This is a genomic window from Streptomyces sp. NPDC045026 (assembly GCF_056432625.1).
In genome coordinates, this window is sequence record NZ_JBWKIS010000008.1 from 167,664 (window position 1) to 224,627 (window position 56,964).

The 56,964-nt window shown below is 71.4% G+C and carries 45 protein-coding genes (2 of these 45 running past the window's edge); 22 read left to right on the top strand and 23 right to left on the bottom strand.

Annotated features, from left to right (window positions below):
• A protein-coding gene (locus AC07EJ_RS19710) for a short-chain fatty acyl-CoA regulator family protein (RefSeq protein ID WP_389482065.1) crosses the window boundary here: on the bottom strand, positions 1-818 show its 5' portion. The gene continues 601 nt to the left of window position 1, outside the view; the window shows 818 of its 1,419 coding nt (coding positions 1-818); its start codon is at positions 816-818; the stop codon falls past the left edge of the window.
• Positions 819-1,204: 386 nt separating this feature from the next.
• On the opposite strand from AC07EJ_RS19710, the gene aceA reads away from it, so the two are divergent.
• On the top strand, positions 1,205-2,485 hold the full coding sequence (gene aceA, locus AC07EJ_RS19715) for an isocitrate lyase (RefSeq protein WP_389482067.1): 1,281 nt from the start codon (positions 1,205-1,207) through the stop codon (positions 2,483-2,485).
• A gap of 15 nt (positions 2,486-2,500) precedes the next feature.
• Here aceA and AC07EJ_RS19720 read toward each other — a convergent pair whose 3' ends face one another.
• A complete protein-coding gene (locus AC07EJ_RS19720) occupies positions 2,501-2,899 on the bottom strand; it encodes an NUDIX hydrolase (RefSeq protein WP_389482069.1) in 399 nt (132 codons plus the stop codon).
• Positions 2,900-2,955: 56 nt separating this feature from the next.
• Here AC07EJ_RS19720 and aceB point away from each other — a divergent pair, with 56 nt between their 5' ends.
• Entirely contained in the window at positions 2,956-4,554 is a 1,599-nt protein-coding gene (gene aceB / locus AC07EJ_RS19725) for a malate synthase A (RefSeq protein ID WP_478884611.1), read from the top strand.
• Between the two features lie 41 nt (positions 4,555-4,595).
• Positions 4,596-4,871, top strand: a complete 276-nt coding sequence (locus AC07EJ_RS19730; RefSeq protein WP_478884663.1) for a 3-hydroxyacyl-CoA dehydrogenase NAD-binding domain-containing protein — start codon at positions 4,596-4,598, stop codon at positions 4,869-4,871.
• Here AC07EJ_RS19730 and AC07EJ_RS19735 read toward each other — a convergent pair.
• On the bottom strand, positions 4,758-5,261 hold the full coding sequence (locus AC07EJ_RS19735; RefSeq protein ID WP_478884612.1) for a hypothetical protein: 504 nt from the start codon (positions 5,259-5,261) through the stop codon (positions 4,758-4,760). The two genes, AC07EJ_RS19730 and AC07EJ_RS19735, sit on opposite strands and share 114 nt — an antisense overlap.
• A gap of 33 nt (positions 5,262-5,294) precedes the next feature.
• Here AC07EJ_RS19735 and AC07EJ_RS19740 point away from each other — a divergent pair, with 33 nt between their 5' ends.
• On the top strand, positions 5,295-5,504 hold the full coding sequence (locus AC07EJ_RS19740; protein WP_478884613.1) for a hypothetical protein: 210 nt from the start codon (positions 5,295-5,297) through the stop codon (positions 5,502-5,504).
• A 96-nt stretch (positions 5,505-5,600) separates the two neighbouring features.
• Here AC07EJ_RS19740 and AC07EJ_RS19745 read toward each other — a convergent pair whose 3' ends face one another.
• The 3 genes from AC07EJ_RS19745 to AC07EJ_RS19755 form a co-directional block, all read right to left on the bottom strand.
• A complete protein-coding gene (locus tag AC07EJ_RS19745) occupies positions 5,601-6,323 on the bottom strand; it encodes a M24 family metallopeptidase (protein WP_389482078.1) in 723 nt (240 codons plus the stop codon).
• 96 nt (positions 6,324-6,419) lie between these two features.
• The gene (locus AC07EJ_RS19750; RefSeq protein WP_478884614.1) at positions 6,420-9,203 is read right to left on the bottom strand and encodes a molybdopterin-dependent oxidoreductase; all 2,784 of its coding nucleotides are present in this window, start codon (positions 9,201-9,203) and stop codon (positions 6,420-6,422) included.
• On the bottom strand, positions 9,200-10,033 hold the full coding sequence (locus AC07EJ_RS19755; protein ID WP_478884615.1) for an FAD binding domain-containing protein: 834 nt from the start codon (positions 10,031-10,033) through the stop codon (positions 9,200-9,202). Before AC07EJ_RS19755 ends, AC07EJ_RS19750 begins: the two co-directional genes overlap by 4 nt.
• 291 nt (positions 10,034-10,324) lie before the next feature.
• On the opposite strand from AC07EJ_RS19755, the gene AC07EJ_RS19760 reads away from it, so the two are divergent.
• Complete coding sequence (locus AC07EJ_RS19760; protein ID WP_389482087.1) at positions 10,325-10,786, top strand: VOC family protein; 462 nt, start codon at positions 10,325-10,327, stop codon at positions 10,784-10,786.
• A gap of 27 nt (positions 10,787-10,813) precedes the next feature.
• Here AC07EJ_RS19760 and AC07EJ_RS19765 read toward each other — a convergent pair whose 3' ends face one another.
• On the bottom strand, positions 10,814-12,622 hold the full coding sequence (locus tag AC07EJ_RS19765) for a bifunctional sugar phosphate isomerase/epimerase/4-hydroxyphenylpyruvate dioxygenase family protein (RefSeq protein ID WP_478884616.1): 1,809 nt from the start codon (positions 12,620-12,622) through the stop codon (positions 10,814-10,816).
• Between the two features lie 51 nt (positions 12,623-12,673).
• Positions 12,674-13,549, bottom strand: coding sequence for a shikimate dehydrogenase (locus AC07EJ_RS19770; protein WP_478884617.1), 876 nt, complete (start codon positions 13,547-13,549; stop codon positions 12,674-12,676).
• Between the two features lie 130 nt (positions 13,550-13,679).
• Between AC07EJ_RS19770 and AC07EJ_RS19775 the strand changes: the two genes are divergently transcribed.
• From AC07EJ_RS19775 to AC07EJ_RS19790, 4 genes are all read left to right on the top strand, one after another.
• A complete protein-coding gene (locus tag AC07EJ_RS19775; RefSeq protein ID WP_389482092.1) occupies positions 13,680-14,345 on the top strand; it encodes a TetR/AcrR family transcriptional regulator in 666 nt (221 codons plus the stop codon).
• Between the two features lie 241 nt (positions 14,346-14,586).
• Positions 14,587-15,951 carry an MFS transporter gene (locus AC07EJ_RS19780; protein ID WP_393582890.1) on the top strand — a complete coding sequence of 455 codons (1,365 nt, stop codon included), beginning with the start codon at positions 14,587-14,589 and terminating at the stop codon, positions 15,949-15,951.
• Positions 15,952-16,078: 127 nt separating this feature from the next.
• Positions 16,079-16,969: an oxygenase MpaB family protein gene (locus tag AC07EJ_RS19785; protein WP_393582892.1), complete on the top strand. Its 891-nt coding sequence runs from the start codon at positions 16,079-16,081 to the stop codon at positions 16,967-16,969.
• A 396-nt stretch (positions 16,970-17,365) separates the two neighbouring features.
• Positions 17,366-18,052, top strand: coding sequence for a DUF4232 domain-containing protein (locus AC07EJ_RS19790; protein WP_389482098.1), 687 nt, complete (start codon positions 17,366-17,368; stop codon positions 18,050-18,052).
• Between the two features lie 53 nt (positions 18,053-18,105).
• On the opposite strand, the gene AC07EJ_RS19795 is transcribed toward AC07EJ_RS19790, so the two are convergent.
• Entirely contained in the window at positions 18,106-19,320 is a 1,215-nt protein-coding gene (locus tag AC07EJ_RS19795; protein WP_389482101.1) for a cytochrome P450 family protein, read from the bottom strand.
• Between the two features lie 138 nt (positions 19,321-19,458).
• On the opposite strand from AC07EJ_RS19795, the gene AC07EJ_RS19800 reads away from it, so the two are divergent.
• The gene (locus tag AC07EJ_RS19800; RefSeq protein ID WP_478884618.1) at positions 19,459-19,899 is read left to right on the top strand and encodes an SRPBCC family protein; all 441 of its coding nucleotides are present in this window, start codon (positions 19,459-19,461) and stop codon (positions 19,897-19,899) included.
• Between the two features lie 13 nt (positions 19,900-19,912).
• Here AC07EJ_RS19800 and AC07EJ_RS19805 read toward each other — a convergent pair whose 3' ends face one another.
• Positions 19,913-21,385: a translocation/assembly module TamB domain-containing protein gene (locus tag AC07EJ_RS19805; RefSeq protein ID WP_389482106.1), complete on the bottom strand. Its 1,473-nt coding sequence runs from the start codon at positions 21,383-21,385 to the stop codon at positions 19,913-19,915.
• A gap of 109 nt (positions 21,386-21,494) precedes the next feature.
• Between AC07EJ_RS19805 and AC07EJ_RS19810 the strand changes: the two genes are divergently transcribed.
• Complete coding sequence (locus tag AC07EJ_RS19810; RefSeq protein ID WP_478884619.1) at positions 21,495-23,201, top strand: hypothetical protein; 1,707 nt, start codon at positions 21,495-21,497, stop codon at positions 23,199-23,201.
• Here the strand turns inward: AC07EJ_RS19810 and AC07EJ_RS19815 are convergent.
• The 5 genes from AC07EJ_RS19815 to AC07EJ_RS19835 form a co-directional block, all read right to left on the bottom strand.
• On the bottom strand, positions 23,198-24,373 hold the full coding sequence (locus AC07EJ_RS19815) for an XdhC family protein (protein WP_389482112.1): 1,176 nt from the start codon (positions 24,371-24,373) through the stop codon (positions 23,198-23,200). The two genes, AC07EJ_RS19810 and AC07EJ_RS19815, sit on opposite strands and share 4 nt — an antisense overlap.
• 43 nt (positions 24,374-24,416) lie before the next feature.
• Positions 24,417-25,874: an NCS2 family permease gene (locus AC07EJ_RS19820; protein WP_389482115.1), complete on the bottom strand. Its 1,458-nt coding sequence runs from the start codon at positions 25,872-25,874 to the stop codon at positions 24,417-24,419.
• A 250-nt stretch (positions 25,875-26,124) separates the two neighbouring features.
• Positions 26,125-28,527 (bottom strand): xanthine dehydrogenase family protein molybdopterin-binding subunit, encoded by a 2,403-nt coding sequence (locus AC07EJ_RS19825; protein WP_389482118.1) that lies wholly within the window; start codon positions 28,525-28,527, stop codon positions 26,125-26,127.
• Positions 28,528-28,531: 4 nt separating this feature from the next.
• The gene (locus tag AC07EJ_RS19830; protein WP_389482121.1) at positions 28,532-29,128 is read right to left on the bottom strand and encodes a (2Fe-2S)-binding protein; all 597 of its coding nucleotides are present in this window, start codon (positions 29,126-29,128) and stop codon (positions 28,532-28,534) included.
• Positions 29,128-30,027, bottom strand: coding sequence for an FAD binding domain-containing protein (locus AC07EJ_RS19835; RefSeq protein WP_389482124.1), 900 nt, complete (start codon positions 30,025-30,027; stop codon positions 29,128-29,130). Before AC07EJ_RS19835 ends, AC07EJ_RS19830 begins: the two co-directional genes overlap by 1 nt.
• A 326-nt stretch (positions 30,028-30,353) precedes the next feature.
• Between AC07EJ_RS19835 and AC07EJ_RS19840 the strand changes: the two genes are divergently transcribed.
• Together AC07EJ_RS19840 and AC07EJ_RS19845 are read left to right on the top strand one after the other, a co-directional pair.
• Entirely contained in the window at positions 30,354-32,030 is a 1,677-nt protein-coding gene (locus AC07EJ_RS19840; protein WP_478884620.1) for a PucR family transcriptional regulator, read from the top strand.
• 149 nt (positions 32,031-32,179) lie between these two features.
• Positions 32,180-32,956 (top strand): hypothetical protein, encoded by a 777-nt coding sequence (locus tag AC07EJ_RS19845; protein WP_389482130.1) that lies wholly within the window; start codon positions 32,180-32,182, stop codon positions 32,954-32,956.
• 45 nt (positions 32,957-33,001) lie between these two features.
• Here AC07EJ_RS19845 and AC07EJ_RS19850 read toward each other — a convergent pair whose 3' ends face one another.
• A complete protein-coding gene (locus AC07EJ_RS19850) occupies positions 33,002-33,775 on the bottom strand; it encodes a GntR family transcriptional regulator (protein ID WP_393582909.1) in 774 nt (257 codons plus the stop codon).
• A 149-nt stretch (positions 33,776-33,924) separates the two neighbouring features.
• On the opposite strand from AC07EJ_RS19850, the gene AC07EJ_RS19855 reads away from it, so the two are divergent.
• The gene (locus AC07EJ_RS19855; RefSeq protein WP_389482132.1) at positions 33,925-34,770 is read left to right on the top strand and encodes a (2Fe-2S)-binding protein; all 846 of its coding nucleotides are present in this window, start codon (positions 33,925-33,927) and stop codon (positions 34,768-34,770) included.
• A 216-nt stretch (positions 34,771-34,986) separates the two neighbouring features.
• Positions 34,987-36,066: a DUF2637 domain-containing protein gene (locus tag AC07EJ_RS19860; protein ID WP_389482135.1), complete on the top strand. Its 1,080-nt coding sequence runs from the start codon at positions 34,987-34,989 to the stop codon at positions 36,064-36,066.
• Positions 36,067-36,116: 50 nt separating this feature from the next.
• Here AC07EJ_RS19860 and AC07EJ_RS19865 read toward each other — a convergent pair whose 3' ends face one another.
• The 4 genes from AC07EJ_RS19865 to AC07EJ_RS19880 form a co-directional block, all read right to left on the bottom strand.
• Positions 36,117-36,611 (bottom strand): ATP-binding protein, encoded by a 495-nt coding sequence (locus AC07EJ_RS19865; protein WP_389482138.1) that lies wholly within the window; start codon positions 36,609-36,611, stop codon positions 36,117-36,119.
• Between the two features lie 159 nt (positions 36,612-36,770).
• On the bottom strand, positions 36,771-38,516 hold the full coding sequence (locus tag AC07EJ_RS19870) for a pyruvate dehydrogenase (protein ID WP_393582915.1): 1,746 nt from the start codon (positions 38,514-38,516) through the stop codon (positions 36,771-36,773).
• A gap of 105 nt (positions 38,517-38,621) precedes the next feature.
• Positions 38,622-40,088, bottom strand: a complete 1,467-nt coding sequence (locus AC07EJ_RS19875) for a protein phosphatase 2C domain-containing protein (RefSeq protein WP_389482142.1) — start codon at positions 40,086-40,088, stop codon at positions 38,622-38,624.
• A 177-nt stretch (positions 40,089-40,265) separates the two neighbouring features.
• Positions 40,266-44,012: a S8 family peptidase gene (locus AC07EJ_RS19880; protein WP_389482144.1), complete on the bottom strand. Its 3,747-nt coding sequence runs from the start codon at positions 44,010-44,012 to the stop codon at positions 40,266-40,268.
• A gap of 198 nt (positions 44,013-44,210) precedes the next feature.
• Between AC07EJ_RS19880 and AC07EJ_RS19885 the strand changes: the two genes are divergently transcribed.
• The 6 genes from AC07EJ_RS19885 to AC07EJ_RS19910 all read left to right on the top strand — a co-directional run bounded on the left by AC07EJ_RS19885 (position 44,211) and on the right by AC07EJ_RS19910 (position 52,103).
• Positions 44,211-45,236: a winged helix-turn-helix transcriptional regulator gene (locus tag AC07EJ_RS19885; RefSeq protein ID WP_389482147.1), complete on the top strand. Its 1,026-nt coding sequence runs from the start codon at positions 44,211-44,213 to the stop codon at positions 45,234-45,236.
• A gap of 84 nt (positions 45,237-45,320) precedes the next feature.
• A complete protein-coding gene (locus tag AC07EJ_RS19890; RefSeq protein WP_389482149.1) occupies positions 45,321-45,803 on the top strand; it encodes a DUF456 domain-containing protein in 483 nt (160 codons plus the stop codon).
• A gap of 153 nt (positions 45,804-45,956) precedes the next feature.
• Positions 45,957-48,284, top strand: coding sequence for a glycosyl hydrolase family 95 catalytic domain-containing protein (locus tag AC07EJ_RS19895; RefSeq protein ID WP_389482152.1), 2,328 nt, complete (start codon positions 45,957-45,959; stop codon positions 48,282-48,284).
• Positions 48,285-48,452: 168 nt separating this feature from the next.
• Positions 48,453-50,150 (top strand): MFS transporter, encoded by a 1,698-nt coding sequence (locus tag AC07EJ_RS19900; protein ID WP_393582923.1) that lies wholly within the window; start codon positions 48,453-48,455, stop codon positions 50,148-50,150.
• Positions 50,147-51,577, top strand: coding sequence for an amidase (locus AC07EJ_RS19905; RefSeq protein WP_389482158.1), 1,431 nt, complete (start codon positions 50,147-50,149; stop codon positions 51,575-51,577). Before AC07EJ_RS19900 ends, AC07EJ_RS19905 begins: the two co-directional genes overlap by 4 nt.
• 148 nt (positions 51,578-51,725) lie before the next feature.
• Positions 51,726-52,103 carry a PPOX class F420-dependent oxidoreductase gene (locus AC07EJ_RS19910; RefSeq protein ID WP_389482160.1) on the top strand — a complete coding sequence of 126 codons (378 nt, stop codon included), beginning with the start codon at positions 51,726-51,728 and terminating at the stop codon, positions 52,101-52,103.
• A 5-nt stretch (positions 52,104-52,108) separates the two neighbouring features.
• Here the strand turns inward: AC07EJ_RS19910 and AC07EJ_RS19915 are convergent, their stop codons facing one another.
• The 3 genes from AC07EJ_RS19915 to rsgA form a co-directional block, all read right to left on the bottom strand.
• Positions 52,109-52,600 (bottom strand): methylated-DNA--[protein]-cysteine S-methyltransferase, encoded by a 492-nt coding sequence (locus AC07EJ_RS19915; protein ID WP_389482163.1) that lies wholly within the window; start codon positions 52,598-52,600, stop codon positions 52,109-52,111.
• Positions 52,597-53,997 (bottom strand): DNA-3-methyladenine glycosylase 2 family protein, encoded by a 1,401-nt coding sequence (locus AC07EJ_RS19920; protein WP_389482166.1) that lies wholly within the window; start codon positions 53,995-53,997, stop codon positions 52,597-52,599. The genes AC07EJ_RS19915 and AC07EJ_RS19920 overlap by 4 nt, the downstream gene beginning before the upstream one ends.
• Before the next feature lie 181 nt (positions 53,998-54,178).
• The gene (rsgA, locus tag AC07EJ_RS19925) at positions 54,179-55,300 is read right to left on the bottom strand and encodes a ribosome small subunit-dependent GTPase A (RefSeq protein ID WP_478884621.1); all 1,122 of its coding nucleotides are present in this window, start codon (positions 55,298-55,300) and stop codon (positions 54,179-54,181) included.
• A 448-nt stretch (positions 55,301-55,748) separates the two neighbouring features.
• Here rsgA and AC07EJ_RS19930 point away from each other — a divergent pair, with 448 nt between their 5' ends.
• Positions 55,749-56,964, top strand: the 5' portion of a protein-coding gene (locus tag AC07EJ_RS19930; RefSeq protein WP_389482170.1) for a DUF1906 domain-containing protein. It continues 62 nt past the right edge of the window; only the first 1,216 of its 1,278 coding nucleotides appear in the window; the start codon lies at positions 55,749-55,751; its stop codon lies beyond the right edge, outside the window.

Below are 56,964 nucleotides of genomic sequence, written 5' to 3' on the forward strand. Positions count from 1 at the left end.
AAGTCGCGGTACGGCAGGATCAACGCGGCCGCGAAGTAGTTGGCGATGCCGATACGGACCAGCGCGTGGGCCGGCGAGTCGGGGGCGAAGTCCTGTGTGGCCTGCCGGTCCAGCTCGGCGGCGTGTTCCAGGAGGGCGAGTTGGGTGGCCATGCGGAAGGCTCGCTGGCCGGGGCGCAGGCGTGTCGACAGGTGCAGGGTGCGTGTCGCGGCGTCGTAGTGGTGCAGGCGTTTTCCGACCTCCGTACCGAGATGTACGCCGTGCCGTTCTCTCAGCCGGGAGGTGAGGGCGCTCAACACCTCGCCAGGACGGATCCCGATGGCGGCAGCGAGCTCCTCGGCTGCGAGGTCGGTCTCGTGGAGGTAGTTCTGGCGACGATAGAAGTAGTCGCGGATCTCCTCGTGCGGGGAACGTGGTACGTCGAGGCTGGTGTCGCGATCGTTCCCGGCGCCGACAAGCTCGGCCAAGCGTTGGTTGCGACGGCCGAGATCGAGCAGCACTTGTGCGACCGCGGGCATGCGGGAGGTGAGCTCACTCAGGTCTGCCACGGAGACGCGGGCTCCGTCGATCTCGGATGCCAGCGCCTCGCGCAGATCCGCCACCAGGCGGCTGGTGTCGCGCTCGGAGAAGAACCCGGGGTCGACGCCGAAGACCTCGGTCAGGCGCAGAAGGACCGGGACGGTCAGGGGGCGGGAGTCGTGCTCCATCTGGTTCAGATAGCTGGGTGAGATGGCGAGTGTGCGGGCCAGCTCGGCCTGGCTCATCGTGCGCTCCTCACGCAGTCTGCGCAGCCGTGCGCCCGCGTAGATCTTCCCCATGGTGTTTGAGTTCCTCCCCGTCGGGATCGCTCAGCGTACGCGAGCACGCGGCGAGATCAGCGTTCACAAAATTGGCAATCGCAGCCCGGAAGATTCGCAGAAGTTGGCATCGATCCAGGCTTGTTGGCACTCAGTGCCAGTGTCAGAGTTCTGGTGCGGCCCACCGGATCCCGGCGGGTGCGACCCGGAACCGGGGCACGATTCACGCCCTGACGTCGGAGATCCCGGCACCGGATGCACTCACGTCGGCAGTATTGCTCAGCTCGACACCGCGACGGGACGGCGGGCCGCACCCCATCACAAGGCACACAGTGCCACTACTCGCGTGGACGCCTTGTGGTGATGACTGGATTCGCAGACGAACGACCGAGGAGACGGTGACCGTCATGGCAGACACGCATACGCAGGCAGCCGAGGACCTCACCCGCCGCTGGGCCACCGACCCACGCTGGCAGGGCATCGAGCGCACCTACAGCGCCGAGGACGTGGTCCGTCTGTCGGGCAGCGTCCGCGAGGAGCACACCCTGGCCCGGCGCGGCGCCGAGCGCCTGTGGCGTCAGCTGCACGAGCAGGACTACATCCACGCGCTCGGCGCGCTCACCGGCGGTCAGGCCGTGCAGCAGGTCAAGGCCGGGCTGCAGGCCATCTATCTGTCGGGCTGGCAGGTCGCTGCTGACGCCAACCTCGCCGGTCACACGTACCCCGACCAGAGCCTCTACCCGGCCAACTCCGTCCCGCAGGTGGTCCGTCGCATCAACAACGCGCTGCTGCGCTCCGACCAGATCGCCACCAGCGAGGGTGACGACTCCGTCGACTGGCTCGCGCCGATCGTGGCCGATGCCGAGGCCGGCTTCGGCGGCCCGCTCAACGCCTTCGAACTGACCAAGGCGATGATCGCGGCGGGCGCGGCCGGCATCCACTACGAGGACCAGCTCGCGTCCGAGAAGAAGTGCGGCCACCTCGGCGGCAAGGTCCTCGTTCCGACCTCGCAGCACATCCGTACCCTCAACGCCGCCCGGCTCGCGGCGGACATCGCCGACGTCCCGACCGTCATCGTGGCGCGCACCGACGCGCTGGCGGCGAACCTGCTGACGAGCGACGTGGACGAACACGACGCCGAGTTCGTCACCGGCGAGCGCACGGCAGAGGGCTTCTACCGCGTCCGCAACGGCATGGCCCCGGTCATCGCCCGCGGCCTCGCATACGCCCCGTACGCCGACCTGATCTGGGTCGAGACCGGCACTCCCGACCTGGCGCAGGCCCGCGAATTCGCCGAGGCGATCCATGCCCGGTACCCCGACCAGATGCTGGCCTACAACTGCTCGCCGTCCTTCAACTGGAAGGCGTCCCTGGACGACGACCAGATCGCCAAGTTCCAGCGGGAGTTGGGCGCGTTGGGCTATCGCTTCCAGTTCATCACGCTGGCCGGGTTCCACTCCCTCAACCACGGCATGTTCGACCTGGCACGCGGTTACGCCGAGCACGGCATGACCGCCTACGTGGACCTGCAGGAGCGGGAGTTCGCCGCGCAGGAGTACGGGTTCACCGCGGTCAAGCACCAGCGCGAGGTGGGCACCGGCTACTTCGACCTCGTCTCCACCGCCGTCAACCCCGCCTCCTCCACCACGGCGCTGAGCGGCTCCACCGAGGAGGAGCAGTTCCACTAGGACGACACCTGGCGGCTAGAGTCGGCCGGCGGTTCGCAGCAGCGGCAACAGGTGGTGCTCGACGGCAGGGGCCAACCGAAGGGCCGGGTCCCGGCCGTCGGTCCAGCGCAGGGCGGACAGTTCGGCTGCCGGTACCGGCTCCCCGACCAGCCTCGCGGAGAAGACGGTCAGGTGCATGGGGACGCCCTCCAGCGCCGCCGTCTCCTCCACCACCGCGAGGTGTTCGAGTGCGTACGGCACGACACCCAATTCTTCCCGCAACTCCCGTACCAGGGTCTCTTCGGGCTTCTCTGCCGGCTCGGGCTTGCCACCCGGGATGTAGAAGATGTCCGGTGCCGCCTGCTTGCTGACGACAAGCAGCTTGCCGTCCTCGACGACGGCCGCGGCGACGACCTTCATGACTGTGTGATCCATCCCCGCATTGTGCAGCGCGCTGCTCCCCCTCCTTTCGCCCTCCCTCAGGAGATCCGATGCCTTCGCAGCTCATCGCCAGGTCGGTCGACGTTCTCGCGGCGCCCGGCGAGCGACACGACGAGATCCTCACCCCGGCCGCCCTCGCCTTCATCGGCACACTCACCGAAGCCTTCCTCCAGCGCCGCCAGGACCTGCTCAAGGAACGCCGACGCCGAACGATGCGGCTCGCCGAGGGATCGCCCCTCGACTTCCCGATGGTGACGCGGCGGATCCGTGACGACCCGGACTGGCGCGTCGCTCCGCCGGGCCCCGGCCTCACCGATCGGCGCGTGGAGATCACGGGACCGCCCGAGCGGCGGACGGCCGTCAACGCGCTCAACTCCGGGGCACGGGTGTGGCTGGCCGATTTTGAGGACGCCATAGCTCCGACCTGGGCCAACGTCATCAACGGGCAGCTCAACCTCTTGGACGCCATCGAGCGCCGCATCGACTTCACCACCACGGAGGGCAACGAGTACCGGCTGGCCACCGACCGACCCCTCGCCACCATCGTGGTCCGCCCGCGCGGCTGGCACCTCGACGAGGAGCACCTGGAGTTCGACGGCCGACCGGTGCCGGCCGCGCTCGTCGATTTCGGCCTGTATTTCTTCCACTGCGCCCAACGTCAGATCGACGCGGGCCACGGCCCGTACTTCTACCTGCCCAAGCTGGAGAACCGCGACGAGGCCCGGCTCTGGAACGACATCTTCGTCCTCGCCCAAGAACTCCTCGGTATCCCTCGCGGCACGGTCCGCGCCACGGTCCTCATCGAGACCATCACGGCCGCGTTCGAGATGGAGGAGATCCTCTACGAGCTGCGCGAGCACAGCGCCGGGTTGAACGCCGGTCGCTGGGACTACCTGTTCAGCCTGATCAAGACGTTCGGTCACCGCAGCGACTTCCTTCTGCCGGACCGCGCCCAGGTCACCATGACCGCCCCGTTCATGCGGGCGTACACCGAACTTCTCGTGGCCACCTGCCACAAGCGCGGCGCCCATGCCATCGGCGGCATGGCCGCGCAGGTGCCGGGTAAGGAGCCCCGGGCCCACGAGGCGGCGCTGGCCAAGGTCCGTCTGGACAAGGAGCGCGAGGCCGAGGACGGCTTCGACGGCTCCTGGGTCGCCCATCCGGGTCTGGTGCCCGTGTGCCGGGAGGTCTTCGACGGTGTGCTCGGCGAGCGTCCCCACCAGCTCGACCGGACCCGTGAGGACGTCGCCGTCACCCCCGCCGATCTGCTGGCGGTCCGACGCATCGGCGGGCCGCCGACGGGCGAGGGCGTGCGGACCAACGTCTCGGTCGCCGTGCGCTACTTCGCCGCGTGGCTCGGCGGGCAAGGAGCGGTCGCCCTGGACGGGCTGATGGAGGACGCGGCCACGGCGGAGATCGCCCGCACACAGATCTGGCAGTGGCTGCGACACGGCCGCGTAGACCGGGCGACGGTCGTGCGGGTCCTCGACGAGGAGCTCGACTCTCTTGCCGCACAGCACCCCGACGCGCCGCTCCCCGCGGTCCAGGGCCTGTTCGAGCGTACGTGCCTGGCGGCCGAACTCCCCCAGTTCTTCACGCCGGACGCCTACAGCCGCCACCTCGTGCGACGCCTGGAGTACCGCTCATGACCGGGGACGTCCGCCGCGTCGGGGTCGTGGGCGCCGGGCAGATGGGCGCGGGCATCGCGGAGGTCTGCGCACGGGCCGGACTCGACACCGTCGTGTGCGAGGCCGACGCCCTCGCCGCGAAGGAGGCACGCGAGCGTGTCACCTCGTCCCTAAAGCAGGGCCGTCCCCATTCGAGGGCGGCCCTGCGGTCCGTTCGAGGCGGTTCAGGAAGTGGTGGTCCGCCAGATCTGCACCAGACAGAACTGATCCTCCCCGCCCAGAGCGGCTGCATGGCCGGCGGGCATAACCAGTACGTCGGAACAACCCTGCAGAGGTGAGGTGAAAGGACCTGCGGCCGGGTTGAACGCCCACTGCCACCGCATCCGGTACGTGCCCGGCGACGGCAACACCAGCGGAATCTCCCTCAGCCCGCCATCGACGGTCTGCAGACCGAGCTCGCCCTCGGGAAGGTCCACCTCGACTTCCTCCTGCCCCGCCCACTGACCGGGCGGCAGCGCCGGTGCAGTGGCCCACGACTCCAGACGTATCACCGTCGTGACCACCTCCGAGGGCACCTGCAGATACACCAGGCCCGGCCCCGGAAGCAGCCACTTCGATCTGTCCGCGTCATCATCGAACGTTTCCGCCCCCATGGTCGTGTCGACCAGCCCGAACAGCCGGTAGCTCGCCGACACCGTCGTATCGCAGGAATCCAGCAACCTAGCCATCAAGCAGCTCCAAATCAGGGGAAACACCGCTCAGTGGCGGCGCTCCCACCGACTGTATTCGGAAGGGACTTCCCGCATGCCGGAGCCCTGGAGCACCGGGACCCGGCCGGCACCTGCGACCAACTCCTGTGCGTCCACCGGGGCCACGCCCAGCGCTTCGTCACCGCGGCAGGGGAGGTACTGACCGAGGAGGACCCGGCGGGGCTCCACGAACTCGACGATCCGGGCTCCACCGCCGACTGAGACCTACCTGTCACGCCGGCCGGGGAATGGTGAAGGCACAGGCCGCAACGCCCGCCGTGAGGATGAACGCGGCTCGCAGGCCACGGAGTTCGGCAGTCACGCCAGGTCGAGGAGCCCCTTGTACGAGCCGCCGTGGCCCCCGCCTTCGTCGAGCAAGTTGATCTCCAGCATCCAGTGGGCCTGCCAGCCGCCCTCGTCCGTACGGCGCAGGGGCTGGTCGTTGGCCGGGGCGATGTACGCGTTGTACGCGTCGGCCTGTGTGCTCGGGGCATTCGGTGCCGTTCCCACCAGGTGGCCCGCGTGCCGTCCCGCGAGGGCCCAGCCCGCCTCGGTGGCCATGGTCCGGACCTCGGCGTGCAGCTGCGCGCCGGTCACGTTGCGTTTCGCGTGGAACGCCTCCCGGCCGGCCTCGAACATCCTCGGCAGGTCCTCGGTGAGGCGGCGTCCGTTCGGGGCCTGGCCGATGACGACGGTGCGGACGAAGCTCGACCCGTAGCCGGAAAGGAGCGGGCTGAGGTCGACGACCACGATGTCGACCTCGGCGATGATCCGGTCCTGCGACGGCTCCTGTCCGGCACGCAGGACGGAATGCGGCGCGTGCGGCGGCCCCGAGCGCACGGCCCGCCAGGGACCGCACGCGCCCCAGCCCGGTGCTTCGCGGGCCAGGTCGCCGATGCGCTCGCTCACCTCCCGTTCACTGCGACCGGGAGCGATCAGGCGCCGGGCGGTGACCTCGGCGAACAGGGCCTGCGCCATGCGCTGCCCCTCCACGAGGCTCAGGGCGCGCAGCCGTTCGTCCATGCGGTCGGGTGGTGCCATGGTGCCGTTCCTCTTCCGTTCGAACGCCCGGGTACTTTTCAAGCGCCCGGGTTCTTTTCAAGGGGCCGGATTCCTTTTCAGGGGCCCGAATTCTGGTCAAGCGCCCGGAACTGGGTGGTGCCGGTCGAGGGCGAGCCAGACGCGGTCGCGGGTGACCGGCATCTCGGTGAACCGGATGCCGGTGGCGTCGCGCAGCGCGTTGGCGAAGGCGGGGGACACCGGGTTGTAGGGGCTCTCGCTCATCGACTTGGCGCCGAGCGGGCCGGTCGCGTCGGCGGTCTCCATGAAGTGGACCTCGGTGCGCGGCATATCGGCGTACTGCGGGAGGCGGTAGCGGCGGAAGGCGGCCGTGGTGACCTCTCCGCGTTCGTCGATGCGCACCGTCTCGAAGAGTGTCGCGCCGAGCGCCTGGGCGACTCCGCCCTCGACCTGGCCGCGGCACTGCAACGGGTTCATGACCTTGCCGGCGTCGGCGGCATGGACGCTGCGCAGGATGCGGATCTCGCCGGTGTCCGGGTCGACGGCGAGGCGGAACCACTGGGCGTTGAAGGCGACGGAGCGGGGCGTACCGCCCCAGTGGCCGTCGGCGGCCATCTCGTCCAGCGCGCCCCGCGCCTCGGCCGCCTCGTACAGCTCCTTCAGCGTCACGACATGACCGGCGCAGTCGACGGCCTCCTGCCCGAGCACACACAGATGGCGGGCCACGCCCGTGTACAGGGCGGCGAAGGTCCTCAGCCGTTCGGCCAGTGAACTCGCCGCGATCAGCACCGCCTTGCCGGCCACGACCGTGCCGGCCGAGCCGAAGGCGCCGGTGTCATGGCGTACGACGTCCGTGTCGGACTGGCGGATGGCGAGCCGGTCGACGGTCGTGTTCAGGGCGCCCGCGGTGATCTGCTTGTGGACGGTGGTGGTGCCGTTGCCGAACTCCGCCGTACCGACGGCGATGTCGTACGTCCCGTCGGACAGCAGGGACACGCGCGCGTCGGCGTAGTGGCCGCCGGGCGGGGCGGTCGCGATCATCGCCATGGCCGTGCCCTGCCCGACCAGCCAGCCCTCGGGGGCCCGTTCGCCGCTGTCGTCCTCGGCCATCGCCTTGCGCACGACCTCCAGGCACTGGTCGAGCCCGTACGAGGCGATGAACAGGTCCTCGTCGTGGCCGATCGGGGTGACCATGTGGTCGCCGGGGCCGATGATGTTCTTCTCGCGGAAGGCCAACGGGTCCATGCCTAGGCGGCGGGCCAGTTCGTCCATCGCCGACTCGACGGCGAAGGTGGTCTGGCCGAGGCCGTAGCCGCGGAAGGCGCCCGCCGGGACGACGTTGGTGTAGACGGCGAAGGCGTCGACCTTCTTGTGCGGGGCGCGGTAGACGGCGAAGGACTCGCCGACGCTGTGGAACATCACGCCCGGACCGTGATTGCCGTACGCGCCGGTGTTGGACACGACCCGCATCTGGATCGCGGTGAGGGTGCCGTCGGCGCGGGCACCGGCCTTGATCCGGATGGTGAAGGGGTGGCGGGTGCTCGCTCCGTAGAACTGCTCGGCCCGGGTGAACTCCAGCTTCACCGGCCGCCGCAGCTTCAGCGCCGCCAGCGCCACGATGTCCTCGGTGAACATCTCCTGCTTGCCGCCGAAGCCGCCGCCCACCCGGCCCGCGACGACCCGGACCTCGTCCTCGGGCAGCCCGTACAGCGCACACAGGGCGCGGCGCGTCAGGAACGGGGTCTGGGTGGAGGAGCGGACGGTGAGGCGCTCCCCCGTGCCGTCCTCCTTGGGCTCGAAGTACGCGACACAGCCGTGGGTCTCCAGGCTGGCGTGCTGCACCCGCTGCGTACGGAAGGTCTCCTCGTACACGACGTCCGCCTCGGCGAAGCCGTCCTCGACGGAGCCGATCTCGCCGTGCACCTCCCCCGCGACGTTGTTCTCCACGCGGGCGATGCGCACCTCGGGGCCCTTGCCGTCGTGGATGACGGGGGCGCCGGGGCGCATGGCCTCCTCGGGGTCGATGACGTACGGGAGTTGCTCGTAGACCACCTCGATCCGCCGACAGCCCTCCTCGGCCGCCTGCTCGCTGTCGGCGACGACGGCGGCGACGCGCTGGCCGATGTGCCGGACGACGTCGTCCAGGACGCGGGTGTCGTCGGGGTCCTCGTGGGGGTGCTCGTGCCGGGCCGAGGAGTAGAGGGTGCCGGGGGCGTCCTCGTGGGTGAGGACGGCGTGCACGCCGGGCACGCGCAGGGCGTCCGCGGTGTCGACGGAGACGATGCGGGCGTGCGGGTGCGGGGAGCGCAGCAGTTTCATGTGGAGGAGGCCGGGCACCTCGACGTCGAAGGTGTAGCGGGCGATGCCGGTCACGACCTGGGGGCCCGCGGGCGCGCCGAGGCTCTTGCCCACTGCCTTGCCCGCGCAGGGCCGTTCGGTGTGCTTGACGCCCCGTACCGCGTCCTCGATGGCGCGATAGCCGGTGCACCGGCAGATGTTGCCCTTCAGGGCGCGGGGCAGATCGTCCAGCTTGCCGTCGTCGTGCGCGGTGCCCTGCTCGGCTTCGAGGGCCGCCGTCGTCATCAGGAACCCGGCGGTGCAGAAGCCGCACTGGAAGCCCTGGGCGTCGAGGAACTTCCTTTGCACGGGGTGGAGTTCGCCCTCCGGTGAGGCGAGGCCCTCGACGGTGGTGACGCTGCGGCCCTGGGCCCGCGCCGCCGGGTAGAGGCAGCTGTGGACCGGTTCCCCGTCCACATGGACGGTGCAGGCGCCGCAGTCGCCCGCGTCGCAGCCCTTCTTCACCCCGAACCAGCCGCGCTCGCGCAGATACGTACGCAGACACTGGCCGGCCCGTGGCGCGGTGTCGAAATGCTGGTCGTTGACCTCGATGTCGAAGCTCATCGTGCACCGTCCTGGGGGAGCTGGGTCAGTTCGTGGCGGACTTCCTCGGCCAGGCGGAACCCCATGTGCCGTCGCCACTCGGGCAGTCCGTGGATGTCGTCGAACCAGTCGTCCTCGCCGACGGACGCCTCGATGGCCCGCCGGAGTTCGCCCTTGTCCGGAGGCAGCGGGAACCAGAGCCGGAACGGCCGTACGGTCGCCGCGCTGATCGTCACCGCCATCGACCCGTCCACCGGATCGAGCGTCCCGATGACCAGCGCACCCGAGCGGCCGAGCCCGTACAGCGACGCCTGGCGGAAGGCCGTACGGCAGGCGAGTGCGCGCGCGGGCAGCGTGACCGAGCGGAGCAGCTCGCCCTCGCCGAGGTCCTTGCGGCCCGCTCCGGTGATGAAGTCCGCGACCTTCACGGTCCGCCTCACCCCTGCCTGCGACCGGAGCAGGCATGTGCCGTCGAGCGCGGCCGTCAGCGAGATCATGGGTCCGGCCGGCAGCCCGTTGCACAGGTTCCCGCCCACGGTCGCCATGTTCCAGATCTTGAAAGAGGCCAGGAAGGCACGGCAGCACTGCTCGAACAGGGGTGCCGCCGGTACGTCGAACTTCCTGCCGAAGCGGGAGAGTTGGGCGATGGTGCACGTCGCCGCGATCTCCAGCGAGCCGTCCTCACCGAGGGTCAGCGACTCCCATCCCATGCGGCTCAGATCCACCAGGCGCCGCAGATGAGGCTGCGGCTCGGAGAACAGGTACGTGCCGCCGCCGAGCCATGCGTCGCCCGGTTGCCAGGGCTCACGCAGCCGCGCGTCACGCATTTCCTTCACCGTGTTCAGATCCATGTCTCCTGCGCCCCTCAGCTGCTGCCTCACAGCCAGTGAAGCCGGGAGCAGGGCCGGAAACGACTGGTGCACCACACGGAAAACCGCACCCCGACGCCGCGGGCATTGGTTGAACGACCAAGCAGCTTTTGCCTTCGGCGCACCGGGATCTCGGACCGGATCTGTCAGTGGGGGGTGCCAGGGTGGCCTCAGAGACGCGGACCCACTCCGGTGCGGACCTCTGTCCCTTCTCTGTCCCTTTCCTGTCCCTTTCCCGTCTCCCCACGCGACCCGCCACGAACGGAGCACCCCGTGAGCCGCCACATCCAGGTCACCTTCGACGCCCACGACCCGCGCGCCCTGTCCTCCTTCTGGCGCGACGCACTGGGCTACGTCCACCCCGGCCCGCCCGGCGTCGCCGTGCCCGAGGGCGCCGACCCTCTGGCCGCGTGGGACGACTTCCTCGCGCGCATCGGCGTACCGCAGGAGCAGCGCAACACGAGGTCGGCCATCGAGGATCCGGACGGGCGGGGCCCGCGGCTGTTCTTCCAGGAGGTCCCGGAGGACAAGGCCACCAAGAACCGCCTCCACCTCGATATCCGTGCGGCTCCCGGACTGGAGGGAGCGGAGCGCATGGCGGCGCTCGAGGCCGAGTGCGCCCGCCTCGTCGCGCTGGGCGCCGCGCGGGTACGGCGCCATGAGCCCGCTCCCCCGCTGAGCGCGGGCTTCATCGTGATGACCGACCCGGAGGGGAATGAGTTCTGCCTGGACTGACCCGGTGCGGGACGTAGTCCCGAGGGCTTACCTGCGTCCGGGGCGCAGCGCGTGCTGGGCGGCGAGGCGGACGGGGGCGTTCTGGGCGCCGTAACCACGGTAACCGGCGTCGCGCTGGACCAGTTCGAAGAAGACCCGGCCGACCGTCTCCGTATAGAAGTGGCGGAAGGTGCCGTGCTCGTCGCAGTCGTAGAGGATGCCGAGCTCCCGGTACGTCTCGGCCTCGCCCGGGGCGAGGTCGAAGCGCGCCGCCAGGTCGTCGTAGTAGTTGGGCGGTACGGGCAGGGGGCGGCCGCCCGCCTCCTGGAAGGCGCGCGCGGCGGCGACCACGTCGTCCGTCGCCAGGGCGATGTGCTGGGCGCGGCCGGCGTCGTCGGCGGGACCGGGGCCGATGCCGAGCGCGATCCGCACCCGGCCGTCGTCGTTCGTCACGGCGCGGCTGCGCAGCAGCCCGTAGGGGTCGGCGACGTCGACGCTCTCCTGCGGCCTGAGTCCGAGGACCGTGCGGTGGAAGAGCGCGGCCTCGTCGAACTGGTGCCAGGGCTGGGTGAGGGCGAGGTGGTCGATGCGCAGGACGGCGCCCCGCTCGTCCCGATCGCCGTCACCGGCGCCGGGCAGCGGTGCGAAGTCCTCCCGCCAGTTCGCCAGGCCGGTCCGGTTCGTCGCGCAGAAGAAGATCTCTACGCCGTCGGGCGCGGCCACCGCGTTCAGCGGGGCGTCCTCGGGTGCCCGGCGACGGGGCAGTACGGGAGCGAGGAGCGACTCGGCGCGGGCGGTCGCGGCCGCCGGGTCCGGGGATTCCAGGCCGAGCGCGGCGAGCGCGAGCCCGTCGCGGTGGCGGACCGGGTCCGTGGTGACGAGGAGGCGGGCCTCGCCGCGCTGCCAGAGTTCGACGGGCTTGCTGCGGTGCCTGGCCGTCCGGGCCAGGCCGAGCGCGCCCAGGAGCGCGGACACGGCGCCGGCGTCCGGGGTGGTGAGTTCCGCGAAGGCGAAGCCGGTGGGCTGGGCCGCGGCGGGCGGCGACGCGAGGCCGGCGGCCTCCTGGAGGAGCATCAGGGAGCGCTGGGCGTCCACGGCGGTGGGGCCCGCGTCGGCCTGCCGGAAGACGTCGTTGAACACCTCCAGCGAGAGCGGGCCCGTGTAACCGGCGTTGATGACGTGCCGGACGAGTCCGGTCACGTCCAGGCCGCCCTGCCCGGGGAAGCAGCGGTAGTGGCGGCTCCACTGGAGCACGTCCATCGCCATCAGCGGGGCGTCGGCGAGCTGGAGGAAGAAGATCTTCTCGCCGGGGATGTCCTCGATGCCCTTGGGGTCACAGCCGCGGGCGAGGATGTGGAAACTGTCCAGGCAGGTGCCGAGCGCGGGGTGCCCCGCCGCTTCGACGATGCGCCAGGCGTGGTCGTACGTGCTGACGTGGCGGCCCCAGGCGAGGGCTTCGTAGGCCACGCGGACGCCGTGTTCCTGCGCCGACTCCGCGAGCCGGTGGAGGTGTTCGGCGGCGAGCGCGTCGTCGTCGACGGCGAGGGGCGAGACACTGGAGCACACCAGGACGGTGTCCGTGCCGAGCCGGTTCATCAGCCGGAACTTGTGCTCGGCGCGGCGCAGGTTGCGCTCGAACTCCTGCGGCGGCACCGCCTCGATGTCCCGCATCGGCTGGTAGAGGTCGATGGTCAGACCGAGGTCGGCGGTGCGGGCCCGGATCTCCTCGGGGGTGAGCGGACTCGCGAGGAGATCGTTCTCGAAGATCTCCACCCCGTCGAACCCGGCCGAGGCGGCGGCGGTCAGCTTCTCGGTCAGGGATCCACTGAGCGAGACGGTGGCGATCGAGGTACGCACGACGGTGCTCCTTGGGTGGGAGGACGGGGGGCTGTGAGTGGCGGGCTCGGGTCAGCCGCGTGCGGCCGCCGCACCCGCCAGTTCGGCGAAGTCGGCGAGCATCCGCGTACTGTCCGGCTCGCGGCGCGTGAAGAGCCGGAACGCGTCCGCGGCCTGGAACACCGCCATGCCTCCGCCGTCGAGCGTGGCGCAGCCCAACTCCCGTGCGGTGGTGAGCAGTTCCGTATCCAGCGGGCGGTAGACGACTTCCGCGACCCACAGGGACGGGCGCAGAAGGCGGGCGGGGAGCGGGAGTCCTGGGTGGGCGGCCATGCCGGTGGGTGTGGCGTGGACGAGGCCGTCGGCGCGGGCGAGATGTTCTTCGATGCGGTCCGGGGTCCCGGCACCGGCGCGGCCCGCGCCGAAGTGCCGGTTCAGCGACGCGGCCAGGTCCTCGGCGCGCTCGGGCAGCGCGTCCACGACGGTGAGGTGGCCGCCTCCCAGGGTGAGCACGGCGTGCGCGACAGCGGCGCCCGCGCCACCTGCGCCGAGCTGCACGACCCGGTCGAGCGGGGCGTCGGGCAGGCCACGGGCGAAGGATGCCGCGAATCCGGTGACGTCGGTGTTGTGGCCGACGGCGCGTCCGCCCTCGAACACGACGGTGTTGACGGCGCCGAGAGCCGCCGCCTGCGGGGCGAGCTCGTCGAGGTGCGGGATGACGAGCTGCTTGCAGGGGTGGGTGATGTTCAGGCCGTCGTAGCCCACGGTCCGGGCCGCCCGCACCAGGTCGCCGACCCGGTCGGGGGTGGCACCCAGGGGGTCGATGTCGATCAGCCGGTAGAGACAGCGCAGGCCCTGGCGGTCGGCCTCCCGCTCGTGGAGCGCGGGGCTCAGCGAGGGGCCGATGCCCGAACCGATCAGACCGACGAGACAGGAGTCCTGAGACACCGAGCTCCTCCTAATGTACGAACTGGTTCGTTAGTAATATCAGGAAGGCGTCATCCTGGAAAGGGCAGCCGGTCGCCGGCCCCGGCGCTGCTTCTACAATCACCAGCACCGAACCGACCCGGAGGAACGCATGGCCACAGTCGAAGAGCCGACGCGACCCGCCGGACGGACCCGCGACGCCGCCCGCACCCGGGCCGAGATCCTCGATGTCGCCACCCAGGAGTTCGCCCGCGCCGGTTACACGGGCGCCCGCGTCGACGAGATCGCAGCCCGCACCCGCACCACGAAGCGGATGATCTACTACTACTTCGGCGGCAAGGAACAGCTGTTCACGGCGGTCCTGGAGCGCGCGTACTCGGCCATCCGGCAGGCCGAGCAGGAGGTCGACGTCGACCACCTGGACCCGGTCGCGGCCATCCGCCGGCTCGCCGAGCTCACCTTCGACCACCACGAGGCGCACCCCGACTTCATCCGCCTGGTCGCGATCGAGAACATCCACGAGGCGGAGCACATGACCGCCTCCGAACAGCTGGGCGCGCTCAACTCGCCCGCGATCGAGGTGATCCGGCGCATCCTCGAAGCCGGGCGGGCGTCGGGCCTGTTCACGGCCGAGATCGATGCCGTCGACCTGCACGCGATGATCAGCTCGTTCTGCTTCTTCCGGGTCTCGAACCGGCACACGTTCGGCGCGCTCTTCGGCCGTGACCTGGTGGCGGACGACCGGCGCGAGCACTACCGGACCATGCTCGGCGACATGGTCATCGCCTATCTGACGGCGGACCGCACCGAGGACTGAGGCCGGACGCCGGCCGGGCACCGCGTGCGGAAGATTCCGCGGCCCACCTCTTGACACACGGGTAACACCAGCGCAACATCCGTAGCCATCCGCTACTAACTACCCAGTGGGTTAATTAGCCGCACCACTCCCCCCCGGGCAAGGAACACCGCCCCACCCCAGGGCCGGCGAAAGACACCACGACACCACCCCGCACCCCTCCGCTCGCTTCATCGCCGAAGCGTCCCCCTAGGAGTACGCCGTGACCGTCCCCTCCCCCGGCGCCGGCGCGCCGCCACAGGCTCCCGCGGGCCAGCCGCGCAAGGCCGCGCTCGCGGCCTGGACCGGCAGCGCCCTGGAGTACTACGACTTCTTCATCTACGGCAGCGCCGCCGCGCTGATCTTCCCCAAGGTCTTCTTCGACGAGTCCGACCCCGGGAACGCGACGCTGCTCTCCCTCGCCACCTTCGGCGTCGCCTACGCCGCCCGCCCCGTCGGCGCGCTCTTCCTCGGTCACATAGGCGACCGGCTGGGCCGCAAGAAGATCATGGTCTTCACGCTGATCCTGATGGGCCTGTCGACGTTCCTCATCGGCTGTCTGCCGAGCCGCGCGCAGGTCGGCTCGCTCGCCCCCGTCCTGCTGGTGCTGTGCCGCGTGCTCCAGGGCATCTCTGCCGCGGGCGAACAGGCGAGCGCGAGTTCGATGACGCTGGAACACGCACCACCGGGCCGTCGCGGCTTCTTCACCAGTTTCACCCTCAGCGGCACCCAGGCGGGCCAGCTCATCGCCACTCTCGTCTTCATCCCGGTCGCGGCCCTGCCCGAGGACCAGCTGCTCTCATGGGGCTGGCGCGTCCCGTTCTGGCTGAGCGTCGCCGTCGCCGTCGTCGGGTACGCGATCAGGCGCTCCCTGGAGGAGACGCCGGCCTTCGCCCGGCAGGCCGCGGCCGAGGGCGTCGTGAAGCTGCCGCTGGCCGTCCTGCTCCGCGACCACTGGGCCGACGTCCTGCGCGTCGTCGCCGGATCCCTGATCGCCTCCGTGAGCACGATCTTCACCGTGTGGGCCCTGTCGTACGCGACGAGCGACTCGGTGGGCATGGACCGGTCCGGGATGCTGTGGGTGGGCGCTCTCGCCAATGTGGCCGCCCTCGGCGCGATCCCGCTCTGGGCGAAGCTGTCGGACCGCATCGGCCGCAAGCCGGTGTACCTCGTGGGCTCCGTCGGCAGCGCCATGCTGATGGCCTGCTACCTGTGGGCGATCTCGACGGGTTCGTATCCGCTGGTGCTCGTCCTCGGCATCGTCACCTTCGGCGTCGTGTACAGCGCGGCCAACGGTGTCTGGCCGTCCTTCTACGGCGAGATGTTCTCGACCCGCGTCCGGCTCTCCGGTGTCGCGATCGGTACCCAGATCGGCTTCGCGGTCGCCGGGTTCGCGGTGACGTTCGCCGCGCAGATCGCGGGTCCCGGCGGCGACGACTGGTCCGCGGTCGCCCTGTTCACCGCGGCGCTCTGCGTCCCGCCGGTCATCGCGGCCCTCACCGCGCGCGAGACGCACCGGGTGCCCGCGGAGGAGCTCGGCCTGCGCCTGCGGGCCGAGGCCGCCGACCACGCACCGGCCAGGATCTGACCCTTCCTCGACTGAACTGCCGTGCGCCATCCCGCACTTCGCCGCCGGAATTCATACCGCGCCGAACCGGCTCCGGCGGCGGGGCCGCGCCATAGGGTTGAACTCCCGGCCACAGATGGGTGATGGCATGCAGCGCTACGAACGGCTCCGGCAGATCCGTCGGCTCGACCCGGACCGGGACTGGCTGGCGATCTACCGGCTGACCGCCGCCTACGAGTTCCCGTGGGACCTGACCCGGGCCCTGGAGCTGGCACTGTTCCGCACTTACGCCGTACCGAGCATCGGTCAACTCCTCGCCAGAACAGCCGAACTGACGGAGCGTGCACAAAAACGGTACGACGACACGGCACTGCTGCTCGACACGGTCGTCGAGCACGGCTTCGACAGCGTCCAGGGGCGCACGGCGATCCGCCGGATCAACGCGATGCACCGCAGCTACGACATCAGCAACGACGAGATGCGGTACGTCCTGTGCACGTTCGTCGTCGTGCCCAAGCGCTGGATCGACGCCTATGGCTGGCGCCGCCTTTCGCGCCACGAGATGACGGCCTCGGCGCACTACTACCGCGCACTGGGACGGCACATGGGAATCCAGGACATCCCGGGTTCCTACGACGAGTTCGAGAGCTGCCTCGACGCGTACGAGGCCGAGCACTTCGCCCAGGACGAGAGCGGGCGGCGCGTGGCCGACGCGACGCTCACCCTCATGGCGTCCTGGTATCCGGACGTCCTGGCCCCGGTGTTGAAGAGGGCGACGGTCGCGCTGCTCGACGAGCCGCTCCTGCGCGCCTTCGCCTACGAACCACCGGGTCCGGTCACGCGCGGGCTCGTGCGGAGCGCCGTCCGCCTGCGCGGCCGTGCGGTACGTCTGCTGCCGCCCCGAAGCGCGCCGCACCACGCCCGCGACAACCGGGAGATCAAGGGTTACCCGGACGGCTACCGGGTGGGCGAGCTCGGCACGTTTCCGACGCCGGGCCTGCGCGGCTGCCCCGTCCGTGGCGCGGGCGGTGCGGAGTGAAGCGGCCATGCCACTGGCCGGGGGTCAAGATCCGCCGGGTCACGGGTCTGTCCCAGCGGGCGGTGGCTGCGAACAGGTGCGCAACGGTGGCGGAACCCGCCGTACCGGCCCGTCGGAGGCGTGCCCCGCAGTGGCGCGTCGCGTCGCGTCCGGGCGCCGTTTCCCGTGCCGGACGGGGGCAGGGCAGGGGTACGGCAGGCAGGGAGCGGCGAGTGGTTGTGCCCGGTGATGGTGCGTTTCGGGCGTCACTGTGCGTGTAACAGGGGTGTATTAGGGGGTGGTTGGTCGGAACGGATCGCCGGGGCGGGCGGCTCTTGGTGTGCAGAAACCTCGCTCGTACCGACCTGGGCCGAGCGGCCGGTACTGCTTACCGACACCGACACTGAGGAAGAATCGATGCGCGTTCACAAGCTCACCTTCGCCGCCCTGGCCGTTGTCGCAGGTCTTTCGCTCACGGCCTGCAACGGCGATGACGGCACGGCGCAGAGCGACCCGTCGTCCGCGTCCGGTGCGTCTTCCTCGGCCGCCGGTTCGGACTCGGGCGGTTCGGATCAGGCCGGTTCGGACCAGGGCGGTTCTGACCAGGGGAACGGGGACGACTCCGCCGGGAACTCCGGCGGGCAGGGCACGGCCGCCGGGACCGGCTCGAACGCGAACGGCAAGGTCGGCAAGTGCCGCACCGACGAACTGGAGATCACGGCGTCGGACAGCACCATCGGCGGCGACACCGAGGGCTCCGTCGCGGTGACACTGAAGAACGGCGGTGGCCGGGACTGCACGCTGGCCGCGTACGCGGGCGTCGACCTGAAGACCAGCCAGGGGGTGCTGTCCGCGAAGCGCACCGGTCAGGAGGCCAGCCCGATGGTCCTCAAGGACGGGAAGTCGGTGTCCTTCGGCATCAGTTACCCGATGAACAAGTCGGGCGGCTCCGGCGTCCGCATCACGGGTCTTGTGGTGACCCCGCCGAACGAGACGAAGTCGGTCACCCTCGACTGGCCGGGCGCCGCCACGCTGCCCGTCACGGACGGCTCCGGCTCCCCGGTGCAGGTCGGCCCGATCGGCAGCGCCGGCCAGGGCGGCTGACCCGCCCCTACCGGCACCCGCCGCTCCCGGCACCCCCTGGGCCCCCTGATTCCCTACAGGGTGACCCTCAACTCGCCGTAGCCGTAAGCGATGAAGGACTCCACGTGCGGGGCCGCACCCGCACTCCCGTCGAGCGCGAGGCCGGGGAAGCGCTCGAACAGCGCGGGCAGCGCGATCGCCGCTTCGAGCCGGGCGAGCGGCGCGCCGACGCAGTAGTGGACGCCGTACCCGAAGGCGAGGTGCTCCTTGTCCACGCGCGTGAGGTCGAAGGATCCCGCGTCCTCCCCATGGCGCAGCGGGTCACGCCCTGCCGAGGCGTACGTCGCGAGGATCGCGTCGCCCTGTGGGATCTTGACGCCGTCGGGCAGCTCGATGTCCTCGACGGCGTACCGCAGCGGCAGGTTGGCGATCGAGGGAGCCCAGCGCAGGGTCTCCTCGATCACATCGCTCCAGGGGATCTCTCCCGCGAGGACGCGGGCCAGCTGGCCGGGGTGGCTGAGCAGGGCCTGCACGGCGTTGCCGATGAGGTTGACGGTCGTCTCGTGACCGGCGCCGATGACAAGCAGGAGCGTGTCGATGAGTTCCTGTTCGGTGAGGCCCGAGCCGTCCTCGTCGTCGCGGGCGGCGATCAGGACGCTGGTGAGGTCGTCGGCGGGCGTCTCACGCTTGAGGGCGACCAGGCCCCCGAGGAGTTCCTGCACCTCCTGCCAGATCGCCATGGCCTGTTCGGGCGTGACGGTGGTGTCCATGATGCCCGCGATGAGGCGCGCGGCGTCGGCCTGCCGGTCCTCGGGCAGCCCGAACAGCTCGCAGATGACCTGCATCGGCAGCGGGTGCGCGTAGGCGGCGCGCAGGTCGACGCGGCCGTCCGGTGCCTCGGCCATCCGGTCGAGAAGACCGGCCGTGAGCTCCTCGATGCGGGGGCGCAGGCCGTCGGTGCGGCGCTTGGTGAACGCGGGCGAGATCAGCTTGCGCAGCCGGCGGTGGTTGCTGCCGTAGGCGGTGAACATGTTGGTCACGCCCACCCAGGAGTTGACCCAGGTCGTGCGGTACTCGCCGTTGATCCAGGCGAGCCAGTGCTGGTTGGGGTCCTTGGACACGCGGTCGTCGGCGAGGAGCTCCTTGAGGATCGCGTACCGGGTCGGGGCCCAGGCCCGTATGCCGCCGGGGAGTTCGACGAGTGCGGCGGTGCCGCGCGTGCGCAGCAGGTCGGCCTCCGCGTGGAGGCCGCGGCCCGCGGGGTCGATGACGTGGGGGTCGTGTGCCATGTGATGCTCCAGCCGACGTGGGGGTTTCATGATCAAATTGGCACAACAGATCGTAGGGTCTTAGGAGTTAAGACGCACGCCGATCCGGCGCGCGCCGGACAGCGCGGGGAATGGCGCCCACGGTTCTAGGATCCGGGCGTGGCCTTCTTCCGAATCACCCGTGAATCGCCGCTTTCCGCCGCCGAGGCGTGGCGCCGCATGACGGACTGGGAGCGGCACGGAGACGTCGTCCCCCTCACCCGCGTCAGGCTCGCCACCCCGCCCCCGACCGGCGAGGGCACCGTCTTCGTGCCGCGGACCGGCATCGGGCGTCTCACCTTCGACGACCCGATGGAAGTCGTCGACTGGACACCCCCGTACGGCGATTCGGCCGGTCGGTGTCGCCTGGAGAAGCGCGGCACGTTCGTCACGGGCTGGGCCGAGATCGAGGTGGCGCCGTACGGCGCGGGGTCCCTCGTCGCGTGGCGCGAGGAGATCCGCGTACGCCCGCTGCCGCGCTGGTGCGACCCGCTGCTCGCGCGGGCGGGCCGCCTGATGTTCGGACGGGCGGTCAAGAATCTGCTCCAGTACGTGAGTTGAGCCGCGGGATCACTCACCCTCTTCCGATGACGCGCCTGGCGCCCGCGAGGACCGCCGTCGCCAGGGTCCAGCCGGAGGCCACGAGGAGGACGGCGACGGCCTTGCCCGCGCCCTGCGGATCCCAGGAGCCGCGATAGCCGAGGCTCGCCACGGGAATGAGCAGGTCGACGCTGTAGAGGACCGGGTCCCAGGCCCGCTGCCCGGAGCCGCCGACCGCGCGCGGCTCGTGGTACGCGAACCAAAGGGATCCCGCGGCGGCCAGCGAGAGCAGCCACAGGAGCGCCCGGCGCGGGGCGTAGCCGTAGCCGAACAGGAGGTCCTGGACCAGGCCCCAGACGCGCCCCGACAGTCGGTCGAGGCGGCGCACATGACGTTCCCTCGCGTGCCGCACTGTGCGCGCGGACCGCTCGTCGCCCGCGCTCTCGTACGACGTCGCCAGCTGCTCGAAGGATCCCGCGCCCGCGTTCGGGTCACGCGTCAGCCAGCCGATGCGGGCGCGGACGTCTGCGCTTTCGGGTGGGCCGGCGGTTTCGAGGCGCTTGTACGTGAAGCCTTCGAGGTTGAGCCGGCCCGGGGCGGGCCAGGTGGCGGCCGAGTCGACGAGCACGTCCACGGCTGCGTCCTGGAGGACCACGGCTCCCGCCGGTGGTTCGCGCAGATCGAGGCGGAGCCGCGGCACCCGGAGCCGGCTCAGGAGCAGCGCGCCCGCGGGTGCGTCGATGACGCTGTCGTGGAAGGTCACCACGCCCTCGACCGAGGCGGCGCGCAACAGCACCTGCCCGGCGCTGCGGAAGCCCCAGTCGGCATACAGGCCGCGCCCGCAGGCGAGTCCGGTGCCGTCCAGGCCGCCGACGTCGGCGCCGTTGAGGTTGAGGGCATAGGCGATCTGAGCATCCCTCAGGTAGAGGGCACCGGAGGCGGTGAGGCCTCGCGCGTGCACGGACCCCGACACGTTCAGGCGGGGCGCGAGCAGGGACCACGGGCCCGCGTCGGCGACGGTGAGCCGTTCGACGACGAGGTTGCCGTCTATCGCCGCGTCGGCCAGTTCCAGTACGGCCGATGTGGAGTCCTCCGCCAGCCGGCGCGGCACCCGCGGGCCGTCTCCGGCCGCGGGCGGGCCGGTCAGCGGCTGGGGTACCGGGGTTGCGCTGCCGAGCGTGGCTCCGGACAGCCGCAGGTCGCCGTCGACGGTGATCCGGTTCGCGTGCAGCGCGGGCGCCTTCGAGCCCGACAAGTCCAGTGCGCTGACGGTGAGTTCGGCGAACCGCAGTGGCTCGTCGAAGACGCAGTCGACCAGTTCGAGCACGGTGTCGACGCGGCAGCGGGACAGGTCGAGCCGGCCGCGTACGCGCAGCCCTTCGAACCTGAGCGGCCCGCCCGTGCCGTCCTCGTGTCCGGTGATCTCCTCGCGCAGCCGGGCCGCGTCGACCGTGTCACCCGGCGCCGGGCGCCACCGCGGGCGCCTGCTCCCCCTGAGACGTGCCATCGTCGCCTCCCCCCTTCTCTTCCTCCACCTTCTCTTCCTTCTCTTCCTCCACGCAGGAGATATCACGCGAGGCGAACACGCGCGCGGTCCTTGTAGGGATACTGAGTTGATGGACGACCCCTCCCCCTTCGCCCGGTTCGGTGAACGCACCGCGTCGCTCCTAGAGAAGTGGCAGCAGCTGAACCACCGGTCTCTGACACCCGTCGACTGGCTCGACGCGGGAGGCAGCGGCGCACTGCTCGTCTCCGTGTTCGTACAGGACAGGGATCCGAAGAAGACCAAACGCAGGATGATCATCAAGCTCTGCTCGCCGGGCGGCGAGTCGTCCATGGAGCCGGGCCGGCTCAACTCGGCACGCATGTCCTTGCCTCTCGGGGACGGCTCGTTCACCCGCGACCATCTCGTGGAGCACCTCTACGATCCGATGCCGGTGGACGACGCGTGGCTGATGTTCCAGGGGCTCGCCGGCAACGGCACGGACATGGTGACCCTGAGCACGATCCTGCGACAGCAACGGCTGCCGGGCGTCGCGGCGGAGATCGTGCGGTCCCTGCTGACCCACTGGAATCCCGACGAACACGCGGACGGTGCGATGACGGCCGCCGGTTTCGTCGGCGAACTGCTCGACCGTCGCCTGGAGCCGGACGGCCCGCTGGCCTACTGGGTCCGCAACGCGCTGGGCCTCGCACTCGACACACCCTGGATCAGGCTGGCCCGCAGAGGCAGCGCTCCCCTGCCCAACCCCGTTCACCTCGGCGCCGGTTGCGCCCTGGCCGGAGGTGTCGTCTCGTATCCGGTGCGCGGGCGCGCCCATGGCGATCTCCACCCGGGAAACATCATGGTTCCGGCGGACCTCAAGGCGAACGCGAAGCACTATGTCCTGATCGACCTGTCACGCTTCGACGAGCGGGCGCTGCTCGCCCGTGATCCCGTCCATCTCCTGCTCTGCCTGGTGGCCGACTTTCTGCCCCATCTGTCGGACGACGCCCGGGACGAGCTGCTCGAACTGCTCGTCGGCCGACAGACACCGGGGCTGCTGATCCCGCAGGGGCTCCAGTGGACGGTCGACCGGATACGGCAGGCGCCGGACGGCTGGTTGGCCGACCGCGACATCTCTGGAGAGTGGCGCGGCCAGTGGATGCTGTCGATGCAGGCGTGCGCGCTCATGTTCACCGCGCGGGTCCGCTACGACGCGCGGGACCGCTGGTGGTTCTTCCGCCTCGCGGCGGAGGCGGCCGCCGAGTATCTCCGCGCCATCGGCGCCTACGAGCCGGAGGAAGCGGTGTTCGTCCAGGGGCCGCCGGCGTCCGTGACCGGCGCGCCGACGGCCATCGTGGTGCCGGGTCAAGCCACGCCCGTTGAGTCCGTGTCCGACGGCGCGTCCGCTGCCACGCCAACGGTTGCGGAGGGCGTCGGCCGGGAACCGATCCTGGCCCTCCTCCTCGATGCCCGCGAGCACCTCGGCCTCCGGCTCGACCGGCTCAGAGCCCAGACGGCCGGATCGGTCTCGTCGGAGACCCTCCAGGCCATCAGGCAGCGGACCACTTACGCGCACAGGGAGATCGCGGCGCGGCTCGACGCCGCGCACCATGTCCTCGACGAGGGCACCCGGGACAGTGTGGGCGCGGTCCTCGAGCGTCTCGCCCATGTCACGGCCATGGTGGACGAGCCCGGATTCTCGCCCGAACAGCCTTCGTTCCTGCGGGACTTGGCCCACCGGGCGCTGATCATGGCCATGGACCAACTGCTCGGCTCCGTCCATGAGGCGGTGCGCGGTATGGACGGCCCGAGCGGGTCCTGGATCGACAGGGTCTAGGCCACGGACCCGATCCGCCCGGAGGGCGCACGCGCTCCGTCGGGGTGAATCGGCGTGTGCGCGCCGGTCAGCGCGACGCCGCTGCCGCCGCACCGGTTGGCGACGATCTCCGAGGCGATGGACAGGGCCGTCTCCTCGGGGGTGCGGGCGCCCAGGTCGAGGCCTATCGGTGAGCGCAGGCGCGCCAGTTCGAGTTCGGTGACGCCGACGGCGCGCAGGCGGTCGTTGCGGTCGAGGTGGGTGCGGCGGGAGCCCATCGCGCCGACGTAGGCGACGGGAAGCCGCAGCGCGCGCTGGAGGAGCGGGACGTCGAACTTGGCGTCGTGGGTGAGGACGCACAGGACGGTGCGTCCGTCCGTCTGCGTGCGCTCCAGGTACTTGTGGGGCCATTCCACGACGATGTCGTCGGCGTCGGGGAAGCGGGTCGGCGTCGCGAAGACGGGGCGTGCGTCGCACACCGTCACGTGGTAGCCGAGGAACTTGGCGATCCTGACGAGCGCCGCCGCGAAGTCGATGGCCCCGAAGACGATCATGCGGGGCGGGGGGACGGACGACTCGACGAGGAGAGTGAGGGGCTGCCCGCAGCGCGATCCGCTCTCGCCGATCTCCACGGTGGCGGTGCGTCCGGCGCCGAGGAGCGCGCGGGCCTCGCCCGCCGCGGTGCGGTCCAGTTCGGGGTGCCCGCCGAGGCTGCCCTCGAAGCCACCGCCGAAGCCGCTGTCGGAGTCGCTGTCGTCCCGTACGAGGATGGCCCGGCCCATGAGTTCGGCCGGGCCCTCGGTGATGCGCGCGACCGCCGCCGCCCTTCCTCGGGCGGCGGCGGACAGCGCCGCCGCGAGCACCTCCCGTCCCGGGGTGTCCGCGCGTACCGGGGTGATCAGGATGTCGATGTCTCCGCCGCAGGTGAGTCCCACGGCGAAGGCGTCGTCGTCGCTGTAGCCGAAGCGTTCGAGGACGGTCTCGCCGTCTTCGAGCGCCTGTTGGCACAGTTCGTAGACCGCGCCCTCCACGCAGCCGCCGGAGACCGAGCCGATCGCGGTGCCGTCGGTGTCGACGGCGAGTGCGGCTCCCGGCTGCCGGGGCGCGCTCCCGCCGACGGCCACCACGGTGGCCACGGCGAAGTCGCGTCCCTGCTCGACCCACCCGTTGAGTTCAACGGCGATGTCCAGCATGTTCGGTCTCCTGAGCGGTGACGTGGAGGGCGGATCCGGTGTCTCAGTGGACGCCGAGCCAGCCCTCGATCGGGTTGAGGGCGAAGTACACGAGGAAGATCACAGTGAGGCCCCACATGAAGGCCCCGATCTCCCGGGCCTTGCCCTGGGCGACCTTGATGGCGACCCAGGAGATGACGCCCGCGGCCACACCGGTGGTGATGGTGTACGTGAAGGGCATGAGGACCACGGTCAGGAAGACCGGGATCGCGGTGGCGCGGTCGGCCCAGTCGACGTGGCGCGCGTTCATCATCATCATCGCGCCGATGACGACGAGCGCCGCCGAGGCGACTTCCTGCGGGACGATCGCGGTGAGCGGGGTGAAGAACAGACAGGCGGCGAAGAAGAGGCCGGTGACTGCGGAGGAGAGGCCGGTGCGGGCACCCTCGCCGACGCCGGTGGCCGACTCGACGAACACGGTCTGGCCGGAGCCGCCCGCGACACCGCCGATGGCGCCGCCGGCGCCGTCGATGAACAGGGCCTTGGACAGGCCGGGCATGCGGCCCTTGTCGTCGGCGAGCCCGGCCTCGGTGCCGACGCCGATGATGGTGGCCATCGCGTCGAAGAAGCCGGCCAGGACGAGGGTGAAGACGATCATGCCGACGGTCATCGCGCCGACTTCGCCCCAGCCGCCGAACTCGACCTTGCCGAAGAGTGAGAAGTCGGGCGTGGAGACCGCGCTGCCGTGCAGTTCGGGGGCGCCGTTGGCCCACTGCTTGGGGGCGATCACGTCGAGCGCGTTGAGGATCACCGCGACGATCGTGCCGGTGACGATGCCGATCAGGATCGCGCCGGGGGTGTTGCGCGCCTGGAGCATGAAGATCAGGAGCAGGGTGCCCGCGAAGAGCAGGACCGGCCAGCCGGACAGTTCGCCGGTGGCTCCGAGGGTGAGCGGGGTGGCCTTGCCGACCTGCACGAAGCCGGCCTTGTAGAGGCCGATCAGCGCGATGAAGAGGCCGATTCCCATGGTGATGCCGTGCTTGAGCGCGAGGGGAATCGCGTTCATGATCATTTCACGGAGGCCGGTGACGACCAGGAGCATGATCACCACGCCGTACATCACGCACATACCCATGGCCTGCGGCCAGGTCATCTGCGGGGCGACCTGCGAGGAGATCACGCCGGACACCGAAAGGCCCGCGGCGAGGGCGAGCGGCACCTTGCCGACGAAGCCCATCAGGAGCGTGGTGAACGCGGCGGCGAAGGCCGTGGCCGTAATGAGGGCCTTCTGGCCCATCATGTCGCCCGCGACGTCCTTGCCGGACAGGATCAGGGGGTTGAGCAGAAGGATGTACGCCATGGCCATGAAGGTCGTGACGCCGCCGCGTATCTCACGCGGAATCGTTGATCCTCGTTCGGTTATGTGAAAGTACCGGTCGAGCCAGGACCTTCCGGCGGGGACGCGCGAGCCGGAGCCCGCTTCCTCTGCGGTGGTCTCCGGTTCGACAGACTGCTGGGTCATGATGCCTACTCCCAAGGTTCAAAGGGGCACCCGCATAAAGCTGGTTGGAATTGCGGGATTTGGGATGGTGCGTGGGCTGCACGACCCGGGGGACGGCCCGAGACGAACGGGGTGGTGCGGGTGGAACGGGTGGTGCCGGTGGTGCGGGTGGTGCCGAGGACCGCGAGCGGGTGCGGTACTTGGAGGCTCCGGACGGTGTGGGCGATGGAAGTGTGACGTTCCTGGGAGGCACACACCGTCCGGAGAGTTGTCAGGCCGGGCCGGTTCCCGTCAGGTGCTCGGGGCGTACCGGTGTCCGGTTGAGCTCCAGGCCCGTCGCGTCGCGGATCGCCGCGAGTACGGCCGGCGTGGACGACAGCGTGGGGGCCTCACCGACGCCACGGAGCCCGTACGGGGCGTGGTCGTCGGCGAGTTCGAGCACATCGACCGGGATGGTCGGCGTGTCGAGAATCGTGGGAAGCAGATAGTCCGTGAAGGACGGGTTCCTGACCTTCGCGGTCCTGGGATCGACGACGATCTCCTCCATCACCGCGACGCCCATGCCCTGGAGGGTGCCCCCCTGGATCTGGCCGATCACGGAAAGCGGGTTGAGCGCCTTGCCGACGTCCTGCGCGCAGGCCAGTTCGATGACCTTGACGAGGCCGAGCTCGGTGTCGACCTCGACGACGGCGCGGTGCGCGGCGAACGAATACTGCACATGTCCGTCGCCCTGACCGGTGCGCAGGTCGAAAGCCTCGGTGGGCCGGTGGCGCCACTCCTCCTCGATCTCGACCACTTCGTCTTCGAGTACGTCGACGAGATCACCGAGGATCTCGCCGCCGTCGGTGACGACCTTGCCGCCCTCCAGGAGGAGTTCGGCCGTGGCCCATGCCGGGTGGTAGGTGCCCATCTTGCGGCGTCCGATCTCCAGGACCTTCTCGCGCACCAGCTCGCAGGCGTTCTTGACGGCGCCGCCGGTGACATAGGTCTGACGCGACGCGGACGTCGAACCTGCCGAGCCGACCCGGGTGTCGGCGGGGTGGATCGTCACCTGCGCGACGCCGAGCTCCGTGCGGGCGATCTGCGCGTGGACGGTGACGCCGCCCTGGCCGACCTCCGCCATGGCGGTGTGCACGGTGGCGACCGCCTCGCCGTTGATGACCTCCATGCGCACCCTGGCGGTGGAGTAGTCGTCGAAGCCCTCGGAGAAGCCGACGTTCTTGATGCCGACCGCGTAGCCGACGCCGCGCACCACGCCTTCACCGTGCGTGGTGTTGGACAGACCGCCCGGCAGCTGCCGCACGTCGGCCGCCTCACCGGCCGCGCGCCACTGCTGCTCCGGCGGCATCGGCATCGCCTTGACGCGGCGCAGCAGTTCGGCGACCGGGGCCGGGGAGTCGACCCGCTGCCCGGTCGGCATGAGAGTCCCCTGCTCCATGGCGTTGAGCTGACGGAACGCGACCGGGTCCATGCCCAGCCGGGCGGCCAGCTTGTCCATCTGGGCCTCGTACGCGAAGCATGCCTGGACCGCGCCGAAGCCACGCATGGCGCCGCAGGGCGGGTTGTTCGAGTAGAGCGCGAAGGCCTCGATGTCGACGTCGTCGATCACGTACGGGCCGACCGACAGCGACGAGGCGTTGCCGACCACGGCCGGGGACGTCGAGGCGTAGGCGCCGCCGTCGAGGACGATCTTGCACTTCATGTGCGTGAGCTTGCCGTCCTTGGTCGCCCCGTGCTCGTAGGTGAGCTTGGCGGGGTGGCGGTGGACGTGGCCGAAGAAGGACTCGAACCGGTTGTAGACGATCTTGACCGGCTTGTCCGTGCGCAGCGCGAGCAGGCAGGCGTGGATCTGCATCGACAGGTCCTCGCGGCCGCCGAACGCGCCGCCGACGCCGGACAGCGTCATGCGCACCTTGTCCTCGGGCAGACCGAGGACCGGGGCGATCTGCTTGAGGTCCGAGTGCAGCCACTGGGTGGCGATGTACAGGTCGACACCGCCGTCCTCGGCCGGCACGGCGAGACCCGACTCGGGACCGAGGAACGCCTGGTCCTGCATGCCGAAGGTGTACTCGCCCTCGACGATGACGTCGGCGCGCTTGCGGGCCTCGGTCACGTCGCCGCGGACGATCGGCTGGCGGTGCACGATGTTCGGGTGCGGGACGTGCCCGATGTAAGGGTCGTCGCGGTTCTCGTGGACGAGGATCGCGTCCGGCGCGGTCGCGGACGCCTCGTCGGTGATGACCGGGAGTTCGCGGTACTCGACCTTGATCTTGGCGGCGGCGCGGCGGGCGGTCTCCGGGTGGTCGGCGGCGACCAGCGCGACCGGCTCACCGTGGTGGCGGACCTTGCCGTGCGCGAGGACCGGGGTGTCCTGGATCTCCAGGCCGTAGGTCCGCACCTCGGTCGGCAGGTCGTCGTAGGTGAGGACCGCGTAGACACCGGGAGTGGCGAGGGCCTCGCCCGTGTCGATGGAGACGATCTCGGCGTGCGCGACGGTGGAGCGCAGGATCTGGCCCCACAGCATGTCCTCGTGCCACATGTCGGACGAGTACGCGAACTCGCCGGTGACCTTGAGGGTGCCGTCCGGGCGGAGCGTGGACTCGCCGATGCCGCCCTTGGTCTGCGACCCCTGTGTCACGTCGAAGGGGATACCGGTGGTGCGGGTGCCGGCCATGTCCTCAGACCTCCTCGGACTGGCGCGCGGCGGCGAGCCGTACCGCGTCCATGATCTTCTCGTAACCCGTACAGCGGCACAGGTTGCCGGAGAGTGCCTCGCGGATGTCCGCGTCCGACGGGTTCGGGTTGCGCTCCAGCATCTCGTCGGCCGCGACCAGCAGGCCGGGGGTGCAGAAGCCGCACTGGACGGCGCCGGCATCGATGAACGCCTGCTGGATCGGCGCGAGCGCCGCACGCGGGGAGCCGCTGAGCTCGCCGGTCTGCGAGTCGGTGCCCTGCGCGGCCCAGCCCTTGGCGTCCTGCAGGGACGTCCCGCGGGAGCCGCCCTCGTGGTCACCGCAGGAGCGCCGCTCGGCGAAGTCCGCGAGGCCCTCGACGGTGACGACGTCGCGGCCCTCGACCTGGCCGGCCGCGACCAGGCACGCGCAGACCGGTACGCCGTCGAGGCGGACGGTGCAGGAGCCGCACTCGCCCTGCTCGCAGGCGTTCTTGGAGCCGGGCAGCCCCATCCGCTCACGCAGGACGTACAGGAGGCTCTCGCCCTCCCACACGTCGTCGGCTTCCTGCTGACGGCCGTTGACCGTGAAGTTGACGCGCATTACGCGACACCGCCCTTCCGAATGGTCCCGCCGTCAGCGCCGCGGTAGGACTCCCAGGTCCACGTCAGGGTGCGGCGGGCCATGATGCCGACGGCGTGCCGGCGGTAGCTCGCGGTGCCCCGGACGTCGTCGATCGGGCTGCAGGAGGCGGAGCAGAGATCCGCGAACTGCTTGGCGACCGAAGGGGTGATGATCTTGCCGTTGTCCCAGAAGCCGCCCTCTTCGAGCGCCGCGTTCAGGAACTCCTCGGCGGCCTTGGCGCGGATCGGGGTCGGCGCGGCCGATCCGATGCCGGTGCGGACCGTACGGGTCTCGGGGTGCAGCGCCAGGCCGAAGGCGCATACGGCGATGACCATCGCGTTGCGGGTGCCGACCTTGGAGAACTGCTGCGGGCCGTCGGCCTTGTCGATGTGGACGGCCCGGATGAGCTCGTCGGCGGCGAGTGCGTTGCGCTTCACGCCGGTGTAGAACTCGTCGATCGGGATACGGCGCGAGCCGCGTACGGACTCCACCTCGACCTCGCAGCCGGCGGCGAGGAGCGCGGGGTGGGCGTCACCGGCGGGCGACGCGGTGCCGAGGTTGCCCCCGACGCCGCCCCGGTTGCGGATCTGCGGCGAGGCCACCGTGTGCGAGGCCAGGGCCAGGCCGGGCAGCTCGGCGCGCAGGTGCTCCATGATCTTGGTGTAGGGGACGGAGGCGCCGAGGCGGACGGTGTCCTGCCCGACCTCCCACTCCTCCAGCTCCCCGATGCGGTTGAGGTCAAGGAGGTACTCAGGGCGGCGGTGGTCGAAGTTGATCTCGACCATCACATCGGTGCCACCCGCGAGCGGCACAGCCGTGGGGTGCTCTGCCTTGGCGGCGAGCGCCTCCCCCCAGCTGGCAGGGCGAAGGAAGTCCATGATCGGCTCTCCTCCTCATTGATCTCGCGGGTCGGTCGTTCGAACGGATCGAGCCACGGGGTGCGGGTACTTCAAAGGCTCGTTCATACGCTGTTTACCTGGAGTGGCCCAAGTACACAGCGACCTACTCCACCAGGGTCAGTCACGGAAACCATGAAGGAGTTGGCTGGCCAGCCTGGACATCTTGTAGATTCATATAAACGGCGGCACCAGTATCCACACCGCTCCCCGGAAACGCACGAAACGCGACGCGACACACGGGCAGACGGCAGGGGCGGCCCCGCCCAGGACAAGCACAATCTTCGAGACAGATCGGCGGCAACGAGATGCGGCTGCGCGCCCTACTTGATACAGACGCGCTGGGCCTCAGGCTGCTCGGCGGCGAGGACGAACTGGACCGCACCGTGCGCGGTGTGATGACCACGGACCTGCGGGACCCCAGCCGCTACCTCTCCGGCGGCGAACTGGTCCTCACCGGCCTTGCCTGGCGCCGCGACGCGGCGGACTCCGAACCGTTCGTACGCATCCTCGCGACGGCCGGCGTGGCGGCACTCGCGGCCGGTGAGGCCGAGCTCGGCGCGATCCCCGACGACATCGTCGAGGCGTGCGCGCGCCACCGGCTCCCGCTGTTCGCGGTGAACGAGTCCGTGGCCTTCGCGACGGTCACCGAGCACGTCGTGCGCCAGGTCTCCGGCGAGCGGGCCGGCGACCTGGCCGCCGTCGTCGACCGGCACCGGCGCCTGATGACGTCCGGCCCCGCGGGCGGCGGCCCCGACGTCGTCCTGGACCTCCTCGGCACCGACCTCGACCTGCGGGCCTGGGTGCTCTCCCCCGCGGGCCGGGCCATCGCCGGGTCGAGCGCGGCGGGCCCCGAGCTGCCCGCCGCCGTCTGCGCCCGGCTCGCGGCCGAGCACCTGGCGGCCACCCGCACGGGGCGGCGCGGACCGCACCGGGTGACGCTGAACAACACGACGTACTCGCTCTTCCCGATCCGCACCGCGGGCCGCGGCGCGGCGCCCGCCTCCCGCGACGTGCGCGAGTCGGTCCTGTCCGACTGGCTGCTCGCCGTCGAGGCGGACGCGAGCGACTGGCCCGAGGAGCGGCTCGACCTGCTCCAGGGCGTGACCCAGCTGATCGCCGTCGAGCGCGACCGCCGCGACGCGGCCCGGACCGTGCGCCGCCGGCTCGCGCAGGAGGTCCTCGAACTGGTCCAGACGGGCGCCGCCCCCGCCGAGATCGCCGCTCGCCTGCGCGTCGCCGCGCCCGTGCTGCTCCCCGGCCTCGGCACCGCCCCGCACTGGCAGGTCATCGTGGCGAAGGTCGAGTGGGACGGCGACGGCATCGAGGGCGGCCCGGTCGCCCAGTCGCTCCTGGAGGAGATCCTCGTCGACCCCCTGTCGGCCGGGCCCGAGCCGTCCGACCGCATCGCCGTCGCCCACAACGGCGACGAGGCCATCGCCCTGGTGCCGCTGCCGGCCGTGCCGGACGAGCACGACGGGTCGCAGGCGGGGCTGCACGCCGACGCGCTCCTGGACTCCGTACGCGATCCGCTGACGGCGGGCCTCGCGGACGACGGGCGGCTCACGCTGGGCGTCAGCGCCGCCGTGCACTCGGCGGAGGGGCTGCGCGGGGCCCTGGAGGAGGCCCGGCACGCCCGGCGCGTCGCCGCGGCCCGTACGGGGCGCGTGTGCGCCGCGGGTCACCAGGAGCTGGCCTCCCACGTCCTGCTGCTGCCGTTCGTCCCGGACGACGTGCGCCGCGCCTTCACGGCCCGCCTCCTGGACCCCCTGCGCGACTACGACCGCAAGCACCGCGCCGAGCTCATTCCGACCCTGGAGGCGTTCCTCGACTGCGACGGCTCGTGGACACGCTGCGCGAGCCGTCTGCACCTCCACGTCAACACGCTGCGCTATCGCGTCGGGCGGATCGAACAGCTCACCAACCGCGATCTCTCGCGCCTCGAGGACAAGCTGGACTTCTTCCTGGCCCTGCGTATGAGCTGAACTCGGGCCGCCCTAGCGGTCTTTCGAACCCCGTCCGCCACCCCATGCGATTGTGAAATCTTTCACCTACCCCCTTGGCCGAGTGCGCCCATCCGTGCTGAGATGCGCGCACGACAGCTCGGCTCAATGGTGTGCTCGGGGAGGGCAACGTGGCGCATACCGCCATGTCTGGTTCCGGAACGACTGCAGGGGACGATCCACTCCAGACCGCGGTATGGCGGCTGCGCTCACGCGCCTGCTGGACCGACGCGGCCGCGCTGCTGGAGCGGCTCGCCGCGACGGACGCGCGGGCCGCGCTCCAGCGGGCCGCGCTGCTCGGGGAGCGCTGCCTCTACACCGAGCAGGGCTGGGCCGCCGCGGAGGACGCGCTGCGCGCCGCCGAGGCCCTGGCCCACGACGACGACGAACGCGGCGCCGCCGCCTGCGAGCGCGGTCAACTCGCCTACGCGGCAACGCTGTTGGGGGTACGTGACCGGGCCGACGAGGCACGCTCCGCGCTCGGCAGGGCCGCGGCACTGCTCCCGCCCGGCGCCCCGGGGCGCCCCCTGCTCGACTTCCGGCGCGGCCTGATGGCGGAGAACCTGTCCGACTCGCCGCAGGCGGCCAGGGCCGCGTACCGCAGGGCCCACGCGGGCGCGACGGCGCACTCCGATCCGCTACTCCTCTCCTTCACCTGGCGCCACCTGGCCGGACTCGCCCTGCGCGAAGGGGAGTTGACGGAGGCCCGGCACGGCTTCGCCGAGTCGCTGCGCATCCGCGAGGAGCTCGGCTACCTGGTCGGCACGGCCCCGGCCCTCGCGTCCCTGGCGGAGGCGGAGCCCGACCCGGAGACGGCGGCCCGCCTGCGCACGGAGGCGTCCCGCCTGTTCCGCCTCCTGGGCGGCGTCCCCACGTGGCTGGCCGAGCACTTGGCGGCGGCGGCCTGAGGGCCGGGCGGGCCGGTCACGGAGGTGGCCCCGGGGCGAGAGGCCCTAGTCGGCCGACCCGGCGAAATGCTCCCGCACCAGCGCCTGCACCACCGTGAGGTCCTGGGCCTCCAGGGCCGCCAGGAGTGCCATGTGTTCCGCGGCGTCGGCCACCAGGTCGGCGCGGCGGGACAGCGGCCCTCCGCCGGGCAGCGGCCACTGCGAGCGGCGGTGCAGATCGTCCGCGACCTGTACGAGCTGTTCGTTGCCGTTGAGGGCGAGCATCGCGCGGTGGAAGGCGCGGTCCGTCTCGGCGTAGTGCGCACGGTCGCCGCCGGCGGCCGCGACGGCCGTCGCGTCGGCGAGGGGCCGCAGCTCGGCCCAGCGCGCCACCGGCACCGTACGGGCGAGCCGCAGCACGACGGGCACCTCGATCAGCGCCCGCACCTCGGCCAGCTCGGCGAGCTCGCGGGCGCTGCGCTCGGTGACGCGGAAGCCGCGGTTCGGCACGACCTCGACGGCGCCTTCGCGGGCCAGCTGCTGCATCGCCTCACGCACGGGCGTGGCCGAGACGCCGAGGCCGTCCCCGAGTGCGGGCGCGGAGTAGACCTCGCCGGGCACGAGGTCGCCGTCGACGAGCGCGGTGCGCAGCGCGTCGAGCACCTGCCCGCGCACGGAGGTCCGCTCGACGCGGGGGCGCGGCAGCGGCGTCTCGCTGTGGGTGTGCTCGCCCCGGGTCTGCTCGGGCACCTGGTGCCACTCGGCGGTGCCCCGCTGCTCGGGAACGCCCGCGGGCAGCCCCGAGGCGGCGCTGTCGGCGCGCGTTCTGGCCTGCTCCACCCCGGTCCTCCCCGATCGTCGGTATTCCGCATTCCCGCGGAATTCGTCCAACGCAGAACCATAGGCGGCTGGGCCCTCAGTTCAAACCCCCGATCGTTCGGGTAAGGTAAGGCTTACCTGCAAACGATCGCGATTCGGTGGTCCCCTGCATGCCTTCCCCCGCATCGGCCCCCGTGGCCACCAGCGCGCTCACGCCCGCGTACACCCGGCTGACCGAGGTGTTCGCGGGTCTGCGGATCATGGAGCTCGCCGAGACCGAGCAGCCCCCTCAGGGCAGCGGCTGGGTCGCCGCCGCGCGGCTCGCGGAGGGCGGACCCGCCCTCGACGCGTTCCTCGCGTGGGACAACGCACAGGTGCTCAAGGACTACGGACAGCAGGCCCGCCCGGACGTCGTCGCCAGCTTCGGCCTGCACCGCTACGCCTGGCCCGCCTGCCTGCTGGTCACGGTGCCGTGGTTCCTGGACCGCCGCGTCCCACGCCTCCCCGTGACGAACGTCGCCTTCCAGCGCACGCTGGGCCGCATGGCCGTACGCGTCACCGACTTCGCGTGCCTGCCGGACGACCCGGCCGCCGCGCTGCCCGGCGCCCACGTGGTGCCGGACGAGGAGGCGCTGCGGGCCGAGGTGCGCGCGGCCGTCGCCGACCACCTGGGCCCCGTACTCGCCGGATTCGGGCCGCGGATGCGGCGCGGCCCGCGCGCCCTGTGGGGCATGGCGACCGACGAGATCGTCGAGGGCCTCTGGTACATCGCCCATCTGCTCGGCGAGGAGCGCCGGGCGATGAGCGAGCTCGAACTGCTGCTGCCCGGCGCGACGAAGCCGTACGCCGGCAGGCCCGCGTTCCGTGAACTCACCGGCCCCGAGGGGCAGTCGCTGCCGACGCGCGACCGCGCGAGCTGCTGCCTCTTCTACACGCTGCGCCCCGAGGAAACCTGCGTGACGTGCCCCCGCACCTGCGACGCGGACCGCGTGGCGAGGCTGAGCGCAACCGCCTGAGCGGGCCGACGGCAACCCCTCCACAATGAACCACTCTTTCGAGTGACGTGATTCGAACTCAACTTCCCTCATTCTCAAGGGAGTTCGAGCGCACGCCCGCTAAATACGCCCCTTCGCACTCCAATGGCGTTCTCTTGTCCCGAAACTCCTTGCGGGCCGGTGGCCCTGAGCCAATATGGCGGCCGAAAAGCCCTACCGCGACGCAAGGGACCCCAGATGAGACTGACCGACATATCGCTGGACTGGCTGCTTCCCGGCGCCGTGCTGCTCCTGGGCCTGCTGGCGGCGGTGGCGGTCCTCGCGCGCAGCAAGCGTGCCGTGGAGAAGGCGGCCGCGTCGTCCGACGACTCGTGGGAGCGCAGCGAGGAACGCCGCAGGCGCAAGGAGGCCGTCTACGGCACCGCGTCCTACCTGCTGCTGTTCTGCTGCGCCGCCGTGGCCGCCGCGCTCTCCTTCCACGGGCTTGTCGGCTTCGGCCAGCAGAACCTGAACCTGTCCGGGGGCTGGGAGTACCTCGTCCCGTTCGGCCTCGACGGAGCGGCCATGTTCTGCTCCGTGCTCGCGGTGCGCGAGGCGAGCCACGGCGACGCGGCGCTCGGCTCCCGGATACTCGTGTGGACCTTCGCGGGCGCCGCCGCCTGGTTCAACTGGGTGCACGCGCCGCGCGGCATCAGCCACGCGGGCGCCCCGCACTTCTTCGCCGGCATGTCGCTGTCGGCCGCGGTCCTCTTCGACCGTGCGCTGAAGCAGACGCGCCGCGCGGCCCTGCGTGAACAGGGCCTGGTGCCGAGGCCGTTGCCGCAGATCAGGATCGTGCGGTGGCTGCGCGCGCCCCGCGAGACGTACGGCGCCTGGTCGCTGATGCTGCTCGAAGGCGTGCGCACCCTGGACGAGGCGGTCGACGAGGTGCGCGAGGACAAGCGCGAGAAGGAGCAGACCCGGCTGCGCAGGCGCGAGCACGAGAAGCTGGAGCGGGCCCAGCTCAAGGCGATCAGCCGGGGCCACCCCACGCTCGGCGGGCGCGGCGGGCGCCAGGTGGAGGTGCAGGCCGCCGTCTCCGCGGGGGCCGGCGCGGGGCAGGGCGGCACGGAGCCCGCCATATCGGAGGACCCGCCGCCCTCACCACAGGAACAGCTCCCGCTGCGCGCGCGTCCCTCCCTCCAAGCCGTCAGGAGCGGCCCTGAAGCCGGCAAGCCCGTCACCGTCGACCTCACGGCGGAGGACGACACCCAGGCCCTGCCGCGGCTCGACTCACTGGAGCAGAAGCTCAAGGACCTCGAGCAGCAATTCGGCTAGGGGCGTCCGGCGGGGGCGGGCGTGCCGTCACGGGCGGTGGCTCCGCGGTGTCACGCGGGGTCGCCGTCCAGTTCGAACCAGACCACCTTGCCCACACCCAGTGCCCGTACGCCCCAGTCGTCCGCGAGGGACTGCACCAGGAGGAGGCCCCGGCCGTTCGTACCGTCGTCGGCGACCGGTACGCGCAGCTTCGGCCTGCGTCCCACGAAGTCCCTGACCTCCACCCGGAGCCGCTTCGGCCCGACCGTGGCCGTGAGGACGGCGTCATGGTCGGTGTGCAGCAGGGCGTTCGTCACCAGTTCGCTGGTGAGCAGTTCCGCCGTCTGAGACCTTTCCGGCGGGCCCCACTCGTCCAGGAGTTCGCGCAGTGCGCGCCTCGCCTCGGGCACCGCCCGCAGATCGGACCGCCCCAGCGTGCGCCTGAGCAGCGCGTCGCCGTCGTCCGTCGTGCTGTCGTCCGCCGCCCTGTCACCGACCGGCGCTTCCTGCGCCGGGGAGCGTTTGGCCACCGTAGTGGGAACGCGCCCTCGTACCTGCCGTTTCATGACCCCCGCCCGCACACCGATGACCTTGTCCCTTCTCCTGCGACCACACTCGAACGCGTACACGGGAATGCATGCCCCGCACGCATGTCCGCACTCCTGTGGATTCATCCACCAACGAACTCGTGGCCCGGCGGGCGCCGGCAGGGCGACCCGTACCGGCTACGGGCGCGGCACGTTACGGATGTTGGAGCGGGCCATCTGCACCATGCGGCCGACGCCGCCGTCCAGGACGATCTTGGATGCGGAGAGCGCGAAGCCCGTCACCATGTCGGCGCTGATCCTCGGCGGGATCGACAGGGCGTTGGGGTCGGTGACGATGTCGACGAGCGCGGGGCCCTTGTGCTTGAAGGCGTCCTTGAGCGCTCCGGCGAGCTGCTTCGGCTTCTCCACGCGCACCCCGTAGGCGCCGCACGCGCGGGCGACGGCCGCGAAGTCGGGGTTCTTGTTCGTCGTCCCGTACGACGGGAGCCCGGCCACGAGCATCTCCAACTCGACCATCCCCAGGGATGAGTTGTTGAAGAGGACGACCTTGACCGGCAGGTCGTACTGGACGAGGGTCAGGAAGTCGCCCATCAGCATGGAGAACCCACCGTCGCCCGACATCGAGACGACCTGGCGCTTGCGGTCGACGAACTGGGCGCCGATCGCCATCGGCAGCGCGTTCGCCATCGAGCCGTGCGAGAACGAACCGATCACGCGACGGCGCCCGTTGGGCGAGATGTAGCGCGCCGCCCACACGTTGCACATGCCCGTGTCGACCGTGAACACGGCGTCGTCCGCGGCGAGTTCGTCCAGCACGGAGGCCACGTACTCGGGGTGGATCGGGACGTGCTTCTCGACCTTCGTCGTGTACGCCTTGATGACGCCTTCGAGGGTGTCCGCGTGCTTCTTCAGCATCTTGTCCAGGAAGCGCCGGTTCGTCTTCGCCTGCACGCGCGGGGTCAGACAGCGCAGCGTCTCGCGTACGTCGCCCCACACCGCGAGGTCCAGCTTGGAGCGCCGGCCGAGGTGCTCCGGCCGCACGTCGACCTGGACGATCTTCACGTCCTTCTGCGGCAGGAACGCGTTGTACGGGAAGTCCGTGCCGAGCAGGATGAGCAGATCGCACTCGTGCGTCGCCTCGTACGCGGCGCCGTACCCGAGCAGCCCGCTCATCCCGACGTCGAACGGGTTGTCGTACTGGATCCATTCCTTGCCGCGCAGGGCATGCCCGACCGGCGACTTGATCCTCTCGGCGAACTCCATGACCTCGGCGTGCGCGCCCGCGGTGCCGCTGCCGCAGAAGAGGGTGACCTTGGCGGCCTCGTCGATCATCTCGACGAGCCGGTCGATCTCGGTGTCGCCGGGGCGGATGGTCGGCCGGGACGTGACGATCGCCGTCTCGACGGACTTCTCGGGGGCGGGCCGGTCGGCGACGTCGCCGGGCAGGGTGACGACGCTGACGCCCGACTGGCCGACCGCGTGCTGGATCGCCGTCTGCAGGACGCGCGGCATCTGCTGCGGGTTGGAAATCATCTCGCTGTAGTGCGAGCACTCCTGGAAGAGCCGGTCGGGGTGGGTCTCCTGGAAGTAGCCGAGGCCGATCTCGCTCGACGGGATGTGCGAGGCGAGGGCGAGGACCGGGGCCATGGAGCGGTGGGCGTCGTAGAGCCCGTTGATGAGGTGCAGATTGCCGGGGCCGCAGGAGCCGGCGCAGGAGGTCAGCTTCCCGGTGACCTGCGCCTCCGCCCCGGCGGCGAAGGCGGCGGTCTCCTCGTGCCGTACGTGGATCCAGTCGATCGCGGAGTTGCGGCGGATCGCGTCGACGACCGGGTTCAGGCTGTCGCCGACGACGCCGTACATGCGCTTGACGCCCGCGCGGACGAGGATGTCGACGAACTGCTCGGCGACGTTCTGCTTGGCCATGACGCACGCGCCCCTTCACGAACCGGGTACTGAGGACCCTGCGGACACTCCGGATACTCCGAACGCTCCGGACACTCGCTTCCCATGAATTCACAGCGGGCGCGGTTACGCCTCCCAAACGGCGGCGGCGGTGCGGTCGTCCGCGTACCCCTTGACCCGCACCTGGGTGTCGGCGAGGAAGGCCGTGAGGCCGGGCGGGCCGCTCCTGGTCCAGCGGCGCGTGAGGTGCCCGGACAGCTCGGGCTCGCCGCGCAGGGGCTCGGCGAGGCCCGCCGTGCACAGCAGGAGCGTGTCACCCGGGCGGGCGACGGAGGCGCGGAAGCGGAACGGATCGCGGGGCTGCTCGGGCGCCGGCTCGTACGGGCTCGGGGGCGTGGTGATCCCGAGGTCCATGGTCAGGCGGTCGCCGTCGGAGGTCTCGGACGGCGGTGAACCGTAGCCGACGACGGGGGCACCCGACACCTCGGAGACCTGCGGTTCGATGTCCTGCCACTCGCCGTCGCGCAGCCGGAACAGGCCGCCCCCGCCGACGCCGAAGAACACGCGGGTGCGGCAGTCGGGGTCGGCGGGCAGCAGGAGGCAGCGCAGGCTCGCCGTGTACTCCTCCGGTTCGAGGCCCTGCTCGGCGGCGCTCGCCCGGAGTCTGCCGAGGCTGCGGTCGGTCAGGCGGTGCAGGCCCGACTTGAGGTCGCCCCGGTGGGCGGCACGGATGTCCTCGGCGAGCCGGGCGTGGCTGCGGCCGACGGCGCGGCCGATCCAGTCGCAGGCCTCGGCCGCCGCGCGGTGCGCCCCGGGCGCGGCGCGGGCGCCGGTGGCCATGGCGACCAGGACGAGGGCGCCGGGTCCCGTGCCGAACCGGGCGGTGAGCAGGCAGTCACGGCGGGGCTCGCCCCGGTACCGCGCGGAGTCGCCGCGTACGGACACCGCACGCAGAGTGGAGGTCCCGTACGTGGCGCCGTCCAGGACGGTGTCGGCGACGAGGTCGTCGAGGGTGTCGGGGTCGGCGGGCGGGAGCGCGGTGGGTTCGGCGTCGTACGTGGGCGGGCCGTCGCCCACGTAGGGGATCACCAGGGGTTCGGGGCGGGCCGCCGGCTCGTCGGCGACGGCCGCGCCCTGGCCGGGGGCTGCGTCGGGGACGGTGTCAGGGGTGGGCGCCTCGGAGCCGGAGGTGTGGAGGCCGGGCGGGGCGGCGGGAGGCGGTGACGGTGGCGGTGGCGGCGGTGGCTGTGGTCCGGGCGGGAAGCTCCGGGGGCGTCCCGGGGCGTGCGTCGGGGGTTCCCAAGGGGCGCGCGGGGCGCCCGGATCCGGCGGCGGATCCGCGGACCGGGCCGGTGCCGGCGGCGGCACCCTCCGCTGCTCCGGGACAGCGGGCGGCTCCGGGACCGGCGCCTGTTCATCGGCCCGTTCGGGCCCCGGCGGCGAGACCGTCCCCGATGCCGAGGCGAAGCGGTCGTCGAGGGTGTCCGGGGCCGGGGTCGGACCCGTGTCGTCGGTGGAGTCGTCGTACAACTGGCCCCACCAGTCGTCGCCTTGGCCGTGTCGGCCGGAGTGCCTCTCCCCCTGCTGGCTCATGCCCTTATTGTCCACCGCACGGGCCGTACGAAAACGGGACACTCGAAAACGACCAGAAATGGCCCCGAATGACCCGGCTTGAAGTGAAACTTGAAGCGAAACTCAAAGCGAAAAAGGTCCGCCGGACGACCCCACCCCCCACGGGAAGGACGCCCGGCGGACCGGCTCGTTCGGTGATCAGCGCACGTCGTAGGCGCGCGTCACCGTCTGTTCGACCGAGTTGCCCTTGGAATCGGTCAGTTGGGCCTTCAGGGTGACCTGCTTGCCGGCGGCGCCCGCGTGGTTCACGGTCGCGCTCCACTTGCCGTCACGCTCACCGGTCGGCGCCTCGGTCCACGTGGTGCCGCCGTCGTAGGAGTACGACAGCTCGGCCGAGGTAATCTTGCCGGGCGTGTAGCCGGCGTGGCCGGTCGCGGTGAGCGTGATCCGCTGGCCGTCCGTGGCGGGCAGCGTCTTGAGGTCGTCCTGCGGAAGGGCGTAGTGCGGGAAGAGCAGCGGGATCCCCTGCGAGTAGACGTTCTCCTCGAGATGCGAGCGGAACGACCAGGTCGTCGTCGTCTGCGTGGAGCGGTTCCAGGCGCCGAAACTCTGCTTGAACGTGTTGAGCGTCAGGTCGTACGACGAGTCGTCGGCCGGGACGTCGAACACACCGAACGGCCAGCCGCTGTCCCCGATGACCTCTCCGTCACGCTTCAGCTCCATGCCGCCGAAGTCGCCGAAGCTGCCCTGGACGCCCTGGTGTTCGCTGTCGCCCCAGAAGCCGGGCGCGACGCCGATCAGGTTGCCCTGACGCTCGGCGGCGAGCGTCGGCTTGCCCGCCTCGTCGAGGGGCGTGGTGGGCGCGAGCACGCCGCCGTACCACTCCTCGGTGCGGTGCTCGCCCTTCTTGTAGGTGCGCACCGGGTCGATCATGAACTCGCCCCAGGGGAAGCTGCTGGAGACCTGGTGACCGAAGCCGGTGGTGCCGGGCGAGTAGAGCTCTGTGCGCCGCGAGGGCGCCGCGACCGTCTCGAACTCGCCGAAGTAGGCCGAGAGTCCGCTGGGGCGCGTGACGCTGGGGATGTCCACGTAGTCGGTGGGCGTACCCATCGCTCGGTACGTCGCCTTGTTCTCGGCGAGGTCGCGGTCGCGGACGGTGTAGGTGCGCGCGCTCTGCACCGGGCCGCTCTCGGGGAAGGCCAGGTTGTAGAGGTACGGGCTCTTCGCCGTGCCCTTCCAGTGGAGGGTCACTTCGCCGGCGCCGATCCGGGTGAGCAGGTCGGCGGCCTCGTCGGACGGGATACCGATGACGGGCAGGGGGCCGCCGATGAAGCCGACGGACGGATAGAAGCGGCCCGGGATCGAGCGGTGGGCGAGGACGGCGGTGGCTCCGGCGTCCTTGGCCTCCTTGGCCACGGCCGCGGCCGCGCCGTCGTCAGGGAGCTGGACCAGAGCGATCTTGCCCTTGACCCCGGCCGCGGCGAGTTCGGCGGCCGTACCGGACTTGGCGTCGACGACCTGGGCCTTGCCGGAGCCGTCGAGGTTCGCGGAGCTCGTCGCCCCGGCCACCGCGTGCAGCGCGGGGCCGCCTTCGACGCCGAAGTCGGAGAGCAGCGGCGCCGCCGCGCGCCAGAGGCTGTCGAACTCGAAGGTGCCGTCGGTGGCCCGGCCCTCGACGTCGGCGTAGTAGCCGGCGATGGAGCGGCCGCCGGACGCGGTGCCCGCGTGCAGCCAGGTGTCGTCCCAGCTGCGGGCGAACCCGAGGGTGACGCCGCGCGACTCGGAGGCCCGGTCGGTCTTCACCGTGAGCCGGTTCGCCTTGCGCGCGTCGAGGACGACGGTGGTGTCCTTCTTGACGTCGAGTTGCGGACGGGCCAGGTAGGAGAGGGAGTTGAGGAGATCGCCCTCGGTGTCGGGCGTGCCGACGAAGCTGGAGAGGAAGTAGCGGCCGGGACGCACCTGGTACGTCTGGTCGGTCGCGCCCTCGTTGAAGCGGCGCTCGCCACTGGCGTCGTCGGTGCCGATCAGGTCGACGGACGACGGCCCGGCGGCGGGCTTGCCGGAGCGGTCGACGAGCTTGACGCGGAGGGTGACCGTCTCGGGCTGCACGTACAGCGAGAACGGTGTGGAGACGCTGACCCCGTCGGCGGTGGCGAGGACACGGCCGGTGACGTCGCCGTACTGGGCCGCCTTGAGCGAGGCCGTGGGGTCGAGCTTCAGGGGGACCTTGACGGTCGCGCCCGCGGGGACGGTGACGGTGCGCTCGCCGAGCTTCGCGACGGAGGAGTGGACCGCGGAGCCGTCGTTGCCGGTGACGCCCTCGACGTCCAGGCTCAACCGCACGGGCTTGTCAGTGGTGTTGGTGTACGGCACGTCGACGGTGGTGCGGTCGCTGCTGTCCTGCGGCCAGTTGAAGCTGCCGCCCTGGACGGCGCTCGCGCCGAGCACCTTCTCGTCGATCGCGGCCTTCACGTCGAGGCGGCCGCCGCCGGTCTCGCGCACGTCGCCCGGGATGTCCGCGTCAGCGGAGGACACGAGGGCCGACTTGATCTGCTGGGCGTTCCAGTCGGGGTGGCGCTGCTTGACGATGGCGGCGGCGCCCGCGACGTGCGGGGTCGCCATGGACGTACCGCTCATGGACTGGTACGCGTAGACGCCCCGGCCGCCCGCGGCGGCGGCCGAGATGTCGACGCCGGGTGCGGTGATCTCGGGCTTGAGGGTGTGCGAGCCGTAGGCCGGGCCGCGACTGGAGAAGCTCGCGGTGGAGTCGTCGCGGTCGACGGCACCGACGGTCAGGACACTCGGGGCGCAGCCGGGCGAGGAGACGGTGTTGTTGCCGGGGCCGGTGTTGCCCGCCGCGATGACGAAGAGGGTGTTCTTCGAGGACTGCGCGAGTTCCTCGGTGGCGGTGGCCATCGGGTCGGTGCAGTCGGTCTGCGCGGGGTTGCCGAGGCTCATGGAGACGACGTCGGCGCCCTGGTCGACGGCCCACTGCATGCCGGCGATGATCCACGAAGTGGCGCCGGAGCCCGAGTCGTTGAGGACCTTGCCGTTGAGCAGCGTGGTGCCGGGGGCGACACCGCGTTGCTTGCCGTCGCTCGCCGCGCCGGTGCCGCCGACGGTGGACGTGGTGTGGGTGCCGTGGCCCTGGTGGTCGGTCGCGTCGGGTGAGTCGGTGAAGTTCTTCGACTCGGCGACGCGCCCCTTGAGGTCGGGGTGGTCGGTGTCGACACCGGTGTCGAGGACGGCGACCTTGGTGCCCTTGCCGTCGTAGCCCGCGGCCCACGCCTCGGGGGCGTGCACCTGCTTCGTCGACCGGTCGAGAGAGGCCTGCACCTTCTCGTCGAGCCAGAGCTTCTTGATCGAACCGGCCGCGCGGGAGCGGGTGTCGGTGACGTCCGCCCAGAAGTCGGTGGCCTTCTTCTTGTCGGCCTTCAGCGCCACGCCGTCGACGGGGTCGAGCACGAGGCCGCGCTCGGCGCCGCGCGGGGCGGCGGGCGCGCTGCGGGCGACGTCGACGGACTTGTCGTAGACCGCGATGAGCGGCAGCGTCCTGCTGTGCGCGTCGTCGTAGCCCTGGCGGACGAGGCCCGTGACGTTGAAGAGCTCCTCGTCGACGCGGCCGTCGGCGATCGCCTTGACGGCGCCCGCGGGGTAGACGTAGAGGTCCTGGCCCGACGTCCGCGTCTGTACGAGCGGGGCGGTGCCGTCCTCGCCGGGGAGCGCGGTCGCCGCGCTGTGGCCCGAGCCGTCCTTGGTCACCAGGATCCGGTCGCCCGTGACGAGGGTGACGACGGAGCCCGCAGCCTCCTTCGCGGCCGCCTCACTGCCGACAAGTGGTCTCTTGGCGTCCCCCCGTGGCTCGGCCACGGTCGGCAGGGCCGCGGTGACGGCCAGGACGACGGCGGTCGCCGCCACCGAGGCCGTACGCGATATCGCGCGCATCGCTCTCCCTCTCCCCAGGTGAAAGCGCAGGTGAATACGGCATAAAGGCCGTATTCCCGGCGGATGTTGGTGCTGCGGTGGCGCCACATTGGCAGAGAGAGCGCTGGCACGGGGAAGATGGGGCGCGGCGGGTTTGTGCCGTGGCCGTTTCCCGCCACGGTGCCGCCGGAACCGAGGCTCGGGGAGGGGCATCGCCGCATGCTGGGTGCGATAGGTCTGGACGAGATGCACGAGAGCGCGTATCGCGCGCTCGTGTCGCTGGGCGCGGCCGACGTGCCCGATCTCGCGGGGCGGCTCGCCCTCGCCGAGTACGAGACCGAGCACGCGCTGCGCAGGCTGGAGCGGCACGGGCTCGCGGCGCAGTCGTCCGCGCGGCCGGGGCGCTGGGTCGCGGCTCCGCCGGGCGTCGCGCTCGGCGCGCTCCTGACGCAGCAACGGCACGAGCTGGAGAAGGCGGAGTTGGCGGCGGCGCTCCTCGCGGAGGAGTACCGGGCGCAGGCCGCGGAGCCGGCCGTACATGACCTGGTCGAGGTGGTCACGGGCGCGGCGGCCGTCGCGCAGCGGTTCCTCCAGCTTCAGCTGGGCGCGACGGACGAGGTGTGCGCGCTGGTCACCGGTAATCCGGTCGCCGTCTCGGGGATGGACAACGAGGCGGAGGAGCAGGCCAGCGGCCGGGGCGTCGCGTACCGGGTCGTGGTGGAACGCGAGGTGCTTTCGATGCCGACGGGGCTGACGGAGCTGTCGGCCGCGATCGGGCGGGACGAGCAGGTACGGCTCGTGGACCGGGTGCCGACGAAGCTGGTGATCGCCGACGGGGCACTCGCGATGGTGCCGCTGACCTCGCGCACGGCGGAGCCCGCGGCGCTCGTCGTGCACGCGAGCGGACTCCTGGAGTCGCTGTCCGGCCTGTTCGAGGCGGTCTGGCGGGACGCGCTTCCGCTGCGGCTCGGCGAGAGCGGCCGCGGGATCACGGAGCAGCAGCCGGACGGGCCGGACGGCACGGACCTGGAGATCCTCTCCCTTCTGCTGGCCGGACTCACGGACGCGAGCGTCGCCAAGCAGCTCGACCTGGGGCTTCGCACGGTCCAGCGGCGGGTGAAACGCCTGATGGAGCTGGCCGGTGTGACGACGCGCCTCCAGCTGGGCTGGCATGCGTACGAGCGGGGCTGGGTGGCACGGGACGTTCCGGCAAAGGCCCGCGGGGAGCACGTCTCACAGGGCTGAGTTCCGCGGCCGGAAGCCGTCCGTGGTGGCGGAGAGTGAACCTCTGCGACTGCGGGTTCTGCCGTTGTCCGGCACTCTTGGCAGATGGGCGCGTGGGAACTCCTGCTGGTGGGAGTGGTGATGCTGCTCGGCCTGTGCGGGGTGCTCGTGCCCGGGGTGCCCGGGTCATGGCTCGTGTGGGCCGGGGTCCTCGTGTGGTCTCTCCAGGTCCCCAACGGGCTGGCCTGGGGTGTTCTGGTCGGCGCCACCGCCGTCCTGCTCGCCGCCCAGGTCCTCCGCTGGCAGCTGCCGCCGCGCCGGCTGCGCGAGAGCGGGGCCACGCGCCGCACCGCGGTATGGGCGGGCGGCGGAGCGCTCGTCGGTTTCTGCCTGATCCCGGTGATCGGTTCGATCCCGGGGTTCATCGGAGGTATCTACCTCTGCGAGCGGCTGCGCCTCGGCCGGCACGGCGACGCGGTCGCCTCGACCCGGACCGCGATGCGCGCCGGCGGCTCCAGCGTCCTGGCCGAACTCTTCGCCTGTCTGCTCATCGTGGGCGCGTGGATCGGGGCGGTGATCTGGGGCTAGACGCTCCGGTTCAGATACGCGTACGGCATCCACGTAGCGCGAGCCACATCGGATCTCTCCCGGCATATTGACGGGCTCTCGTCACATCTCTAGCTTTCCGCGAGGGATAGCTCCGATGAATCGACGTCTGCTTCGACACGTGGAGGCCGCGCCATGCAAAGACCGTCCAGAAGGACCGTGCTCGCCACCGGATCCACCCTCGCCGGGGCCGCGCTCGCGGGCGGGCTGCCGGCACAGGCCACCGCCGCCACCCCCGCCGAGGCCCCCGCCACCACCGCGAGCGCCCCCTCCGAAGACGCCTGGCGCACCGTCCTCGACGACGCCGACCTCGTCTGGCAGCAGATGCCGAAGACCTGGTACGAGGGGCCGTACCTGGGCAACGGCCTTCTCGGCTCGGGGATCTACCAGGAGCCCGGGAAGAACGCGATCCGCTTCAACGTCCAGCACTCCGAGGTCCAGGACCACCGCCCGGAGTTCGGCTCCCTGTTCGGTCTGGCGCGGCTGCCCATCGGCCACTTCACGCTCGAACCCGTCGGCACCGTCACCGGCCTCGACTGGCGCCTGCGCCTGCGTGACGCGGAGCTGACCGGCACCCTCACCACCGACAAGGGCACGCTCACCATCCGAGCCCAGGTCACCAACGCGCTCTCCGTCCTCGCCGTCGAGGTCACCCCGTCCGAGGGCGAGCGCGGCTTCGCGTGGGTCTTCCACCCGGCGACGTCCATCAGCCCGCGTGCCGCGTTCCAGCCGATCCCGGCCGGCTACGAGGGCAATCCGCCCGCGGAGCACGGCGAGTACGACGGTGTCTCCGCCTCCGTCCAGCCGCTCCTGTCCGGCGGCCAGTACGTCACCGCGTGGCGCGAGCGCACCCGGGGCGAGCGGCGGACCCTGTACGTGAACGTGGCGCACTCCTTCCCGAAGCCCACCGCCCGCGACCGCGCCGTCCGGGCGGTGCGCGCCGCGTCCGGACTTCCGTACGACGCCCTCGCCGTGACCCATCGCGCCTGGTGGCGCGCGTATTACCGCAAGAGCTTCCTGTCCGTCCCCGACGCGCGCATCCAGCGCTTCTACTGGATCCAGCTCTACAAGACGGCGTCGGCCGCCCGCCGGGACGCCCCCGTGATGGCGACCAGCGGCCCCTGGCTGGAGCCGACGCCGTGGCCCGCGACCTGGTGGAACCTCAACGTGCAGCTGGAGTACTGGCTGATCCACGGCTCGAACCACCTCGAACTCGACGCCGTCACGCGGGCGTTGGGTGAGTTCCGGGACAATCTCACGGCCGAGGTGGCCGCTCCGTACCGTGCGGACTCGCTCGGCATCCCGCGCACCACGGACATGCACCTCGTGAACGGCGGCGCGACGAGCAACGCGCAGGGCTACGGCGTGGGCATCCCCGGCCAGGACACCCCGACGCCCGAGGTCGGCAACCTCACCTGGGCGCTGCACAACGTGTGGCTGAGCTACCGGCACACCATGGACGAGAAGATCCTGCGCGACGTCCTCTTCCCGCTGCTGCGCAAGGCGATCAACTACTACCTCCATTTCCTGGAGCCGGGAGCCGACGGCAAGCTGCACCTGCCCGCGACGTTCTCCCCGGAGTACGGCGGCAACACCCGCGACTGCAACTACGACCTGATGCTCCTGACGTGGGGCTGCCGCACCCTTCTCGATTCGGCCGAACTCCTCGGCATCGAGGACGAGTTGGTGCCGCGCTGGCGCGAGGTCCTCGCCCGGCGCACCCCGTACCCCACCGACGCCAACGGGTTCATGATCGGCGCGGACATCCCCTTCGCGAAGTCCCACCGCCACTACTCGCACATGCTCGCCGTGTACCCGCTGTACGAGCTGACCGGCCGCACGCCCGACGAACTCGGCCTGATCGAGAAGTCGTTGGCCCACTGGGTCGGCTTCGAAGGAGCCCTCCAGGGCTATACGTTCACGGGCGCGGCCTCGATGTCGGCGCTGCTGGGCAAGGGCGAGGACGCGCTGAAGTACCTGGGCCAGCTCATGTCCCGCTTCATCCAGGCCAACACCATGTACAAGGAGTCGGGCCCCGTCATCGAGACGCCGCTGTCGGCCGCCCAGTCCCTGCACGACATGGTGTGCCAGTCCTGGGGCGGCGTGGTCCGCGTCTTCCCCGCCCTGCCCGCAGCGTGGAAGGACCTCGCCGTCCACAACTTCCGTACGCAGGGCGCCTTTCTGCTGAGCGCGGTGCGCGAGGGCGGCACGACACGCTGGGTGCGGCTCGTGAGCGAGGCGGGCGCGCCGTGCGTGGTGCGGCACGGCATCGCGGGCGCGGTCGACGTGCGCGACGGGCGGGGCCGGCCACTCCCCTACGCGGACGCGGGCGACGGCGCGATCCGGATCACCCTGCGCGAAGGGGACACGGCGCTCGTCACGGCGAAGGGCGACCGCCCCGACCTGAGCGTCGGGCCGGTCACGCCGAACGCGCCCGCCGCGCGCTGGGGACTGCCCGCCTGACGTGAGAGCGTGTGGCCCGGTCCTGCCCGGCAGCGGGCAGGACCGGGCCACGCGCTCCCTTCGTAACGGGATCACAAATCCCTGTCCCACCTCTATGAGATACCGACCGGACGGTATTAACGTCCCCGACCATGCACGCGCTGGCGTGTGTCTCGACACCAGGGAGGCATGATGTCGGTCTCGTCACCGACGGACACGGCGCGGCGCACCAGCCGGCCGTTCCCCTCAGCACTGAACGGCCTCGGCGGCAGACGGCTCGACCGCTACCCCGAGAGCGGTCCCCGGTACTGGTACCTGGGAATCGTCGTGCTCGCGACGATCGTCCTCTACTACCAGCTGTACATCCAGTACGCGGTGTCGACAGCCATCATCAGCCACTACCACATGACGTTCCTGTACTTCGTGTACATATCGGTGGCGGCCAACGCGGTGGGTGCCTTCTCGTCCCTGGTGGCCGGTCTCGCCGACCGGTGGGGCCGGGCGAACATCGTGGTCTACGGCCTGCTGGTGGTCGGCCTGCTCACCACGTTCGCCCTGCCCAACGCGCCGGGCAAGGCCAGCTACCTGGTCATCTACTCGGCCGTGGCGCTCGTCGAGGGCATGATCCTGGTCGCCACCCCGGCGCTCATCAGGGACTTCTCCCCGCAGCTCGGCCGGGCCTCGGCCATGGGCTACTGGACGATGGGGCCGATCATCGGAAGCCTCGTGGTCACCGCCGTCACCTCCCGCACCTTCAGCGGCGCGACCACCTGGCAGGACGAGATCCGCTTCTCGGGCATCAGCGGCCTCGTCGTGTTCGTCGTCGCGCTGTTCGGTCTGCGCGAGCTCGCCCCGGCGCTGCGCGACCAGATCATGGTGAGCCTGCGCGACCGGGCGCTGGTCGAGGCGCGGGCCAAGGGGATGGACACGGAGGCGGTGCTGCGCGGTCAGTGGCGGCAGATGCTCCGCCTCGACGTCATCGGCTCCGCCGTCGCCATCAGCATCTACCTCCTGCTGTACTTCGCCGCCGTCGGCAACTTCGTGCTCTACTTCGCCACGAACTTCGGGTACACCCCGCAGCGCGCCAACGCCCTGCTGAACTGGTACTGGGGAGCGAACGCGATCTCGCTGGTCCTGGCCGGCCTGTTCTCCGACCGCCTGCGCGTGCGCAAGCCCTTCATGCTGCTCGGCGCGCTCGGGTCCATCGCCTTCACGCTGGCGTTCACCCTGCACGCCACCCAACCCCACACCGGCTACTACACGTTCGCGTTCATCGTGGCCGGGATCGGCGTGACCAGCGGCATCGCCTACTCCCCGTGGATGGCGAGCTTCACGGAGACGGTCGAGCGGCACAATCCGGCGGCCACCGCCACGGGTCTCGCCGTGTGGGGCTGGATCGTGCGGATCACCGTCGCCCTGTCCGCCGCCTTCGTGCCGCTCGTGGTCAGCACCGTGACCCCGCTGATCGAGCACGGCGCGGAGGTCAAGGCGGCGTCGGTGCAGGCGGCTCCGGCCCTCGCCATCACGAAGGCCCACCCGAAGCTCTTCGCCGAACTCGGCTCCTACGCACCGGACAAGGTGCCCGCCCCGCTGCTCGCCCAGGCACAGAAGGAAGTCGGCGCCGAAGGGCTGGAGACCGTGCAGAAGGCGGCGCCGCAGCTGAAGATCCTGCGCGAGCACGGGCCCGAGGTGCAGCGGGCGAGCGCGGACAACGCGCACGCGTGGCAGACCTGGTGGTGGGTGTGCCTGGGCGGGCAGGTGCTGTTCCTGCCGTTCATCTTCGTGATGACGGGCAGGTGGCGGCCGCGCGACGCGCGCCGTGACGTCGAGGAGCACGAGGAACTGGTGGCCCGGCAGGTCGCCGAGCTGAAGGAGAGCGCCGCATGACCGCCCCTGCCCAGCTGCACGCACTCGGCGCGCTCGAACAGGCCACCGCCGTCCGCAAGGGCGAGGTCGGACCGCTGGAACTCGTACGACATCACCTGGAGCGGGTGGAGCGCTACGACGAGCGGTTCGGCGCCTTCATGACCGTGACGCCCGACGCCGCCCTGGCCGAGGCGGCGGCCGCGCAGGAGCGGCGCGCGGACGGGGACCTGCCGCCGCTGTTCGGCGTACCGACGGCGGTCAAAGACCTGGTCGACACGGCCGGTGTGCGCACGACGTACGGGTCCAAGGCCTTCGCCGGCCATGCGCCGGAGGCCGACGCCTACAGCGTGACCCGGCTGCGTGAGGCCGGCACGATCAGCCTCGGCAAGACCAACACCCCCGAATTCGGCTGCTGTTGCTACACCGACAACGATCTGACGGGTCCGGCCCGCAATCCGTGGGACCCGGCCCTGTCCGCCGGGGGATCCAGCGGCGGCGCCGCGGTGGCCGTGGCGCTGGGCCTCGTGCCGGTCGCCCACGCCAGCGACGGGGGCGGCTCCATCCGGATCCCGGCGAGCGTCTGCGGCCTGTTCGGCATCAAGCCCTCGCGGGGCCGGGTCAGCTCGGGCCCCGGCGGGATCGAGGTCAACGGCCTTTCCGTACAAGGCCCGTTGGCCCGCAGCGTGCGCGACGCGGCGGCGCTGCTCGACGCGCTGGCGGGTCCCGAGGGGGGCGACCCGCACTGGGCGCCGCCGCTCCCGCCGGGCGAGACGTTCCTCTCCCACGCCGAGCGCTCCCCCGGGCGACTGCGCATCGGCCGGTACGCGCGGCCCGCCGCCGAGGACGTGGCGGTGGACCCCGCATGCCTGGCGGCCTGGGAGCACGCCTCGCGACTCCTGGAGGATCTCGGGCACGTCGTGGAGGACATCCCGACGCCGTTCGGTCCTGAGATCAGCGGCCACTTCGTGACGGCGTGGGGAGTGCAGTCGCTCGGCCACGCCCTCGACCCCGAGGCCGAGGAGCTGCTGCGGCCGGTGACCCGGGCGTGGCGCGCGTTCGGGCGAGGCGTCAGCGGCGAGCAGCTCGCGGCCGCGATCACCGGGATGCAGCGCGCCGCCCGCCGTGCGGTACGGGCGACGTCCGGCTACGACGTCGTGCTCACCCCGACACTGGCGACGCTGCCGCAGCCGGTCGAGTTCTTCGACGAGTCCGGCGACCCGCTCGACAACCTCCGCCGGCAGAGCGCGTTCAGCGCGTTCACCAGCCCGTACAACATGACGGGCCAGCCGGCGGTCAACGTCCCCTTGTACTGGACGCCGGAGGGCGGCATCCCCGTGGGTGTCTCCCTGGTGGGCCGCCCCGCCGACGAGGCGACGCTGATCGCCCTGAGCGCACAGCTGGAGGAGGCGCACCCCTGGCACGACAGGTACGCGCGTCTGCTGTCCTAGCCGTCGGCACGCATCGGGTCCTGGCCGTCGGCACGCATCGGGTCCTGGCCGTCGGCACGCATCGGGTCCTGGCCGTCGGCACGCATCGGGCAACGGCCCTAGGACCGGGGCCCGATGCCTGACGGAGGCGATCGTGCTTGGCTGAGGCATGACCGAATTCAGTGAGGCCGAGCTCACGTATCTGAAGTCCCAGCGCCTGGGCCGGCTGGCCACCGTCGACCCGAAGGGCCAGCCCCAGGCGAACCCGGTGGGGTTCTTCCCGCAGGACGACGGCACGATTCTGGTCGGCGGATACGCGCTCGGGACAACGAAGAAGTGGCGCAACCTCCAGGCGAACCCGAAGGTCGCGCTCGTCGTCGACGACATCGTGAGCCTCAAGCCGTGGAAGGTGCGGGGCGTCGACATCCGGGGCGAGGCGGAACTCCTCACCGGCCCGCACCAGCTGGGCGCGCACTTCAGCGAGGAACTCATCCGCATCCACCCGCGCAAGATCCACAGCTGGGGGCTCGACGGCCAGAGGTCCTAGTGGCCCTACTGGTCCTGGAGGACTCCCTCCAGGGACAGCAGCTGCTGCTTGCGGTCCAGGCCGCCCGCGTAGCCGGTGAGGGAGCCGTCCGCGCCGATCACCCGGTGGCAGGGGCGGACGATGAGGAGCGGGTTGGCCCCGATCGCTCCGCCGATCGCGCGGACGGCCGCGCGCGAGGCGCCGATCTTCGCCGCGACGGCACCGTACGTGGTGGTCGCGCCGTACGGCACGGCGTCGAGCGCCGCCCACACCTTCTCGCGGAACTCGGTGCCCTCCGTGCTGAACTCCAGGTGGAATTCCTTGAGTTCACCGGCGAAGTAGGCGGCGAGCTGCTGCTCGGCGTCCGCGAAGCGCTCGGGTGCGCGCCGCCACCCGAGCTGCACCGTGCGGCCGCCCTTCTGCCCGGGCACGGACAGGGAGGTGAGGGCGCCCGACTCGTCGCCGGTGAGGAGGAGTTCACCGACGGGGCTGTCGAGCACGGTGTAGTAGACGGTCATGACTTCTGCTCCAACTGTCGCTGCGTCCAGAGGTGTTGCTGTGCGTACGTGCGCCAGGGGCGCCAGGCGTCCGGTACGGGTTCCTGCCCCGGCCCGTCGGGGAGGGCCACGTCCGGGTCGGCCAGGGACCGCATGCGGATGAGGGCGGCGGTGCGGGGGTCGACGCCGGGCAGGGCGCGCAGGGCGGCCTCGGCGTCGTCACGGTCGGCGCCCGGGTCCAGGCGCAGGGCCCCGTCGGCGAGGGCCGTGGCGAGCGCGCCGACGGGTCCCGGTTCGCCGGCGAGGTCGTCGGGCGACGGGAAGACATGGGTGAGGGTGCCGCAGGGCGCGTCGACGGCCTTCGCGTACCGCTCGACGAGCCGCGCCGCCTCCGCCCGCCCGGCGAGGAGCCGCACGGCCAGTTCGTCGGGGTCGGCGGCGCCCGGCGCGCGCAGGCCGGGCCGCGCCGTGACGAGCGGCGCCAGGCGCGGGTCGGCGCCGAGGCGCTCGTCGATCGCGTACGGGTCACTGTCCAGGTCGAACAGGCGCCGCAGGCGTCCCACCGCCGTCGTCAGATCGCGCAGGTCGGTGAGGTGGATGCGCGCGTCGAGCCAGCCGCCGTGGTGCGCGGCGCGGCTCGCGGGCGTGGACCTGGTGCGTTCGTCCACGGAGACGACGCCGGTGCCGTACGGAAGGCGCAGGGTGCGGCGGTAGATGCGGGCGCCCGGGGTGCCGGTCATCTCCTCGACGCCGTCGAGCGCCTCGCGGGCGAGGGTGTCGAAGAGGGGGCGGGCCCGGTAGGGGCCGCGGTGGGCGAGGCGCAGGGGGATGCCGGCCGCCGTGGCGGTGGCGCGGGTGGCGGGGGCCTCGGCGCGCAGCTCCGTGGGCGTACGGGCGTAGACCGCGCGGATGGTGTCGTTGAACTGGCGCACGCTGGCGAAACCCGCGGCGAACGCGATCTCCGTGATCGGCAGGCCGGTGGTCTGGAGCAGGACGCGCGCGGTGTGGGCGCGCTGGGCGCGGGCCAGGGCGACGGGTCCGGCGCCCACCTCGGTGGTGAGCTGGCGCTGCACCTGGCGGGCGCTGTAGCCGAGGCGGACGGCGAGCCCGGCGACGCCCTCACGGTCAACGACGCCGTCGCCGATCATGCGCATGGCGCGGCCCACCACGTCAGCGCGGACGTTCCAGTCGGCCGAGCCCGGCACGGCGTCGGGGCGGCAGCGCCGGCAGGCGCGGAACCCGGAGCCCTGGGCCGCCGCGGCGGTGGCGTAGTAGCGGACGTTCTTCCGCTTGGGGGTGACCGCGGGGCAGCTGGGGCGGCAGTAGATGCCGGTCGTCTCGACGGCGAAGAAGAACTCCCCGTCGAAGCGCGCGTCACGGCTGCGCACCGCTTCGTACCGCGTGTCCTCATCGATCATCACGCCCTCCAGTGTGCACTTGCGCTCCGCTTGGGGCTGGCGGAAATCGGACGCGGTCTTGCCACCGGGGGTGCGGTGCCGGGTGCGGGTTCGCCGTGGTTGGCCGCGCCCCGCGGCGGAGCCGCTGGTCGGCACGGACCCGCGCCCCTGGAGGGACGGGGCGCGGGTCCGTGCGTGCCCCTTACATGAAGCGCCCCCGCTTGGCCTCCATCGCGGCGCGGCCCTCGGCGCCGCGCGCCTTCCAGACGCGCCGCATCTCGTCCCGCAGGCGGGCGTCGGTGCGGGCGGCGAGCCGCTGGTTCTCGCGCAGCAGCTTGCGGTAGCTGTCGAGGCGGCGCGGCGGCAGCGTCCCGTCGTCGAGCGCGGCCAGCACGGCGCACCCGGGCTCGGCGTCGTGGGCGCAGTCGTGGAACCTGCACCCCTCGGCCAGCGCCTCGATCTCCGAGAAGACCTGCCCGACGCCGGCCTCCGCGTCGAAGAGCCCGACGCCACGCAGCCCAGGGGTGTCGATCAGGACACCGCCGGCCGGCAGGACCAGCAGGTTCCGGGTGGTCGTGGTGTGCCGGCCCTTGCCGTCCACGTCCCGTACGGCGTGCACGTCCATGACGTCGGCGCCGAGCAGCACGTTCGCGAGCGTCGACTTGCCCGCTCCGGACTGGCCGAGCAGCACGGACGTCCCGCTGAGGAGCGCGCCGAGCACGTCGATGCCGGGGCCCTCCTCCGCGCTGACCGCGAGGACGTCCACGCCGGGCGCCGCCGTCTCCACATCGGAGACGAGGTGCGCGATGGTCACGGCGTCCGGTACGAGGTCGGCCTTGGTGAGGACGACGACGGGCTGGGCGCCGGACTCCCACGCCAGGGCGAGGAACCGCTCGATACGGCCGAGGTCGAGCTCTGCGGCGAGCGACACGGCGATCACCGCGTGGTCGACGTTGGCCGCGAGGATCTGGCCCTCCGACCGCTTCGACGAGGTCGAGCGCACGAAGGACGTGCGGCGCGGCAGCAGCGACCGCACATACCGCGGGTCGCGTTCTTCAGGGTCGACGGCGACCCAGTCGCCCGTGCACACGACCTTCATCGGGTCGCGGGGGACGACGAATTCGGTGTCGGCGCGCACCACACCCTCGGCGGTGACGACGTCACACAGACCACGATCGACACGTACGACACGGCCCGGCAGCAGGCCCTGCTCGGCGAACCGGGCGAACTCGGCCTCCCAGCCGCCGTCCCAGCCGTACACAGCCAGGGCCGATTTCGAGGGAGAAGAGCTCGGGAGAGAACGCGGGAGAGAAGAGGAAGACAAGGGGTGACCCTTCACAAAGGCGGCCCCAGCTGGTCGCGCACAGCGGCGCGAAGGAAGAAGGTAGGTCAGCCGGTGACCACAGAGGTGGACTCGATGAACTTCTGGATGCGGGCAGCGCCCGTCACAACGACAGCCATCGGTCAACACCTCCTGGAATACGCCTCTGCATACGGTGGCCATGGACCACCGCCGGAACGGTTCGGAGACTAGCTCAGGCAAGAGCCGCGGCACCAGGCATTTATCGCCCTCGCGCCCACACCCCCCAGACACCGGCCCACACCCCCCAGACACCGGCCCACAGCCCTGAGTCGGATACCGGGTGAGTGAGACTGCGGAGGGCGGATGACACCTCGTCACATCCCACGCGTCGTACAGCCTCCTCGCTGACCCGACGCGGTACACCTAGCGCTGCAGCCACCCTGATCCCCCCTCCGAAGAGGAGACCGTCGTGCAGCTTCGTCCGATCATCCGGCGCAGGCGCGGCCCGGCCGCCACCGCGGCGGCACTGTTCGTCGCACTGGGGGCCTTGTCCGCGGCGCCCGTCGGGGCAGCTCCGGCGCAGGCGCAGGACGGTGCACAAGTGGTGACGTACCACGGCTATCAGGTGCGGGTCCCGGCCACGTGGCAGGTCGTCGACCTCGATCGGCGCCCCGACACCTGCGTACGTTTCGACCGGCCCACCGTCTATCTCGGCCGGCCCGGCAACGGGTCGACGTGCCCGGCGAGGCTGGTCGGACGCACGGAGGGCCTGATCGTCGAACCGCTTGCCGGTCTGGACCCCCACCGTGTGACGCCCTCCACGGCACGCACCGCCGGTCATTCGGCCGTCGCTCCGGGCGCGGTCTCCACCAACGACGAGATCCAGGTCGCCGTCGAGAGCGCGGGCGTACTCGTCACCGCGGCGCACACCGATGCCAACGAGACCGCGGTACGCAAGGTCCTGGGGTCGGCGACCCTGACGGCGGGCGGCAGTCCCGCGCCGCTGCCGACGGCCCGTGCGGCGCGGACCGCGGCCGCCGCGGGGGCGCAGCCCGGCGAATTCACCGGCCCTGGCTTCGACGCCTGCACCGCGCCCTCCCAGAAGACGATGGACGCCTGGCGGGCCGACTCCCCGTACGGCGCCGTCGGCGTCTACATCAGCGGCCAGACACGAGCCTGCGCGCAGCCGAACCTCACCGCCTCCTGGGTGAGCAAGCAGACCGCGAAGGGGTGGCGGCTCATCCCGGTCGAGGTCGGCAGGCAAGCCCCCTGCACCACCTTCTCCAACAGGATGTCCGCCGATCCGGCCACCGCACGCTCTCAGGGCGCCGCTGCCGCCGTCGGCTCGGTGTCCGCCGCCCGGGCGCTCGGCATCCCGGCCGGGAGCGCCCTCTACAACGACATCGAGGGCTACGCCTCCACCGCCTCCTGCAAAGCGGCCGTCCTCTCCTACCTGTCCGGCTGGACCGAGGCGCTGCACGCCGGCGGCTATCTCTCCGGCTTCTACTCCGGCGCCTCTTCCGGTGTCCGCGACGCGGCGGCCGAGCACGACAATCCGGCGTACACGCGCGTCGACCACATCTGGTTCGCCGCGTGGAACGGCGCCGCCGCCACCGACGCGGGCAGCTACGTCCCGGCTTCCGCCTGGCCGGGCAGCCAGCGCATCCACCAGTACGCCGGTGACG

Excerpts from the sequence above, each read along its gene's own strand:
- aceA (WP_389482067.1), top strand. The coding sequence starts at position 1,205 with ATGGCAGACACGCATACGCAGGCAGCCGAGGACCTCACCCGCCGCTGG.
- AC07EJ_RS19720 (WP_389482069.1), bottom strand. The coding sequence starts at position 2,899 with ATGGATCACACAGTCATGAAGGTCGTCGCCGCGGCCGTCGTCGAGGAC.
- aceB (WP_478884611.1), top strand. The coding sequence starts at position 2,956 with ATGCCTTCGCAGCTCATCGCCAGGTCGGTCGACGTTCTCGCGGCGCCC.
- AC07EJ_RS19730 (WP_478884663.1), top strand. The coding sequence starts at position 4,596 with ATGGGCGCGGGCATCGCGGAGGTCTGCGCACGGGCCGGACTCGACACC.
- AC07EJ_RS19735 (WP_478884612.1), bottom strand. The coding sequence starts at position 5,261 with ATGGCTAGGTTGCTGGATTCCTGCGATACGACGGTGTCGGCGAGCTAC.
- AC07EJ_RS19745 (WP_389482078.1), bottom strand. The coding sequence starts at position 6,323 with ATGGCACCACCCGACCGCATGGACGAACGGCTGCGCGCCCTGAGCCTC.
- AC07EJ_RS19750 (WP_478884614.1), bottom strand. The coding sequence starts at position 9,203 with ATGAGCTTCGACATCGAGGTCAACGACCAGCATTTCGACACCGCGCCA.
- AC07EJ_RS19755 (WP_478884615.1), bottom strand. The coding sequence starts at position 10,033 with ATGGATCTGAACACGGTGAAGGAAATGCGTGACGCGCGGCTGCGTGAG.
- AC07EJ_RS19775 (WP_389482092.1), top strand. The coding sequence starts at position 13,680 with ATGGCCACAGTCGAAGAGCCGACGCGACCCGCCGGACGGACCCGCGAC.
- AC07EJ_RS19785 (WP_393582892.1), top strand. The coding sequence starts at position 16,079 with ATGCAGCGCTACGAACGGCTCCGGCAGATCCGTCGGCTCGACCCGGAC.
- AC07EJ_RS19790 (WP_389482098.1), top strand. The coding sequence starts at position 17,366 with ATGCGCGTTCACAAGCTCACCTTCGCCGCCCTGGCCGTTGTCGCAGGT.
- AC07EJ_RS19795 (WP_389482101.1), bottom strand. The coding sequence starts at position 19,320 with ATGGCACACGACCCCCACGTCATCGACCCCGCGGGCCGCGGCCTCCAC.
- AC07EJ_RS19805 (WP_389482106.1), bottom strand. The coding sequence starts at position 21,385 with ATGGCACGTCTCAGGGGGAGCAGGCGCCCGCGGTGGCGCCCGGCGCCG.
- AC07EJ_RS19810 (WP_478884619.1), top strand. The coding sequence starts at position 21,495 with ATGGACGACCCCTCCCCCTTCGCCCGGTTCGGTGAACGCACCGCGTCG.
- AC07EJ_RS19815 (WP_389482112.1), bottom strand. The coding sequence starts at position 24,373 with ATGCTGGACATCGCCGTTGAACTCAACGGGTGGGTCGAGCAGGGACGC.
- AC07EJ_RS19820 (WP_389482115.1), bottom strand. The coding sequence starts at position 25,874 with ATGACCCAGCAGTCTGTCGAACCGGAGACCACCGCAGAGGAAGCGGGC.
- AC07EJ_RS19825 (WP_389482118.1), bottom strand. The coding sequence starts at position 28,527 with ATGGCCGGCACCCGCACCACCGGTATCCCCTTCGACGTGACACAGGGG.
- AC07EJ_RS19830 (WP_389482121.1), bottom strand. The coding sequence starts at position 29,128 with ATGCGCGTCAACTTCACGGTCAACGGCCGTCAGCAGGAAGCCGACGAC.
- AC07EJ_RS19835 (WP_389482124.1), bottom strand. The coding sequence starts at position 30,027 with ATGGACTTCCTTCGCCCTGCCAGCTGGGGGGAGGCGCTCGCCGCCAAG.
- AC07EJ_RS19840 (WP_478884620.1), top strand. The coding sequence starts at position 30,354 with ATGCGGCTGCGCGCCCTACTTGATACAGACGCGCTGGGCCTCAGGCTG.
- AC07EJ_RS19855 (WP_389482132.1), top strand. The coding sequence starts at position 33,925 with ATGCCTTCCCCCGCATCGGCCCCCGTGGCCACCAGCGCGCTCACGCCC.
- AC07EJ_RS19860 (WP_389482135.1), top strand. The coding sequence starts at position 34,987 with ATGAGACTGACCGACATATCGCTGGACTGGCTGCTTCCCGGCGCCGTG.
- AC07EJ_RS19865 (WP_389482138.1), bottom strand. The coding sequence starts at position 36,611 with ATGAAACGGCAGGTACGAGGGCGCGTTCCCACTACGGTGGCCAAACGC.
- AC07EJ_RS19870 (WP_393582915.1), bottom strand. The coding sequence starts at position 38,516 with ATGGCCAAGCAGAACGTCGCCGAGCAGTTCGTCGACATCCTCGTCCGC.
- AC07EJ_RS19875 (WP_389482142.1), bottom strand. The coding sequence starts at position 40,088 with ATGAGCCAGCAGGGGGAGAGGCACTCCGGCCGACACGGCCAAGGCGAC.
- AC07EJ_RS19880 (WP_389482144.1), bottom strand. The coding sequence starts at position 44,012 with ATGCGCGCGATATCGCGTACGGCCTCGGTGGCGGCGACCGCCGTCGTC.
- AC07EJ_RS19885 (WP_389482147.1), top strand. The coding sequence starts at position 44,211 with ATGCTGGGTGCGATAGGTCTGGACGAGATGCACGAGAGCGCGTATCGC.
- AC07EJ_RS19890 (WP_389482149.1), top strand. The coding sequence starts at position 45,321 with ATGGGCGCGTGGGAACTCCTGCTGGTGGGAGTGGTGATGCTGCTCGGC.
- AC07EJ_RS19895 (WP_389482152.1), top strand. The coding sequence starts at position 45,957 with ATGCAAAGACCGTCCAGAAGGACCGTGCTCGCCACCGGATCCACCCTC.
- AC07EJ_RS19900 (WP_393582923.1), top strand. The coding sequence starts at position 48,453 with ATGATGTCGGTCTCGTCACCGACGGACACGGCGCGGCGCACCAGCCGG.
- AC07EJ_RS19905 (WP_389482158.1), top strand. The coding sequence starts at position 50,147 with ATGACCGCCCCTGCCCAGCTGCACGCACTCGGCGCGCTCGAACAGGCC.
- AC07EJ_RS19910 (WP_389482160.1), top strand. The coding sequence starts at position 51,726 with ATGACCGAATTCAGTGAGGCCGAGCTCACGTATCTGAAGTCCCAGCGC.
- AC07EJ_RS19915 (WP_389482163.1), bottom strand. The coding sequence starts at position 52,600 with ATGACCGTCTACTACACCGTGCTCGACAGCCCCGTCGGTGAACTCCTC.
- AC07EJ_RS19920 (WP_389482166.1), bottom strand. The coding sequence starts at position 53,997 with ATGATCGATGAGGACACGCGGTACGAAGCGGTGCGCAGCCGTGACGCG.